This is a genomic window from Achromobacter sp. 2789STDY5608615 (genome assembly GCF_001298995.1).
GTDB lineage: Bacteria > Pseudomonadota > Gammaproteobacteria > Burkholderiales > Burkholderiaceae_B > Achromobacter > Achromobacter insuavis.
Window position 1 is genome coordinate 12,048 of sequence record NZ_CYTY01000015.1, and the last position, 57,671, is coordinate 69,718.

Annotated in this window: 47 protein-coding genes and 1 pseudogene (1 of these 48 only partly in view); 23 read left to right on the plus strand and 25 right to left on the minus strand. The window is 68.8% G+C overall.

The genetic code is table 11. From position 1 onward, the window contains the following. From AOZ49_RS14850 to AOZ49_RS14875, 6 genes are all read right to left on the minus strand, one after another. On the minus strand, positions 1–758 hold a 758-nt coding region (locus tag AOZ49_RS14850; RefSeq protein ID WP_054476155.1), incomplete at its 3' end, for an ABC transporter permease. A gap of 9 nt (positions 759–767) precedes the next feature. After that, positions 768–1,709 carry an ABC transporter permease gene (locus tag AOZ49_RS14855; RefSeq protein WP_006391414.1) on the minus strand — a complete coding sequence of 314 codons (942 nt, stop codon included), beginning with the start codon at positions 1,707–1,709 and terminating at the stop codon, positions 768–770. A gap of 26 nt (positions 1,710–1,735) precedes the next feature. After that, complete coding sequence (locus AOZ49_RS14860) at positions 1,736–3,301, minus strand: ABC transporter substrate-binding protein (RefSeq protein ID WP_054428992.1); 1,566 nt, start codon at positions 3,299–3,301, stop codon at positions 1,736–1,738. 83 nt (positions 3,302–3,384) lie between these two features. Then, a complete protein-coding gene (locus AOZ49_RS14865; RefSeq protein WP_054428991.1) occupies positions 3,385–4,890 on the minus strand; it encodes a M81 family metallopeptidase in 1,506 nt (501 codons plus the stop codon). A 78-nt stretch (positions 4,891–4,968) separates the two neighbouring features. Further along, positions 4,969–6,465, minus strand: a complete 1,497-nt coding sequence (locus tag AOZ49_RS14870) for a CoA-acylating methylmalonate-semialdehyde dehydrogenase (protein ID WP_054428990.1) — start codon at positions 6,463–6,465, stop codon at positions 4,969–4,971. 96 nt (positions 6,466–6,561) lie between these two features. Next, the gene (locus AOZ49_RS14875) at positions 6,562–7,887 is read right to left on the minus strand and encodes an omega-aminotransferase AptA (RefSeq protein ID WP_054428989.1); all 1,326 of its coding nucleotides are present in this window, start codon (positions 7,885–7,887) and stop codon (positions 6,562–6,564) included. 172 nt (positions 7,888–8,059) lie between these two features. Here AOZ49_RS14875 and AOZ49_RS14880 point away from each other — a divergent pair, with 172 nt between their 5' ends. Then, positions 8,060–9,478 carry an aminotransferase-like domain-containing protein gene (locus tag AOZ49_RS14880; RefSeq protein WP_054428988.1) on the plus strand — a complete coding sequence of 473 codons (1,419 nt, stop codon included), beginning with the start codon at positions 8,060–8,062 and terminating at the stop codon, positions 9,476–9,478. A gap of 72 nt (positions 9,479–9,550) precedes the next feature. On the opposite strand, the gene AOZ49_RS14885 is transcribed toward AOZ49_RS14880, so the two are convergent. From AOZ49_RS14885 to AOZ49_RS14900, 4 genes are all read right to left on the minus strand, one after another. Continuing rightward, positions 9,551–10,036, minus strand: coding sequence for a dihydrofolate reductase (locus AOZ49_RS14885; protein WP_054428987.1), 486 nt, complete (start codon positions 10,034–10,036; stop codon positions 9,551–9,553). Between the two features lie 81 nt (positions 10,037–10,117). Next, the gene (locus AOZ49_RS14890; protein ID WP_054476156.1) at positions 10,118–12,181 is read right to left on the minus strand and encodes a putative bifunctional diguanylate cyclase/phosphodiesterase; all 2,064 of its coding nucleotides are present in this window, start codon (positions 12,179–12,181) and stop codon (positions 10,118–10,120) included. Positions 12,182–12,579: 398 nt separating this feature from the next. Further along, a complete protein-coding gene (locus AOZ49_RS14895; RefSeq protein WP_054428985.1) occupies positions 12,580–13,551 on the minus strand; it encodes a thymidylate synthase in 972 nt (323 codons plus the stop codon). Between the two features lie 47 nt (positions 13,552–13,598). Further along, positions 13,599–14,042 (minus strand): OsmC family protein, encoded by a 444-nt coding sequence (locus AOZ49_RS14900; RefSeq protein WP_006391405.1) that lies wholly within the window; start codon positions 14,040–14,042, stop codon positions 13,599–13,601. A gap of 114 nt (positions 14,043–14,156) precedes the next feature. On the opposite strand from AOZ49_RS14900, the gene coq7 reads away from it, so the two are divergent. From coq7 to AOZ49_RS14950, 10 genes are all read left to right on the plus strand, one after another. After that, positions 14,157–14,834 carry a 2-polyprenyl-3-methyl-6-methoxy-1,4-benzoquinone monooxygenase gene (gene coq7, locus AOZ49_RS14905; protein WP_054428984.1) on the plus strand — a complete coding sequence of 226 codons (678 nt, stop codon included), beginning with the start codon at positions 14,157–14,159 and terminating at the stop codon, positions 14,832–14,834. Between the two features lie 847 nt (positions 14,835–15,681). Further along, on the plus strand, positions 15,682–16,785 hold the full coding sequence (locus tag AOZ49_RS14910; protein ID WP_006391403.1) for an MraY family glycosyltransferase: 1,104 nt from the start codon (positions 15,682–15,684) through the stop codon (positions 16,783–16,785). Between the two features lie 96 nt (positions 16,786–16,881). After that, entirely contained in the window at positions 16,882–18,159 is a 1,278-nt protein-coding gene (gene tviB / locus AOZ49_RS14915) for a Vi polysaccharide biosynthesis UDP-N-acetylglucosamine C-6 dehydrogenase TviB (protein ID WP_082380456.1), read from the plus strand. Positions 18,160–18,171: 12 nt separating this feature from the next. Then, entirely contained in the window at positions 18,172–19,197 is a 1,026-nt protein-coding gene (locus AOZ49_RS14920; protein ID WP_054428983.1) for an SDR family oxidoreductase, read from the plus strand. A gap of 1 nt (position 19,198) precedes the next feature. Next, positions 19,199–20,548 carry a murein biosynthesis integral membrane protein MurJ gene (gene murJ, locus AOZ49_RS14925; RefSeq protein ID WP_054428982.1) on the plus strand — a complete coding sequence of 450 codons (1,350 nt, stop codon included), beginning with the start codon at positions 19,199–19,201 and terminating at the stop codon, positions 20,546–20,548. Further along, positions 20,549–21,694, plus strand: a complete 1,146-nt coding sequence (locus AOZ49_RS14930) for a glycosyltransferase family 4 protein (RefSeq protein ID WP_054476158.1) — start codon at positions 20,549–20,551, stop codon at positions 21,692–21,694. A gap of 45 nt (positions 21,695–21,739) precedes the next feature. After that, entirely contained in the window at positions 21,740–23,671 is a 1,932-nt protein-coding gene (gene asnB, locus AOZ49_RS14935; RefSeq protein WP_054476159.1) for an asparagine synthase (glutamine-hydrolyzing), read from the plus strand. A 3-nt stretch (positions 23,672–23,674) separates the two neighbouring features. Then, on the plus strand, positions 23,675–24,790 hold the full coding sequence (locus tag AOZ49_RS14940; protein WP_054476161.1) for a glycosyltransferase family 4 protein: 1,116 nt from the start codon (positions 23,675–23,677) through the stop codon (positions 24,788–24,790). Next, a complete protein-coding gene (locus AOZ49_RS14945) occupies positions 24,787–25,944 on the plus strand; it encodes a glycosyltransferase family 4 protein (RefSeq protein ID WP_054476164.1) in 1,158 nt (385 codons plus the stop codon). Before AOZ49_RS14940 ends, AOZ49_RS14945 begins: the two co-directional genes overlap by 4 nt. After that, positions 25,941–27,074, plus strand: coding sequence for a glycosyltransferase family 4 protein (locus AOZ49_RS14950; RefSeq protein ID WP_054428977.1), 1,134 nt, complete (start codon positions 25,941–25,943; stop codon positions 27,072–27,074). Before AOZ49_RS14945 ends, AOZ49_RS14950 begins: the two co-directional genes overlap by 4 nt. A 7-nt stretch (positions 27,075–27,081) precedes the next feature. On the opposite strand, the gene AOZ49_RS33535 is transcribed toward AOZ49_RS14950, so the two are convergent. The 4 genes and pseudogenes from AOZ49_RS33535 to AOZ49_RS14965 all read right to left on the minus strand — a co-directional run bounded on the left by AOZ49_RS33535 (position 27,082) and on the right by AOZ49_RS14965 (position 31,836). Further along, positions 27,082–27,909, minus strand: coding sequence for a gamma-glutamyltransferase (locus AOZ49_RS33535; protein ID WP_231690346.1), 828 nt, complete (start codon positions 27,907–27,909; stop codon positions 27,082–27,084). Positions 27,910–27,988: 79 nt separating this feature from the next. Further along, positions 27,989–28,825 (minus strand): annotated as a pseudogene (locus tag AOZ49_RS33540) (gamma-glutamyltransferase); the annotation flags it as partial. A 41-nt stretch (positions 28,826–28,866) separates the two neighbouring features. Continuing rightward, a complete protein-coding gene (gene pgi, locus AOZ49_RS14960) occupies positions 28,867–30,432 on the minus strand; it encodes a glucose-6-phosphate isomerase (RefSeq protein WP_054476167.1) in 1,566 nt (521 codons plus the stop codon). A gap of 12 nt (positions 30,433–30,444) precedes the next feature. Next, positions 30,445–31,836 (minus strand): phosphomannomutase/phosphoglucomutase, encoded by a 1,392-nt coding sequence (locus tag AOZ49_RS14965; protein WP_006391388.1) that lies wholly within the window; start codon positions 31,834–31,836, stop codon positions 30,445–30,447. Between the two features lie 308 nt (positions 31,837–32,144). On the opposite strand from AOZ49_RS14965, the gene AOZ49_RS14970 reads away from it, so the two are divergent. From AOZ49_RS14970 to AOZ49_RS14990, 5 genes are all read left to right on the plus strand, one after another. Further along, the gene (locus AOZ49_RS14970; protein ID WP_054476169.1) at positions 32,145–32,774 is read left to right on the plus strand and encodes a BPTD_3102 family carboxylase-like protein; all 630 of its coding nucleotides are present in this window, start codon (positions 32,145–32,147) and stop codon (positions 32,772–32,774) included. Positions 32,775–32,858: 84 nt separating this feature from the next. Then, a complete protein-coding gene (locus AOZ49_RS14975) occupies positions 32,859–34,274 on the plus strand; it encodes an FAD-binding oxidoreductase (protein WP_054428973.1) in 1,416 nt (471 codons plus the stop codon). Between the two features lie 42 nt (positions 34,275–34,316). Next, a complete protein-coding gene (locus AOZ49_RS14980) occupies positions 34,317–35,030 on the plus strand; it encodes a response regulator transcription factor (protein WP_054476262.1) in 714 nt (237 codons plus the stop codon). Further along, entirely contained in the window at positions 35,027–36,355 is a 1,329-nt protein-coding gene (locus AOZ49_RS14985; protein WP_054476171.1) for a sensor histidine kinase, read from the plus strand. Before AOZ49_RS14980 ends, AOZ49_RS14985 begins: the two co-directional genes overlap by 4 nt. A gap of 118 nt (positions 36,356–36,473) precedes the next feature. Beyond that, entirely contained in the window at positions 36,474–37,265 is a 792-nt protein-coding gene (locus tag AOZ49_RS14990; RefSeq protein WP_054476173.1) for a phosphatase PAP2 family protein, read from the plus strand. Here the strand turns inward: AOZ49_RS14990 and AOZ49_RS14995 are convergent. The 5 genes from AOZ49_RS14995 to AOZ49_RS15015 all read right to left on the minus strand — a co-directional run bounded on the left by AOZ49_RS14995 (position 37,217) and on the right by AOZ49_RS15015 (position 41,900). Next, complete coding sequence (locus tag AOZ49_RS14995) at positions 37,217–38,500, minus strand: TRAP transporter large permease (protein WP_006391382.1); 1,284 nt, start codon at positions 38,498–38,500, stop codon at positions 37,217–37,219. The genes AOZ49_RS14990 and AOZ49_RS14995 overlap by 49 nt on opposite strands. Next, positions 38,491–39,054, minus strand: a complete 564-nt coding sequence (locus tag AOZ49_RS15000) for a TRAP transporter small permease (RefSeq protein ID WP_082380458.1) — start codon at positions 39,052–39,054, stop codon at positions 38,491–38,493. Before AOZ49_RS15000 ends, AOZ49_RS14995 begins: the two co-directional genes overlap by 10 nt. A gap of 9 nt (positions 39,055–39,063) precedes the next feature. Next, on the minus strand, positions 39,064–40,041 hold the full coding sequence (locus AOZ49_RS15005) for a TRAP transporter substrate-binding protein (protein WP_054476175.1): 978 nt from the start codon (positions 40,039–40,041) through the stop codon (positions 39,064–39,066). Positions 40,042–40,161: 120 nt separating this feature from the next. Beyond that, on the minus strand, positions 40,162–41,043 hold the full coding sequence (locus AOZ49_RS15010) for an SMP-30/gluconolactonase/LRE family protein (RefSeq protein WP_054428969.1): 882 nt from the start codon (positions 41,041–41,043) through the stop codon (positions 40,162–40,164). Positions 41,044–41,060: 17 nt separating this feature from the next. Next, entirely contained in the window at positions 41,061–41,900 is an 840-nt protein-coding gene (locus AOZ49_RS15015; protein WP_054476179.1) for an NAD-dependent epimerase/dehydratase family protein, read from the minus strand. A gap of 129 nt (positions 41,901–42,029) precedes the next feature. Between AOZ49_RS15015 and AOZ49_RS15020 the strand changes: the two genes are divergently transcribed. The 3 genes from AOZ49_RS15020 (at position 42,030) to AOZ49_RS15030 (ending at position 46,013) form a co-directional block, all read left to right on the plus strand. After that, positions 42,030–42,758, plus strand: coding sequence for a FadR/GntR family transcriptional regulator (locus tag AOZ49_RS15020; protein ID WP_054428967.1), 729 nt, complete (start codon positions 42,030–42,032; stop codon positions 42,756–42,758). Between the two features lie 265 nt (positions 42,759–43,023). Next, complete coding sequence (locus AOZ49_RS15025; RefSeq protein ID WP_054476180.1) at positions 43,024–44,919, plus strand: LTA synthase family protein; 1,896 nt, start codon at positions 43,024–43,026, stop codon at positions 44,917–44,919. A gap of 179 nt (positions 44,920–45,098) precedes the next feature. Further along, positions 45,099–46,013 carry an acyltransferase gene (locus tag AOZ49_RS15030; RefSeq protein WP_054429258.1) on the plus strand — a complete coding sequence of 305 codons (915 nt, stop codon included), beginning with the start codon at positions 45,099–45,101 and terminating at the stop codon, positions 46,011–46,013. 10 nt (positions 46,014–46,023) lie between these two features. Here AOZ49_RS15030 and fahA read toward each other — a convergent pair whose 3' ends face one another. Further along, positions 46,024–47,343 (minus strand): fumarylacetoacetase, encoded by a 1,320-nt coding sequence (gene fahA, locus AOZ49_RS15035; RefSeq protein ID WP_054476181.1) that lies wholly within the window; start codon positions 47,341–47,343, stop codon positions 46,024–46,026. A 118-nt stretch (positions 47,344–47,461) separates the two neighbouring features. Further along, positions 47,462–48,760, minus strand: coding sequence for a homogentisate 1,2-dioxygenase (gene hmgA, locus AOZ49_RS15040; protein ID WP_054428964.1), 1,299 nt, complete (start codon positions 48,758–48,760; stop codon positions 47,462–47,464). 165 nt (positions 48,761–48,925) lie between these two features. Here hmgA and AOZ49_RS15045 point away from each other — a divergent pair, with 165 nt between their 5' ends. After that, positions 48,926–49,843, plus strand: a complete 918-nt coding sequence (locus AOZ49_RS15045; protein WP_054476182.1) for a LysR family transcriptional regulator — start codon at positions 48,926–48,928, stop codon at positions 49,841–49,843. On the opposite strand, the gene AOZ49_RS15050 is transcribed toward AOZ49_RS15045, so the two are convergent. The 4 genes from AOZ49_RS15050 to mutM form a co-directional block, all read right to left on the minus strand. Beyond that, complete coding sequence (locus AOZ49_RS15050; RefSeq protein WP_054428962.1) at positions 49,809–50,027, minus strand: DUF2783 domain-containing protein; 219 nt, start codon at positions 50,025–50,027, stop codon at positions 49,809–49,811. The two genes, AOZ49_RS15045 and AOZ49_RS15050, sit on opposite strands and share 35 nt — an antisense overlap. Before the next feature lie 17 nt (positions 50,028–50,044). Continuing rightward, positions 50,045–51,724, minus strand: coding sequence for an FAD-dependent oxidoreductase (locus tag AOZ49_RS15055; protein WP_054476183.1), 1,680 nt, complete (start codon positions 51,722–51,724; stop codon positions 50,045–50,047). 129 nt (positions 51,725–51,853) lie between these two features. Next, a complete protein-coding gene (locus AOZ49_RS15060) occupies positions 51,854–52,807 on the minus strand; it encodes an MBL fold metallo-hydrolase (RefSeq protein WP_054428960.1) in 954 nt (317 codons plus the stop codon). A gap of 226 nt (positions 52,808–53,033) precedes the next feature. Then, the gene (mutM, locus tag AOZ49_RS15065) at positions 53,034–53,861 is read right to left on the minus strand and encodes a bifunctional DNA-formamidopyrimidine glycosylase/DNA-(apurinic or apyrimidinic site) lyase (RefSeq protein ID WP_054428959.1); all 828 of its coding nucleotides are present in this window, start codon (positions 53,859–53,861) and stop codon (positions 53,034–53,036) included. Here mutM and AOZ49_RS15070 point away from each other — a divergent pair. The 3 genes from AOZ49_RS15070 to AOZ49_RS15080 form a co-directional block, all read left to right on the plus strand. Next, the gene (locus AOZ49_RS15070; RefSeq protein WP_054476185.1) at positions 53,860–55,746 is read left to right on the plus strand and encodes a tetratricopeptide repeat protein; all 1,887 of its coding nucleotides are present in this window, start codon (positions 53,860–53,862) and stop codon (positions 55,744–55,746) included. The genes mutM and AOZ49_RS15070 overlap by 2 nt on opposite strands. A 41-nt stretch (positions 55,747–55,787) precedes the next feature. Beyond that, positions 55,788–56,357, plus strand: coding sequence for a lipoprotein insertase outer membrane protein LolB (gene lolB, locus AOZ49_RS15075; protein WP_054476264.1), 570 nt, complete (start codon positions 55,788–55,790; stop codon positions 56,355–56,357). 235 nt (positions 56,358–56,592) lie between these two features. Then, positions 56,593–57,671: the 5' portion of a methyl-accepting chemotaxis protein gene (locus AOZ49_RS15080; protein ID WP_054476187.1), read on the plus strand. Its footprint extends 520 nt past the window's final position; only the first 1,079 of its 1,599 coding nucleotides appear in the window; the start codon lies at positions 56,593–56,595; its stop codon lies off the right edge, out of view.

A 57,671-nucleotide genomic window follows, 5' to 3' on the forward strand; every position in this document is an offset into this window, starting at 1 on the left:
ATGTTGCCCCAGGAGGCGATCTCGGGCGGGATGCCCGCGCCCAGGAAGCTCAGGATGGCCTCGGTCAGCATGGCCGAGGCGAACACATAGGTGCCCTGCACCGTCAGCGGCGCGATCGTGCTGGGCACCATGTGGCGCCACAGCAGCAGCGGCAGCGGCGTGCCCAGCGCCAGCGCGGCCTCGACATAGGGCTCGCCGCGCACGGTCAGGATCTGGCCGCGCACCAGCCGCACCACCCGCGGGATCTCCGGAATGGTGATGGCCACCAGCACCGTGGTCAGGCTGGCGCCGGTCACCGACACCAGCGCGATCGCCAGCAGGATGCCGGGGATCGCCATGATGGCGTCCATGGTGCGCATGATGATGCCGTCGAGCGAGCGGAACCAGCCGGCGATGACGCCGACCACCAGTCCGATGGCGACGCTGACGACCGCGGCCCCCAGGCCCGCGATCAGCGAGACGCGCGCGCCATAGGCCACGCGCGACCAGACGTCGCGGCCGAAGGCGTCGGTGCCGAACAGGTAGTCGGTGAACGGCTGCTTCAGGCGCGCGCCGGGATTGATGAACGTCGGATCGACCGTGCCCAGCAGCGGCGCGAACAGGGCGATGGCGACGATGATGAGCAGCACCACCAGGGCCAGCATGACCGGCCAGCTCCTGAGGCCCTGGCGGATCTGGCGCCAGGCGGTGACGTGGGGCGTGCCGCCGCCGGGAAGATCGGCGGCCGCTTGCGCGGCGGCGTCGGTGGGCGTTTGCATGGCGTGGCCTCAGTATCGGATACGGGGGTCGAACACCGTGTAGGCGCAATCGACAACCAGATTGATGAACACGTAGACGAAGGCGAAGAACAACGTCAGGCCCTGGATCACGGGGTAGTCGCGCGCCAGCACGGCTTCGACCACCAGCCGGCCCAGGCCGGGGATGTTGAACACCGATTCGGTCACCACCACGCCGCTGATCAGCAGCGCGATGCCCAGGCCCACCACCGTGGCGATGGGCACGGCGGCATTGCGCAGCGCGTGGCCCAGCAGCACGCCGGTCTCGGTCAGGCCCTTGGAGCGCGCGGTGCGGATGAAGTCCTCGCCCATCACCTCGATGACGCTGGTGCGCGTGATGCGCGCGATCAGGGCGATGTACACCGTGGACAGCGCCAGCGACGGCAGGATCAGCCGGTGCAGGAACAGCCAGAAGCCATTGGCCAGCGGCGTGTAGCCCTGCACGTTGAACCAGCCCAGCTTGATGGCGAAGGCCCAGATCAGCAGGTAGCCGGTGACGAACACCGGCACCGAGAAGCCCAGCACCGAGAAGCCCATCACCGCCCGATCCAGCAGCCGGCCCTGGCGCCAGGCCGCCAGCACGCCCAGCGGAATCGCCACGATCAGCGTGAAGACCAGCGTCAGCACCGCCAGGCTGAGCGAAGGCTCGAGGCGCTGGCCGATGAGCTGGGTCACGGGCACGCCGGACATCAGCGAGGTGCCGAGGTCGCCCTGCAGCAGCTTGCCGCCCCAGATGACGAATTGTTTGACGACCGGTTTATCCAGGCCCATCGTCTGGCGTATCTGTTCGATACGCTCGGGCGTGGCGCCATCGCCCGCCATGATGATGGCCGGATCCCCCGGGCTCAGACGCAATATCGCGAAGACCACCACCGCGACCATCACCAGAACGGGGATGGTCGCGAGGAGCCGGCGTGAGACGAATGCCAGCATGTATTTCCCCCTGAACTACCTGCCCATCAAGGGGCTTTCTTGACGTTCCAGAACGCGAACACCGGCGCGTGCACCAGGCCCGAGAGCTTGGTCGTGTAGACGGTGGGCACGGACATCTGGCCCAGCGGCACGTACAGGCCTTCGTCGATGCCGATGCGCTGCAGCTCGTCGGCGATCTTCTTCTGCTCGGCCGGATCGGAGGTCAGCGCGAACTTGGTGCGCAGTTCCTCGACTTGCGGGAAGTCGGGCCAGCCGAACCAGGCGTTGTCGCCGTTGGCCGCGGCCGGGGCCGAGCGCACCGGGTCCATCACGTCGGTGGCGTACCAGTTGGTGTTGTGGATGTTCCAGCCGCCTTCGGCCGGCGCCGCCTTCGAGGCGCGGCGGGTGGCCACGCTCTGCCAGTCCATCGCCGCCAGGTTGACGTTGAAGCCGGCCTTGCGCAGGGCCTGGGCCATCACCACCGGCTGCGCCGACAGCGTGCCGACGTCGGTGGCGTGCATCACCAGGATCGGGGTGTTGTCATAGCCGGCTTCCTTCAGCAGGGCCTTGGCCTTCTCGATGTTCGAGGGCACCACCACGTCCTTGCCGATGTCCGATTCCAGCGGCGTGCCGCAGCCCCACAGCGAGGCGCAGGTCTTCCAGTACTTGGGATTGCCGACCAGCGCCTTCATCACGTCTTCCTGGCCGATGGCGTACATCGCGGCCTGGCGGATCTTCTTGTTGTTGAAGGGCGGGTACTTGAAGTTGAAGCGGTACATCGTGAAGTAGCCGACCGGGCTGAGCGACTCTTCCTTCAGGTCCTTGTTGCCCTCGACCATCGGCAGCAGGTCGTAGGGGAATTGCTCGACGAAGTCGATCTCGCCGCCCAGCAGCGCGTTGGCGGTGGTCAGGGCGTCGGGCATCACGTCCCATTCGACCTTGTCCACGTTCACCACCTTGCCGCCGGCCAGGCCGCTGGCGGGCTCTTTGCGCGGCACGTAGTCGGCGTTCTTGGCGTAGACGGTCTTCACGCCCGGCTTGAACTCGATGACCTTGAACGGACCCGAACCGGTCATGTCGGTGATCGGCTGGCCGATGGGCAGGTCGGCGATGCGCTTGGGCATCATGAACGGCGCGGTGCCGGTCGGCTTGGACAGGGCGCGCAGCGCCAGGTCCGTGGGTTCCTTCATGACGATGCGGAAGCTGTTGTCGTCGATGACCTCGATCTTGTCGGTGAATTTCAGCAGCGTGCGGCCCATGCCGTCGCCCGCGGCCCAGCGCTTGATCGACGCGACGCAGTCCTCGGCCGTGACGGGCTTGCCGTCATGCCATTTCTGGCCCGGGCGCAGCGTCATGGTGTAGGTCTTGCCGTCGGCCGAGACATCCCACTTGTCCAGCATCTGCGGCTGGATCTTGTTGTCGGCGTCGGTGGCCAGCAAGGTGTCGTAGATCATGTAGCCGTGCCACGTCGTGATGTACGCGGTGGTGGCGTGCGGATCGGTCAGGCGCAGCGGCGAGTGCATCACCGCCTTGATGACGGTGTCGGCGTAGGCGCCATGGGCCATCAGCAGGGTGGCGCCGGCGAACGCGGCCGCGCGGACGAACTTGAGCATGAAATTCCCCTTTTATGCGTAGTGAGCGGCGCGGATTGCCGCTACGTCGTTGACGCGCCGCGCCTTGGCGCGGCGTGCGAGGGTCAATCGGTTGCGGCGCCGGCAAAGACCGGGCCGCAAGGCGCCATTCTGATGCCCGGACGCAACCGTGTCCATGGTTGTTTTGCCGCATCCATCAGCATCGAGCCGGGCGCGGCGCAAACCAGGATCGTGTGCGCGATCGGCGTGAAATCCGCGCGGAAATGCGCCGAGCTTTTCACCGCCAGAATGGCCGCGCGGCGCGGCTCGACGCCGGCGAAGCGGAACATCTCCTGGTCGGCCATCTGCACCTTGTTGGACGCCACCACGATGCGCACGCCGCCGATGCGCAGACAGGCGCTGGGACCCAGGTCCATATGGAAGCCGCGGTAGAACGCGCCATGCGTATCGAAGCGCCCATCCGAAGTTTTCTCCACGATGAACTCCGCGTCCAGCGGTTCGTCGTCGGGAATACCCGAATGTCCACCTAGTGCAATGCGGACCGTTTTACCAACGCCTGCGCGATGTGCGGCCAGCGCCGCTTCCGGATCGACGATCAGTCCGATGGCGGCGTCGCGCACCTGGTGGCGGATCAAAGCCCGCAGCAGGCCGGTGGTGTCCGAACTGCCGCCCGCGCCGGGGTTGTCCTGCGCGTCGGCGATGACGACCGGGGCATTGGCCTCGCGCGCCAGGCGCAAGGCGGTGGTGACGGCGTCATCCGGTGTGTGGAGCGTGCCGCCGAAGTCGCGTTCGGCATCGAGCACCGCGCGCGCCAGCGTGTCGGCGGCCGCATCGGCCTCGGCCTGGGTGGCGCCATAGGCCCACACCGCTGGCAGGCAATCGGGGAAATCCGCCGCCGGAAAACCGGTGGCCAGCGACACGCTCTGGGCGCCGCGCGCCTCGATCTCGCCCACCATCCGGTACAGGCTGCGCGCCGGCTCGATGTCGGTCGATTGCCAGCACAGCGGAATCAGGTAGGGCAGTTGCCGCAGCGCCACGCAGGGCCGCGGCGCGCCGGCCAGGCGCCGCGCCAGCAGCGCGGCGGCGCGCTGGCCGGTCTCGGCCATGTCGATATGCGGATAGGTGCGATAGCAGACCAGCGCATCGGCGTAGCGCACCATCGCCGGTGTCATGTTGGCGTGCAGGTCGAGGCTGGCCACCACCGGCACGTCGGCGCCGACCAGCGCGCGCACGCGCTTGAGCAGTTCGCCCTCGCCGTCGTCCAGGTGCTCGGTGACCATGGCGCCGTGCAGATCGAGGTACACGCCGTCCAGCGGCATGGCCGCCTTCAGGCCCTGCAGGATCAGCGCGCTGATGCGTTCGAACGCATCCTCGGTGACCGGGCCGGACGGGCTGGCCGCGGCCCACGTGGCCGGCAGCAGCGTGTGCTGCCGCATGGCCTCGATAAAGCCGGCCACGGGAATGTTAGCCCCCGCCACGGCCTGGAACATCGCCGGGCCGCTGACCAGTCTTGGCCAGCCGCCGCCCTTGTCGGCGAAGTCTTCCCAGGCCGCGCGCGAAGGCGCGAAGGTATTGGTTTCATGCTGAAAGCCGCCGATCCCGATGCGCATCAGGATTCCCCTTGTTGTGTGTCTTTCGGCAAAACCCCGGCCGCTTTGCGGCTCGGGGCGGTGAGAGCGTCTACATGATTACTTGGCCACCGGCATGGTGAATTCCGCGCCCTTGGCGATGCTGTCCGGCCAGCGCTGCATCACGCTCTTGTAGCGCGAGTAGAAGCGGATGCCTTCCTCGCCGTAGGCGTGGTGATCGCCGAACAGCGAGCGCTTCCAGCCGCCGAACGAGTGCCAGGCCATCGGCACCGGAATCGGCACGTTGATGCCGACCATGCCCACCTTGATCTGGCGGGCGAAGGCGCGCGCCACGCCGCCGTCGGACGTGAAGCAGGCCACGCCGTTGCCGAATTCATGGGCGTTGATCAGTTCGACCGCGGCGGCGAAGTCGGGCACGCGCACCACGCACAGCACCGGTCCGAAGATCTCTTCGCGGTAGATGTTCATCGTGGGCTTGACCTTGTCGAACAGCGTGCCGCCCAGGAAGAAGCCCTTTTCCGCGCCCGGCACCTTCAGGCCGCGGCCGTCGACCACCATCTCGGCGCCGGCGGCGACGCCGTCCTCGATGTAGCCAATGACCTTGTTGCGGTGCTGCGCGGTGACCAGCGGGCCCATTTCGGCATCGCCCTGCATGCCGTCCTTGACCACCAGCGCCTTGACGCGCGGGACCAGGCGTTCGATCACCTTGTCGGCCACGTCGCCCACCGCCACGGCCACCGAGATCGCCATGCAGCGCTCGCCGGCCGAGCCGTAGGCCGCGCCCATCAGCGCGTCGGTGACCTGGTCGAGGTCGGCGTCGGGCATCACCACCAGGTGGTTCTTGGCGCCGCCCAGGGCCTGCACGCGCTTGCCGCGGCGCGTGCCTTCGGCGTAGATGTATTCGGCGATCGGGGTCGAGCCGACGAAGGACAGGGCCTCGACGTCGGGGTGCGCGATCAGCGCGTCCACGGCCTGCTTGTCGCCGTGCACCACGTTGAACACGCCCGGCGGCAGGCCGGCTTCGGTCAGCAGCTCGGCCAGGCGCAGCGAGGCCGAGGGATCGCGCTCGGACGGCTTGAGCACGAAGGTGTTGCCGCAGGCGATGGCCACCGGGAACATCCAGCACGGCACCATCATCGGGAAGTTGAACGGCGTGATGCCGGCCACCACGCCCAGGGCCTGGCGCATGCTCCAGTTGTCGATGCCGCCGCCGATCTGGTCGGAATACTGGCCCTTGAACAGATGCGGAATGCCGCAGGCGAATTCGACGATCTCGATGCCGCGCATCACTTCGCCCTTGGCGTCCGAGAACACCTTGCCGTGCTCGCGCGTGATCAGCTCGGCCAGTTCGTCCTGGTGCTTGTCCAGCAGCGCCTTGAAGTTGAACAGCACGCGGGCGCGCTTGAGCGCGGGCGTTTCGGACCAGGCCGGAAAGGCGGCCTTGGCCGAGGCCACGGCCAGCGCCACCTCATCGGTGGAGGCCAGCGGCACGGACGTGATGATCTCGCCCGTGGCCGGATTGAAACCGTCGGCGTAACGGTTGCTGCGGCCATCGTAGGGCTGGCCGTTGATGTAGTGGGAGAGGTTCTTCTTCATGGGAAAGCTCGGAGCGGGGTTCTTTGAAAATGCCGGAGGGCGGCCAGGGGCCGCCCGCCATTGCGTGCGATGCGCGGCGCCTGCGCCGCGCGGGAGTTACGCGACTTCCTTGAGCACCTTGCCGATCTGCTCGAAGATCTGGCCGATCTGGGCCTCGTCGATGATCAGCGGGGGCGAGACGGCGATGATGTCGCCGGTGTAGCGCACCATCAGGCCGCTGTCGAAGCACTTCTGGAACACTTCGGCGGCGCGCGCGCCCGGCGCGCCGGCGCGCGGCGCCAGCTCGACGCCGGCCACCAGGCCCAGGTTGCGCACGTCGATCACGTGCGGCGCGCCCTTCAGGCTGTGGGCCGCCTGCTCGAAGGCGCCGGACAGCTTGCGGGCGCGGCCGAACAGGTCTTCGCGGCGGTAGATGTCCAGCGTCGCCAGGATGGCGGCGGCCGCCAGCGGGTGGGCCGAATAGGTGTAGCCATGGAAGAATTCGATGCCGCCGGCCGGGCCGTTGACGATGGCGTCATGCACTTCGCGGCGCACCGCGACCGCGCCCGCGGGCACGGCGGCGTTGCTGACGCCCTTGGCCATCGCGATCAGGTCCGGCGTCACGCCGAAGAATTCCGACGCGGTGGCCGCGCCGAGGCGGCCGTAGGCGGTGATGACTTCGTCGAAGATCAGCAGGATGCCGTGCTTGGAGGTGATCTCGCGCAGCTTTTCCAGGTAGCCCTTGGGCGGGATCAGCACGCCGGTCGAGCCGGCCATCGGTTCGACGATCACCGCCGCAATGGTCGAGGCGTCGTGCAGCGCGACGATGCGTTCGAGTTCATCGGCCAGTTGCGCGCCCCAGGCCGGCTGGCCCTTGGAATAGGCGTTCTGCTCCAGGTTGTGGGTGTGGGGCAGGTGGTCGACGGCGGGCAGCAGCGCGCCGGAGAAGGTCTTGCGGTTGGTCGAGATGCCGCCGACCGAGATGCCGCCGAAGCCCACGCCGTGGTAGCCGCGCTCGCGGCCGATCAGGCGGGTGCGTTGGCCTTCGCCGCGGGCGCGGTGGTAGGCCAGGGCGATCTTCAGGGCGGTGTCGACCGACTCCGAACCCGAGTTGGTGAAGAACACGCGGTCCAGGCCCTGCGGCATGAAGCTGGCGACCGCGGTGGCGGCCTCGAAGGCCAGCGGATGGCCGAGCTGGAAGCCGGGGGCGTAGTCCATGATGCCGGCCTGGCGCGAGATCGCCTCGACGATCTCCTGGCGGCCGTGGCCGGCGTTCACGCACCACAGGCCGGCGGTGCCGTCCAGCACCTGGCGGCCGTCGGCCGAGGTGTAGTACATGCCCTTGGCCGACGCCAGCATGCGGGGATGCGCCTTGAACTGCTTGTTGGCGGTGAAGGGCATCCAGAGATGGGACAGGTCGGGCAACTCGGCGGGGGCGTTCATGGCGGCTCCAGGGGTAGGACAGACGCCGGAGCCCTGCGCGCGTGTCGGGCGGGCGGCCGGCGGGATGCGATTGATTCTGGTACGTCCGGCGAGGAATGAAAATATACAATCCGCGCAAACCGGGCTAACTGTATAGTTGCAAGCATGACAACTGTACAGTTAGCGTAGCGCCGTGATCGACTTCAAGCCCGTGCGTGCCCGCGGCCAGGCGCCGACCCTGGTGGACCAGGTGGTGGCGGCCGTGTTGCGCGCCATCGAGGCGCAGGAGCTGCGTCCGGGTATGTCCCTACCCTCGGTGCGCGACTTCGCGCGCCAGCACCAGGTCAGCACCTTTACCGTGGCCAGCGCCTACAGCCGCCTGGTTTCGCTGGGCTGGCTGGCCGCGCGCCCGGGCGCCGGCTACCGCGTGGCCTCGCCCGACGCGCCGCCGCGCCGGGGCGAGCCGCAGTCCTGGGAGCCGCCGCGGCTGAACGCCGCCTGGCTGCTGTCGGACATCTTCGCGGACCACTCCATCCCCATCAAGTCGGGCTGCGGCTGGCTGCCGGGCGAATGGCTCAATGAAGAAGGGCTGCACATGGCGCTGCGCCACATGGGCCGGGTGCCGGCCATGCGCATCGCCAACTACGGCCATCCCTATGGTTACGCGCCGCTGCGCGAGACCATCGCCGCCACGCTCAGCGCCCAGGGCATGGAAGTGGAGGTGTCGCAGGTGCTGCTGACCCAGGGCGTGACGCACGGGCTCGACATGGTGATCCGCACGCTGCTGCGTCCGGGCGATACCGTGCTGGTCGAGCAGCCGGCCTACGCCAACCTGCTGCAGATGCTGCGCCTGGCCGGGCTGCGGGTGGTGCCGGTGGCGCGCACGCTGGACGGGCTGGATTGCGAGGCGCTGGAGCAGGCCGCGTCGCAGCACCGGCCGCGCGCGCTGTTCGTCAACACCGCCCTGCAGAACCCGTCGGGCGCCAGCATCAGCATGGCCAACGCCTTCCGTATCCTGCAACTGGCCGAGCGCCACGGGCTGTGGGTGGTCGAAGACGACATCTCGCGCGAACTGGCGCCCGGCGTCACGCCCATGCTGGCGGCGCTCGATGGCGGCCGCCGGGTGGTCTACCTGGGCGGCTATTCCAAGGTCATCAGTCCCTCGGTGCGGGTGGGCTACGTGGTGGCGCACCGCGACCTGGCGCGCGACATCGCCCGCACCAAGATGGCGGTGGGCCTGACCTCGCCGGAGATCATGGAGCGCATCGTGCACCAGGTCATCCGCGAAGGCCGCTATCGGGCGCACATCGAACGCACCCGCGAACGGCTGGCCCAGGCCCACGCGACGGTGGCGGGGCTGATGGCGCAGCATGGGTTCGAGATCTATGCGCGGCCGCAGGCGGGCCTGTTCCTTTGGGCCAAGGTGGCCGGCCAGTGGCGCGCGCGCGGCGCCAACGGCCTGGCTGGGCTGGCGCTGAAGGATGGCATCTGGCTGGCGCCGGGGTCGTACTTCGAGGCCGACGAGGCCGATACGCCGTGGGTGCGTTTCAACGTGGCGTATTCGGAAGCCCCGGCGTTGTGGCGCTTCATGCGCAACGAGGGCGCGGCGTAGTCGTTCCGGCGGGACGTCCCGGCGCGGCCGGGAGCGGCGGCAACCCGGCCGCCGTCATCGCCAGGGTTGGGTTCAGGCGCGTTCGTACGTCACGAAGTCGTAGCGGTAGCCGTTTTCCTCGGGCTGCGCCTCGCGCGCGGTTTCGCGCCACTGGAAGCCGGGCAGCAGCGGGAAGAAGGCGTCGCCCTCGACTTCGGCATGGACTTCGGTGGCCAGGATGCGGCTGGCCAGCGCCAGGGCCTGCGTGTAGATCTGCGCGCCGCCGATGACGAAGGCTTCGGCGCTGTCGCCGCAGGCGGCGATGGCGGCCTCCAGCGTCGGCACCACGGTGGCGCCCGCGGCCTCGAAGGCGGGGTTGCGGCTGATGACGATATTGGCGCGGCCGGGCAGGGGGCGGCCCAGCGAGTCCCAGGTCTTGCGGCCCATGACGATGGGATGGCCCAGGGTGCTGCGCTTGAAGTGCGCCAGGTCGCCCGGCAGTTTCCAGGGCAGGGCGTTGTCGCGGCCGATGGCGCGGTTGGTGGAATAGGCGACGATCAGGGTCAGGCGGGCGGACATGCGGGCGGGGCGCTCAGGCAAGGGGGGGGCGGCATGGCCGGCGGAAAGACCCCAAGCGTAGCAAATCTGGCCGGCGCCGTTTCAGCTGGAGGCGTGTTCCAGGAATTCGTCGGCCGGCATCGGCTTGCCCAGCAGGAAGCCCTGCAGCGAATCGCAGCCCAGGCCGGTCAGGAATTTCTGCTGCGCGGTGGTTTCCACGCCCTCGGCCACGATGCGCAGGTTCAACTGCTGCGCCAGCGCGACGATCGCCGAGATGATGGCGGCGTCCTCGTTGTCGTTGTCCAGCTGGTTGACGAAGCCGCGGTCGATCTTCAGCTCGGTCGCGGGCAGGCGCTTCAGGTACAGCAGGCTGGAGTAGCCGGTGCCGAAATCGTCGATCGAGATGGTCACCCCCAGTCCCGACAGGCGCTTGAGCACCGTCAGGCTGGCCTCGGCGTCGCGCATCGCGGTCGATTCGGTCACTTCCAGCGTCAGGCAGGCGGGCGGCACGTCGTGGCGCGCCAGCGCGCTGCGCACGGTCTCGACCAGGCCGGAATGGGCGAACTGCAGCGCCGAGATGTTGACGGCGATGGTCCAGTGACCCTGTCCGGCGTTGATCCACTCGCGCATCTGGCGGCAGGCTTCGTTGATGACCCATTCGCCGATCGACAGGATCAGTCCGGTCTTTTCCGCCGTGGGAATGAACTGGTCGGGGCCTACCAGGCCGCGGGTCGGGTGGTTCCAGCGCAGCAGCGCCTCGGCGCCCATGATGGGGCCGGCGGGCGCTTCGTACTTGGGCTGGTAGTGCAGCACGAACTGGTCGCGCTCCTGCGCCAGGCGCAGGTCGTGCAGCAACTCGATCTGCTCGTGCGCGTCGGCGTTCATCGACGGCTCGAAGAAGCTGTAGCCGGTGCCGCCCAGGCGCTTGGCGTGGTACATCGCGGCGTCGGCGTTGGTCAGCAGGGCGTGGGTGTCCTCGCCGTCGTTGGGGTAGATGGCGATGCCGACGCTGGAGGTCACCAGCACTTCGTGGCCGTACACCATGACGGGGCGGGCGATCGCCTCGATCAGGCGGTCCGCCACGTTGGCGGCGTCGGTCGGTTCCACCACTTCGCTGAGCACGATGAATTCGTCGCCGCCGAGCCGCGCCACGGTGTCGTGGGTGCGCAGCGTCTGGCGGGTGCGCTGGGCCAGGTCGATCAGCAGGGCGTCGCCGGTATGGTGGCCGTAGGCGTCGTTGACCGCCTTGAAACCGTCCAGGTCGAAGAACAGCACCGCGAAATAGCCCTTGCGGCGGCTGGCGCTCTCGATCGCCTGCTCCAGCCGGTCTTCCAGCAGGATGCGGTTGGGCAGCTTGGTCAGGGTGTCATGCAGCGCCAGCTGCACCAGTTCCTCGTTGGCCTCGGCCAGCGACGAGGCCAACGCCGAGGTGCGGGCTTCCAGGCGGTTGTCCAGCACCGCCACCACCAACGCGATGGCCAGCACGCTCAGGGTCACGGCGGTGACGGCGATCGCCAGCCAGCCGGCCGAGATGCCGGTGTTCGCCGCCATGCAGATGCTGTCGGCGGGGAAGCCGGCGGCCTTCATGCCCGTGTAGTGCATGCCGACGATCGCCAGCCCCATCACCACGGCCGCCAGCGGCCGCGACAGCGCCACCCGCGGGCCGTCGTGGCGCAGGCGGTAGGTGATCCAGAGGGCGGCGCCCGAGGCCGCCACCGCGATGGCGATGGACAGCGTGAACCAGGTCGGGTCATAGATGATGCCCGGCATCATCCGCATGGCGGCCATGCCGATATAGTGCATGGCGGCGATGCCCGCGCCCATCAGCAGGGCGCCCACGATCAGCCGGCGCCAGGGTAGGTCGTCCTTGCAGACGATCCACAGCGCGAAGGCGGAGCAGCCGATGGCGATGGCCAGCGACAGCAGCGTCAGCGGCAGGTCGTAGCCCATCGGGATGGGCAGGTTGAACGCCAGCATGCCGACGAAGTGCATGGACCAGATGCCGATGCCCATGGCGAGCGCGCCGCCGGCCAGCCAGTAACGCGCCGCCGGCAGTCCGTTCGCCGCCCTGACGCGGTTGGCCATACCCAGCGCCGTGTATGACGCCAGGATGGCGACCCCTAGGGATACGAGGACGAGCGAAGGGTTATATGTTCCAACGAGCATTTTTGGGGTCCTGTCCTGAGCGCATACAGCCGCCGCGCCGGCCTCAATTCAAATCAATTAGTAGTCAACAGTTGCAAACGAGCCGCAAGAGGATCCTGCTGTCGACGCTGGCGATTTACGTACTCACTAGTCTGGATGGGGGGTGCGGCGCTGCACTGCAGGCGGTCGGCGAGGTCGGGCGGCTTGCCCGGCTACGCGGCGAGTGGCAGGCACGGCGCGACATGGGCCGTTCAGAAACCAAGGCGCGCAGGGCTTGATGGCCGCGCGTCCGAGGCTAAGGGATGGGTTATACCGAAAACGCGCCTCCAGAAGCTCACCAATCTTCACCTGCGCGAGAGGGGCGCTCCCGGCGCCTGGGCGGCCGGCCCGTGGCCGGTGTGCAATGCCGCTCGCCGGCCTCAGACCGCCATGGGCGCCGTCAGCGGGGCGTGGTGAGTGTAGCCCTCCAGCGAGAAATCGCCCGGCTCGACCTTTTCCAGCCATTCCGGCTCGTAGCGGCCGGTCTGGGCGAAATCGGGAATGCGGTCGGACAGCACCAGCCGCGGCGCTGCGTGCGGCGTGCGGGTCAGCTGCTCGCGCAGCATCGGCAGGTGATTCTCGTAGATATGCGCGTCGCCGATGAAGTAGGTGAACCAGCGCGGCGTGTAACCGGTCAGCCGGCCCACCAGGTGCAGCAGCGCCGCGCCCTCGGTCAGGTTGAACGGCGTGCCCAGCCCGACATCGTTGGACCGGATGTACAGGCACAGCGAGATCTCGCGGGTGGTCGCATTCGGCAGGAACTGATAGAGCAGGTGGCAGGGCGGCAGCGCCATTTCCTCGATCTGCGCCCAGTTCCAGCCGTGGAACAGGATGCGGCGGTCGCCCGGACGCTCGTGGATGGTATCCAGGCACTGGCGCAACTGGTCGACCGCTTTATAGAGCAGCACCTTGGACACGCCGCCGTCCTGCAGATCGGCCACCTTGGTGTAGCCGCGCGCCAGGGCGTCATCGACCTGGCCGGCGCGGTCGGCGTCCAGCACCTTGTACGCCGGCCACTGGCGCCACTGCACGCCGTAGACCGGGCCCAGGTCGTCCGGGCCCTCGCGGTAGGGGTTGGCCAGCCACTGGGCGTTCTCGTTGGCGTTCTGGTCCCAGACCTTGCAACCCAGTTCGCGGAATTGCGCCGCGCTGCGCACGCCGCGCAGGAAGCCGACCATCTCGCCGATGGCCGACTTGAAGGCCAGCTTCTTGGTGGTCACGGCCGGAAAGCCCTGCTGCAGGTCGAAGCGCAGCGAGGCGCCCGGCATGCTCAGCGTGCGTATTCCCGTCCGATTTTCCTGCCACGCGCCGGTGTCCAGGATGGATTGAACGAGGTCCAGGTATTGTTTCATGGGTACAGAATCTGAAAAGGCTGAGGTGGCGTGCGCGGCGGGCCGCGTCAGGCCGCCGCGGGGGCTTCCTGGGTGTCGACGATATCCACCGAGAAGGTCAGTTCGGCGGTCTTTTCGAGCATGGCGGACGCCGAGCAGTATTTCTCATGCGACAGCTGCACCGCGCGCTCGACCGCGGCGCGCGGCAGGTTGCGGCCGGTGACCGTGAAGGCGAAGTGGATACGCGTGAACACCTTGGGGTCGACATCGGCGCGGTCGGCCTGCAGCTTGACGCTGCAGCCGGTCACGGCGTGGCGGCCGCGCTTGAGGATCAGCACGACGTCATAGGCGGTGCAGCCGCCGGTGCCGGCCAGCAGCATTTCCATGGGGCGGGGCGCCAGGTTGTGGCCGCCGCCGTCCACCGCGCCGTCCATCACGGCCACGTGGCCGCTGCCGGTGCTGGCGGTGAAGAGCATGCCGTTGGGGCCGCCCCAGTCGATCGTGCATTCCATTTGTCAGGTCCTTGTGCTTGAGCGCAGTCAATGGCTGATGATACCCGTTGCGTACAATTCCGCTTGAGAGCCCCGCCCCGCATCAGGGGTGTGCGGCCAATCCAGGAGCCGTCCATGTCCCCCACCTTGTCCCAATCCGGTCCCGCCGCCTTCCTGCGCCGCTCGAATCCGCTGGATGCACTGTTGGCGGAAGCCGACCGCGCGCTGCGCGTGCTGTCCGGCAGCGCCAGCGCCGGCCGGCCCAATCCGGCCACGGCCGAAGAGGCGCCGGACACCTTGTCGGCGCAGGAAAAGCGCCACGCGGCCGGGCTGATGCGGGTCAACCACGTGGGCGAAGTCTGCGCCCAGGCGTTGTACCGCGGGCAGGCCGCGGTGTGCCGCGAACCCGGCCCGCGCGCCCTGTTGCTCGAGGCCGCCGGCGAGGAAGTCGACCACCTGGTGTGGTGCAACCAGCGCCTGACCGAGCTGGGCAGCCGCCCCAGCCTGCTCAATCCGGTCTGGTACGCGGGCTCGTTCGCGCTGGGCCTGCTGGCCGGTTATGCGGGCGCGCCGCGCAACCTGGGCTTCATGGCCGAAACCGAAAAACAGGTCGAGGCGCACCTGGAAGGGCATCTGCGCACCCTGCCCGAGCAGGATGCCCGCTCGCGCCAGATCGTGCAGAAGATGAAGGAAGACGAGGCCCAGCACCGCGCCAGCGCCGAAGCCGCGGGCGGCGTGCCGCTGCCCGGTCCGGTCAAGGCCGCCATGCGGGCGATGTCCAAGGTCATGACGACGACCGCCTACCGCATCTGAGGCGGCCGGCCTGCGGGCATGCCTGCCCGTGGGGCATGAAAATGTTGCAATGCGCAAAAATTGCAGCATATTGGTGCCGCATGCACCTTTCCGGTGCAAGGAATAGGGCGGGAATACCCGGAATCAGCTAGGGTAAGTCCGCAAGGGGTTTACCCCTTCGGCAATAACCCTCCGTTTTCGAAGGTCATTGCTGCATGCGGCTTTCCGGGCGACGGTCAGGCGAATTGCGGCAAAAATGCAACGCGGAATGGTGCGGTGCGTTGGGCTTAAAAAAAATCTTGCATCGCACAAAAAAACCCGATACTATGCATCTCATCGGATGTTGAAACGCAGTCGGCGCGGTTCAAAAGCAAAGTCCAAGCAGGACAAGCAACACAGAACCCCGACAGCGCAGTGAGCGAAAGCGGCTCCCAGCATGCCAAGGTTGTCTCCTCCACCCTCCTCCTTTGGTGGATTTAGCCCGAGATCTCACGATCTCGGGCTTTTTTTTAAGTCAAATCAATGCGTCCCTATTTATGCCGGATGTCCGGTCTTTCGCGCCGGGCGAGACAGGGGCGAAAGGGCCGTGGTCCTACCTTGGCGCGCTCCGCGTTTTCCCTTGGATATTTCGCATCGACAGAGGCGGAAAGCTCTACAATTAATGCATGAAATCCGCATTTCCGCGCGCCGTCGGCCGCGTTGCAGCATCTCCCGCCAAACGGGGGTCCCCGCACGTGTCCTGGCCGGGGTTGCGGACGTTACGTTCTGTCCCGGTGATTTGCACTTCCTTATCCCTCCCATATATGGGCGTTACACCTGCCGCCGATAATGGCCGGCCTGTCTCAATAGACCAACCAGAGGTGACCTTGTGACCTGGCTGTACATATGCGTGGTCGCGTTCATGGTGGGGGGACTCATCGTGGCGTCGGAGCGCTGGCATGGCGCCTTCACCGGCGACAGCGATCTCAACAAACCGCAAGCGAACCATTCGCGCGCCACGCCTCGCGTGGGCGGACTGGCCGTGCTGGCGGGCACGCTCATGGGCCTGCTGGTGCTCGGGCCCGAAAACATGACCCTGACCTGGCTGTGGCCCGCGCTGTTCGTGTCGGCGCTGCCCGTGTTCGTGGCCGGGTTGCTCGAAGACATCACCAAGGACATCGGCGCCAGCAAGCGCCTGCTGGCGGCGTTCGCGTCGGCCGCGATCGCCTGGTGGCTGCTGGGCGGCGTCAGCCGCGTCGGCATGGCCCCGGTGGATTATGTTCTGTCCTATTGGCCCGTTTCCCTGATTTTCACGATGTTCGCGGTGGGTGGCTGTACCCATGCCCTGAACATCGTCGACGGCATGAACGGCCTGGCCGGCATGGTCGCGACGCTGATGGCGGTGTCCATCAGCCTGGTCGCGCTGCAGGTCGGCGATGTGCCGATCTTCCTGGTGGCGGCGGCGCTGGCTTCGGCCACGCTCGGCTTCCTGGTCTGGAATTTCCCGTTCGGCCGCGTCTTCCTGGGCGATGGCGGCGCGTACTTCCTGGGTTTCATGCTGGCCGAGCTGGCCGTGCTGCTGGTGGTGCGCAACCCGTCGGTGTCGCCGTTCTACGCGCTGGCGGTGCTGTTCTACCCCGTATTCGAAACCGGCTTTTCCATCTGGCGCCGCCGCTTCAAGCGCGGCGTGCCGGTGGACCAGCCGGATGCCTTGCACCTGCATCAGCTGGTGTTCCGCCGCCTGGTGCGCGTGACCTTCAGCCGCGGCCGCCGCCATGCGGTGCCGGCGCTGTGCAATGCCCTGGCATCGCCCTACATGTGGGTGCTGGCCCTGATCGGCCTGGTGCCCGCCACCATCTGGTGGGACAACGCCTGGGCGCTCAGCGCCAGCCTGGTGGTGTTCGCCAGCGTCTATATCTGGCTGTATGCGCGACTGGTGTCGTGGCGCCGTCCGGGGTGGCTGCTGTTGCCCTCCGTCCTGCGAGCCGATTAAGTGTTGGGCGCCCCGGTGATTGCCGCCGGGGGCCCGGTTATCCATCACCCCGACCATATTTAAAATGCCGTAATCGTTTTACGGTGAGGGAGAGTTATGTTGCGTATTCAGGATGTGAAACTCGCGGTCGTCGGCCTGGGCTATGTCGGCCTGCCGCTGGCAGTGGAATTCGGCAAGAAGCGCTCGGTCATCGGCTTCGATATCAACACGCGCCGGATCGACGCCCTGAAGGCCGGTCACGACCACACGCTGGAAGTCAGCGACATCGAACTGGCTGAAGCCAAGCAACTGTCCTACACCGCCGACCGCGCCGAACTCGGCCAGGCCAATGTGTTCATCGTCACCGTGCCCACGCCGATCGACGAGTACAAGCAGCCCGACCTGACCCCGCTGGTCAAGGCCAGCGAGACCATCGGCTCGGTGCTCAAGCGCGGCGACATCGTCATCTACGAATCGACCGTCTATCCCGGCGCCACCGAGGAAGACTGCGTGCCGGTGCTGGAACGCGTGTCGGGCCTGAAGTTCAATGTCGACTTCTACGCCGGCTACAGCCCCGAGCGCATCAACCCGGGCGACAAGGAACACCGCGTCAGCACCATCAAGAAGGTCACCTCGGGCTCGACGCCCGAAGTGGCCGAGCTGGTGGACCAGCTGTACAAGCAGATCATCACCGCCGGCACCCACAAGGCTTCCAGCATCCGCGTGGCCGAGGCCGCCAAGGTGATCGAGAACACCCAGCGCGACGTCAACATCGCGCTGATCAACGAGCTGGCGCTGATCTTCAACAAGATGGGCATCGACACCGAAGCCGTGCTGCAGGCCGCCGGCACCAAGTGGAACTTCCTGCCGTTCCGTCCGGGCCTGGTGGGCGGCCACTGCATCGGCGTGGACCCGTACTACCTGACGCACAAGGCGCAGTCGATCGGCTACCACCCCGAGATCATCCTGGCGGGCCGCCGCCTGAACGATTCGATGGGCGGCTACGTGGTGTCGCAGTTGGTCAAGGCCATGACCAAGCGCCGCATCCACGTGCAGGGCGCGCGCGTGCTGGTGATGGGCCTGACCTTCAAGGAAAACTGCCCCGACCTGCGCAACACCCGCATCGTCGACATCGTCAAGGAACTGGGCGATTACAACGTCGACGTCGACGTGTACGACCCGTGGGTCGAGGCCGAGGAAGCCGTGCACGAATATGGCATCACGCCGGTCGCCAAGCCCGACGAGGGCAAGTACGACGCCGTGATCCTGGCGGTGGCGCACCACCAGTTCAAGGATCTGGGCGCCGAAGGCATCCGCAAGCTGGGCAAGCCGGAACACATTCTTTATGACCTGAAGTACGTGTTGTCGCCCGCCGAATCCGATCTGCGCCTGTAGGGAGGACGTCGCATGACCACACGCTTTGAATCCGTCACTCAGGAACTCGCCGCCACGCCGCGCAAGTGGCTGGTGACCGGCTGCGCCGGCTTCATCGGCTCCAATCTGCTGGAGACCCTGCTGAAGCTGAACCAGACCGTCACCGGCCTGGACAACTTCGCCACCGGCCACCAGCGTAACCTGGACGAGGTGCAGGCCTCCGTCACGCCCGAGCAATGGGCGCGGCTGACCTTCATCGAGGGTGATATCCGCGACCTCGAGGCTTGCCGCCGCGCGGTTCAGGGCGTGGACTTCGTGCTGCACCAGGCGGCGCTGGGTTCGGTGCCGCGTTCGCTGAAAGACCCGATCACCACCAACGAGGTGAACATCGGCGGTTTCCTGAACATGCTGGTGGCGGCGCGTGACGCCGGCGTGAAGTCGTTCGTGTACGCGGCCTCCAGCTCGACCTACGGCGACCATCCGGCCCTGCCCAAGGTCGAGGAAAACATCGGCAAGCCGCTGTCTCCCTACGCCGTCACCAAGTTCGTCAACGAGCTGTACGCCGACGTGTTCGCGCGTTCCTACGGCTTCGAGACCGTAGGCCTGCGTTACTTCAACGTGTTCGGCAAGCGTCAGGATCCCAACGGCGCCTACGCCGCGGTCATCCCCAAGTGGACCGCCGCGATGATCCAGGGCGAAGACGTCACCATCAACGGCGACGGCGAGACCAGCCGCGACTTCTGCTTCGTCGACAACGCGGTGCAGGCCAATATCCTGGCCGCGACGGCGCCGGCCGAAGGCCGCAACCAGGTCTACAACGTGGCCGTCAGCGGCCGCAGCACCTTGAACCAGCTGTTCGGTTTCCTGGTGCAGGCGCTGGGCAACCAGGGCGTGAAGTACGGCAAGCAGCCGGTCTACGCCGATTTCCGCGCGGGCGATGTGCGCCATTCGCAGGCGGACGTCAGCAAGGCCGGCCGCCTGCTGGGCTACCAGCCCACGCATACCGTGCTGCAGGGCCTGGAAGTGGCGATGCCCTGGTACACGCAATTCCTGCGTTGATTTGAAAGCACTCATCCGCAAACTCGGCAGCATCCACCCGGACCACCAACGCATTTTCAAAGGTGCGTTCCGGGTGGCGGTGTTTCTGCTGCTGGGCAAGGCCGCCGGCGCCATCAAGGAGATGGCGGTGGCGTACCGCTACGGCGTCAGCGACGCCGTCGACGCCTACCAGTTCACGATGACCATGGCCACCTGGCTGCCGGTCACGATCGTGGGCGTGCTGTCGGTGGTGCTGATTCCGGTGCTGGTGCGGCTGCGCCGCGCCGAGGACGCCGAACGCGAACAATTCATCCGTGAACTGCAGGGCTGGGTGGCGGCCGCGGGCATCGCGCTGGCCGCGCTGACCTGGTTCGCCTGGCCCAAGGTGCTGGGCGCATTGGGTCAGGGGCTGTCCGCCCGGGTCGGCGAGATGACGGGCGAACTGCTGCTGGCCTTCGCGCCGGTCGCGGCCCTGTTGCTGGTTGCCGGCATCAGCGCCGCGCGGCTGCGCTCGCACGAGCGCCACGTCAATACGCTGCTGGACAGCGTGCCGGCGGTGGCGACGCTGGCGTGGGTCATGCTGGCGGCCAGCGCCGAGAGCGTCGGTCCGCTGCTGTGGGGCACGCTGGTGGGCTACGCGATCCAGACCGTGTGGCTGGCCTGGCTGGCCGCGCGCGCCGATGGCGGTTTCTGGGGCGCGCCAAAACTGACCCTGCGATCGCCGCACTGGCCCGAGCTGATGAGCGCCGCGGGCGTGATGCTGATCGGCCAGGTGGCCATGAGCTTCGTCGGCCCGCTGGACCAATACGCCGCCGCCAACCTGGGCGCCAATGCCAATGCCACGCTGGGCTACGCCAGCCGGCTGCTGTCGCTGCTGCTGGGCATCGGCGCGGTGTCGGTCGGCCGCGCGGCGCTGCCGGTGCTGGCCGATGTGCAGGCGCGCGGCGACAGCGCGCGCGCGCGCGGCATGGCGTTGAAATGGTCGGTGCTGATGGTGGCGGCCGGCGCCGTCGCCGTGGCGCTGGGCTGGGTGCTGGCGCCGTGGGGCGTGTCGGTGCTGTTCCAGCGCGGCGCCTTCACCGCCGAGAATACCGAGGCCGTGGCGCATGTGCTGCGCTGGGGCCTGTTGCAGCTGCCGTTCTATTTCGGCGTGCTGATCCTGGTGCAGTTGCTGGCCAGCCAGAACCGCTACCGCATCATGGCCGCCATCGCGGTCGGCAATTTCGCGTTGAAAGCCGCGCTCAACACGGTGCTGGCGCCGAAGATGGGGGCGGCCGGCATCATGCTGGCCACCAGCCTGATGTACGTGCTGTCCTATGTCTGCTACCTGGTGGTGGCCCTGCGCCGCGCCGAACCCAAAGAGGCCGCCTGAATGCCCGCCGTTCCCGAGTCCGGCCGCCCGTTGCGCGTGCTGCTGTTCATCCATTCGCTGCACGGCGGCGGCGCCGAGCGGGTCGCCGCCGACCTGAGCGCGCATTGGGCCGGCATGGGCCGCGAGGTCATGGTGGTGACGCAGGCGAGCGCCGACGGCGACGTCTACACCCTGCATCCGCGGGTGCGGCGCGAGGTGCTGCACACGGCGGGCGAGGGCGGCGGTCTGCGTGGCATCTGGAGCAATGTGCAGCGCGTGTGCGCGCTGCGGCGCGTGATCAAGGCCTTCCGCCCCGATATCGTGCTGGGCATGATGACCACCGCGTCGGTCCTGTCGGTGCTGGCGTCCACCGGGCTGCCGTGCCGCGTCATTGCCACCGAACACACCCATCCTCCATCGCAGACCCTGTCGGGTCTCTGGCAGCGCCTGCGCCGTCTGACCTATCCGCGCGCCGCGCGCGTGGTGGCCCTGACCCGCGGCACCGCGCAATGGATCGAGCAGCATGTGCCGGGTTCGCGCCTGGCGGTGATCCCCAATCCGGCGCATTGGCCGCTGCCCAAGGGCGAGCCGGTGCTGGCGCCGCCCGCGGGCAACGGCCGCAAGCGCCTGCTGGCGGTGGGACGGCTGCATGGGGACAAGGGTTTCGACCTGCTGTTGCAGGCCTACGCGCGGCTGGCGCCGTCGCATCCGGACTGGGATCTGGTTATCCTGGGCGAGGGCGATGAGCGCCGCGCGCTGGAAGCGCAGGTGCGCGAGGCCGGCCTGCGGGGTCGCGTCAGCCTGCCGGGACGGGCGGGCAACGTGGGCGACTGGTATCAGAGCGCCGACCTGTATGTGCTGACGTCGCGCTTCGAGGGGCTGTCCAACACCCTGCTGGAATCGATGGCCAGCGGCCTGGCCGCGGTCGCGTTCGATTGCGATACCGGGCCGCGCGAGATCGTGCGCGAAGGGATCGACGGCGTGCTGGTGCGGCCCAACGGCGATGTCGACGCGTTGTGCCGCGAACTGGCCGCGGTGATGGGCGACGAGGCCCTTCGCCGCCGCATGGCCGACGCGGCCACGGCGGTGCGCGAGCGTTTCTCCGCCGAGCGGGTGCTGGGCCAATGGGAAGAACTTTTTGACGGTGTGCGCGCGTCAGGCCGCTAGGCCGCGCCACACCGTTGCTGCGGTGACCACGAGAACCTGAAAATCATGTGTGGAATTGTCGGAATTTGGGGCCCCCTGGGTGACAAGGCGCAAGTGCTGGCGGAAAGCTGCCGGCGCATCCGCCACCGCGGGCCGGACAGCAACGGCTTCTGGGAAGACACCGGCGCCGAGCTGGCGCTGGCGCACGTGCGCCTGGCGATCCAGGACCTGACCGAAGCCGGGCATCAGCCGATGGTGTCCGCCTGCGGCCGCTACGTGATGGTGTTCAACGGCGAGATCTACAACCACATGGACATGCGCCAGCAGCTCGAGGCATCGGGCCTGGCGCCGTCCTGGCGCGGCCATTCCGATACCGAGACGCTGCTGGCGGGCTTCACCGCGCTGGGCATCGAGGCGACGCTGCAGGCCTCGGTCGGCATGTTCGCCATCGCGCTGTGGGACCGCGCCTCGCGCAAGCTGGTGCTGGCGCGCGACCGCATGGGCGAAAAGCCGCTGTACTACGGTTACTCGGGCGCAGAGCTGGTGTTCGCCTCGGAACTCAAGGGCCTGATGCCGATCCCCGGGTTCGGCCGCAACCTGAACCGCAATGCGTTGGCGTCGTTCATGCGGCACAACTACATTCCGGCGCCGCAATCCATCTACGAAGGCATCGCCAAGCTGCCCCCGGGCACCTGGATCGAATTCACCGCCGACGACACCCGCAGCCGCCGCATGCCCGAACCGCGCGTGTACTGGTCGGCGCGCGACGCCGCGGATACCGCGGCGCAATCGCTGCTGTCGTTCGATTCCGACGCGCAGGCCACCGACGCGCTCGAAGGCGTGCTGTCCAAGGCCGTGGGCGGCCAGATGCTGTCCGATGTCAGCCTGGGCGCGTTCCTGTCGGGCGGCATCGACTCGTCGACCATCGTTTCGCTGATGCAGGCGCAGAGCTCGCAGCCGGTGCGCACCTTCGCCATCGGCTTCCATGAAAAGGGCTACGACGAGGCGCAGCACGCCAAGGCGGTGGCCATGCACCTGGGCACCGACCATACCGAGCTGTACGTGACCGCCGACGACGCGCTGGCGGTGGTGCCGGGGCTGGCCGACATGTACGACGAACCATTCGCCGATTCGTCGCAGATCCCGACCTCGCTGGTGACGCGCATGGCGCGCCAGCACGTCACCGTGGCCCTGTCCGGCGACGGCGGCGACGAACTGTTCGGCGGTTACTCGCGCTATTTCCGCGTCAACAACTGGTGGCAGAAGTGCGAGCGCATTCCGTCGCTGCTGCGCACGCCGGCCGGCGCGCTGCTCAGCGCCTCGACCCAACTGCCGGGGCGCGGCGCCTGGCGCGGCAAGGTCGGCAAGCTGGGCGAATTGCTGCGCGCCGACTCGCGCGGCGATTTCTACCGCCTGTTCGTGTCGTACTGGTCGGACCCGGCGCGCGTGGTCAAGGGCGGCGTGGAGCCGGTGTCCGAGTTCGCGCGGGCGATGCGCGGCTCGACCTTCGAGTCCATGATGAAGCTCGACACGGTGACCTACCTGCCGGACGACATTCTGGTGAAGGTGGACCGCGCCGCCATGGCGGTGAGCCTGGAGACCCGGGTGCCGCTGATCGACCATCGCGTCTACGAATTCGCCTGGAGCCTGCCGCACCAGTACAAGGTGCGCGGCGCCATCGGCAAATGGCTGTTGCGCCAGGTGCTGTACCGCCACGTGCCGCAGGCGCTGGTCGACCGGCCCAAGCGCGGCTTTGCCGTGCCGCTGGCGGCCTGGCTGCGCGGACCGCTGCGCGACTGGGCCGAGGCGCTGCTGGATCCGGCGCGCCTGCGCCAGGAAGGCTGGTTCGAGCCCGAACCCATCCTGCGCAAGTGGCGCGAGCATGTGTCCGGGCATCGCAATTGGGATAGCCATCTGTGGGGCGTGCTGATGATGCAGGCCTGGCTGGACCGCTACCGCGCCGGTGGCGAACAGGGAGGATCGGTTGGGAGTCGCTGACGAATGAAAATACTGATGCTGGTCAGTTCCATGCACGCCGGCGGCGCCGAGCGCGTGGCCGCCACGCTGGTCAACGCGTGGGCTGAACGCGGTGACGACGTCACCCTGACGCCGACCTATTCGTCCAAGGGCACCTGCTTCTACCCGCTGTCGGACAAGGTCAAGCTGGACTGGCTGGCGGACCTGGCGGGCACCCGCGTGTCGGGGCCGATGGCCGCGTTCAAGCGCCTGCTGACGCTGCGCCGCCACATCCGCGACACGGCGCCGGACGTGGTGGTGTCGTTCCTGACCAACGTCAACGTGGCCGCCATCCTGGCCACCCGCGGCCTGCGCGTGCCGCTGATCGTCTGCGAGCGCACCAACCCGGTCGCCGAGACCACCACCGGCACGGTCTGGCGCCGGCTGCGCCGCCTGCTGTATCCGCGCGCCGACATGGTGACGGTGCAGGCGGCCGACACGGCCGGCCCGTTCTCGCGCCAGGTGCCGGGCATCAAGCGCCTGGCCGTGATTCCCAATCCCCTGCCGGCGCCGCTGCTGGACGCGCCGCTGGTGCCGCAGCATGACGACGGCGCGCCGCGCACGCTGCTGGCGATGGGGCGCCTGGTGACCGACAAGCAATTCGATCTGCTGATCGACGTCTTCGCGCAGCTGGCGCCGGACTTTCCCGACTGGAACCTGCGCATCTGGGGCGAAGGCCCCGAACGTGGCGCGCTGGAGGAACAGGTCGCGCGCCTGGGCCTGCAGGCGCGCATCAGCCTGCCGGGCCGCACCGAAGCGCCGTGGGATGAATTGGCGCAAGGCCAGGCCTTCGTGCTCAGTTCGCTGGTCGAGGGCTTTCCCAACGTGCTGCTGGAAGCGATGGCGCTGGGCCTGCCCTGCGCCGCGTTCGATTGCCCCAGCGGGCCGCGTGAAATGACGCGCGACGGCCAGGACGCGCTGCTGGCGCCCGCGGGCGATCGCGATGCGCTGCGCGAGTCGCTGCGCCGCTTGCTCGGCGATGTGGCGTTGCGTCGGCAACTCGGCCAACGCGGCGCCGCGGCGGTGCGCCAGCGCTATGCCCTGGCCAGCGTGCTGATGGAATGGGACGAATTGTTCGAAGCCGTGAGGGAAGGCCGATGAGCGCGGCGACCTTGCGCGTGGTGCATGTGATCGCCGGCCTGGGGCAGGGCGGCGCGGAATCCGTGCTGTGGCGCCTGTCCACCTATCCGGGGCAGGCCGTCGAGCATATTGTCGTATCGCTGACCGACGAAGGCGTCTACGGCGAGCGGCTGCGCGCCGCCGGCGTGACGGTGCATACGCTGGACATGCCGCGCGGCCGCATCACGCTGGGCGGCTTCATGGCCCTGCGCCGCCTGATCGCCGCGGCGCGGCCCGACGCCGTGCAGACCTGGATGTATCACGCCGATCTGATCGGCGGCCTGGCGGCGCGCCTGGCCGGTGTGCGCGCCATCGCCTGGGGCATCCGCAATTCCGGTGCGCACCTTGAGCGCAGCAGCCGGTCGGCCCGCATGGTGCTGCGCGCCTGCGCGCTGCTGTCGGGCGTGCTGCCCGGCGCCATCGTCTGCGCCGCGCAGGACGCGGCCGAACGGCATGCCGCCAAGGGCTACCGCCGCGATCGCATGGTGGTGATCGCCAACGGCTACGACCTGTCGCGCTATGCGCCCGACACGGCCGCGCGGGAACGGGTGCGTGGCCAATGGGGCCTGGCCGGCGACGTGCCGGTGATCGGCTGCGTGGCGCGCTGGGATCCGTTGAAGGATCATGCCAACCTGTTGCGCGCGGTGGCGGCGCTGGTGCGCGACGGCCGCGACGGCGGCCTGCGCTGCGTGCTGGTGGGACGCGGCATGACCGCGGACAGCCCTGAATTGATGGCGCTGGTCGACAAGCTCGACCTGCGCGAACGGCTGGTGCTGGCCGGCCCCAGCGACGACGTGCCCGCGGTGATGAACGGGCTGGACCTGCACGTGCTGTCCAGTTGCGCCGAAGGCTTCCCCAACGTGGTGGCCGAGGCCATGGCCTGCGGCGCCTATTGCGTGGCGACGGACGTGGGCGATGCCGCCTACATCATCGGCGACACCGGCGTGGTGGTGCCGCCCGAGCAGCCCGAGGCGCTGGCGCGCGGCATCGAGAGCGCGCTGCGCGAGGTGGCATTGCGCGGCCGAAGTCGCGCCGGCGAGGCCGGACGGGCGCGGGTGCTGGAGAATTTCGACCTGGCGCGCATGGTGCAGAGCTACGCCGCGGTGTGGCGCCGTCTGTCCGGAGCATCGGCATGAGCGCCGCCCGTCGTCTGCTGTTCGTGGTCAACAACCCGGCCTTCTTCATGTCGCACCGGCTGCCGGTGGCGCAGGCCGCGCAGCGCGCCGGCTACGACGTGCACGTGGCCACGATGGACGGCCCCGCCGTCGCCGACATCGTCGCGCTGGGCATGACCCATCACGTCATTCCGATGACGCGCAGCGGCAAGCATCCGCTGCAGGAACTGGGCACGCTGCTGGCGCTGCTGCGCCTGTTCCGGCGGCTGCGGCCGCGGGTGGTGCACCTGGTGACCATCAAGCCCGTGCTGTACGGCGGCATCGCCGCGCGCCTGGCGCGCGTGCCGGGCATGGTGGCGGCGATTTCCGGGCTGGGCTTCGTGTTCCTGTCCAATTCCCTGAAGATGCGCCTGGTGCGCTCGGTGGTGGCGCGCCTGTATCGCCTGGCGCTGGGTCATCCCAACAGCCGGGTGATCTTCCAGAACGCCAGCGATCGCGATCTGCTCAAATCGCTGGGCGCCGTGCGTGATGAGCAGGTGGTGCTGATCCGCGGCGCCGGCGTCGATCTGGACCTGTGCCAGGCGTTGCCCGAGCCGGCCGCGCCGCCGGTGGTGGCCACCATGGTGGCGCGCCTGCTGCGCGACAAGGGCGTGTGGGAATTCGTCGAGGCGGCGCGCCTGCTGCGCGCGCGCGGCGTGCCCGTGACGATGCGGCTGGTGGGCGGCGTGGATGCCGGCAATCCGACGTCGGCCACGCCGGCCGAGGTCGAGGCCTGGCAACGCGAAGGCTGCGTGGAGGCGCTGGGCGAGCGCTCGGACGTGCCGCAACTGTACGCGGCCTCGCACATCGCCGTGCTGCCGTCCTATCGAGAGGGCCTGCCCAAGTCGCTGATCGAGGCCGCCGCCTGCGGCCGCGCGGTGGTGACGACCGATGTGCCGGGCTGCCGCGATGCCATCGATCCGGACAAGACCGGCCTGCTGGTGCCGGTGCGCGACCCGCAGGCCCTGGCCGACGCCATCGCCCGGCTGGCGGGCGACGCGACGCTGCGCCAGGCGATGGGAACGGCCGGCCGCGCTTTGGCCGAGCGCGAATTCAACATCGAGCGGGTGGCCCGCATCCACGTCGAGCTGTACGACACGCTGAGCGCCTGAGTCGGCCTCAGTGGCCCAGCGCGGCGCCGTCGCGGCGGGGATCGGCGGCGCCATCCAGCCCTTGCGGCGTCACGCGGATCGCGGCGGCGCCGCTTTTCATTTCCACCTGTTCGATCTTGTGGCCCCGCGCGGCCAGCGACGCGCTGGCGTCCGCCGGGACGCGGCCCTTCTCGACCTGGCTGCGGCCGGTGTTGCCCGCCACGTGCGGCAGCGCCAGCGCATCGGCCGGGCGCAGGCCCCATGCCAGCGTGCCGACCACGGCCTGGGCGATGTAGTCGACGATGTAGCCGCCGCCCGCCGAGCCGGTGACCAGCGCCAGCTTGCCGTCGCGGTCGAACACCATGGTGGGCGCCATCGAGGTGACCGGCCGCTTGTTGGGCGCCATGGCATTGGGCGCGCCCTTGCCATGCGCCGACGAGAAATTGGTCAGCGCGTTGTTCAGGAAGAAGCCGTGCGGCATCAGCCACGAGCCGAAGTTCAGGTTGATGGTGGTGGTCATCGACAGGGCGTTGCCCTGCGCGTCGACGATGGCGACCTGGCTGGTCTCGGTGGTGCCGGGCGCCTCGGCGCCGGCCGGCGCCGGCACGCCCGCGAACACGCCGGGACGCGGATGCGTCACGGCCCTGGCGGACAGCAGCGCGGCGCGTTCGCGCGTGTAGTCGGGCGCGATCAACTGGCGCACCGGCGCCTTGACCTGGTCCGGATCGCCGATATAGGCCAGCCGGTCGGCGCGGGCGATGCGGGTGGTGTCGATCAGCAGGTGGTCGGCCGCGGCCGAGCCGGGCGCCAGCGTATCGATGCGGCGCGCGGCCAGCATGCCCAGCTGCTGCAGCACGGACACGCCGCCGAAGCTGGGGGGGCGGGAAGGTGCAGACCTTCCACGACAGGAAGGGGCCGCAGATCGGCGTGCGTTCGGCCGGGCGATAGGCGGCCAGGTCCTGCGCCTGGATCAGGCTGGGGTACTTGCCCGCGCCCACCGCGGCGAGGACGTCGGCGGTCAGCGCGCCGTGGTTGATGGCGTCGGGATCGGCCGCGACCTTGCGCAGGGCGTCGGCCAGCAGCGGATTGCGGACGGTGGCGCCGACCGGCAGCACCTGGCCCTGCGTGTCGTAGAAGACCTTGCGGATCGCCGGATTCTCGGCCAGCTGCGGCAGCCGCTGCAGGCTGTCCTGCAGATAGGGCGACATCGGGAAGCCGTCTTCGGCGCTGCGGATGCCGGCCTGGAACAGGCTGGCCCATGGCAGCTTGCCGTAGCGCTGGTGCGCCAGCGCCATGACGCGCACGGTGCCGGGCACGCCGACCGGACGGCCGTAGCGCGCCACATCCTTGAGCGGCAGGGTGTCGCCGTTGACGTCGGTGCGCAGGCTGGCGGTGGTGCGCGCCGGCGCCGCGGCCAGGCCGTCCAGGGCCGACAGCGTGGCGCTGCCCTGGTCCCACACCAGCATCAACGAGCCGCCGCCCAGGCCGGACGATTGCGGTTCCACCACGGTCAGCACCATCTGCACGGCGATGGCGGCGTCGACCACGCTGCCGCCGCGCTTGAGGGCATCGAGTCCGGCCGCCGCGGCCAGCGGATTGGCGGCGGCGACCATGCCGGCCGGGGCCTGGGGCTGTGTCTGGGCCTGGGCGGAGGCGGCCGCGCACAAGGCGAGGGCGGCCAGGAACCGTGCGGGGCTGCGGGCTAGCGTAGGCATGGGGCGCTCCGGGAAGGACGACGGGCCATTATTCGCCCGCCATGGCGTCCTGTCCATAGCGGCCCCGGGGCGGGCCGGCCGGCCGCTTTGGCCGGGGCCTAGTCCTGGTGGCGTCGCGCGATGGCGTCGATCCAGAAGCGGGTCGAAGGGTCCTGCGGCGCGACCTGCTGAGATGGCGCATCCAGTTCGCGGATGATGTTCTTGGCCAGCGCCTTGCCGAATTCCACGCCCCACTGGTCGAACGGGTTGATGCCCCAGATCACGCCCTGTGCGAACACCTTGTGCTCGTACAGCGCCAGCAACGCGCCCAGGGTGTAGGCCTCCAGGTGCGGCAGCACGATCAGCGAGGACGGCCGGCCGCCCGGATGCACCTTGTGCTGGGCCAGCAGGCGCGCGCGCGCCGGATCGGCCTCGACCTGCGAGGTCTCGGCCAGCGCTTCCTCGAACGATTTGCCGCGCAGCAGGGCGGCGCGCTGGGCCAGGCAATTGGCGATCAGCAGCTCATGGTGGCGCGCATAGGCGTGGTCGGGCTGCTCGCACAGGATGAAGTCGACGGGCGCGCCCGCGGCATCCTGGTGCAGCCACTGGAAGAAGGTGTGCTGGCAGTCGGTGCCCGGCATGCCCCAGACGGCCGGGCCGGTCGGCACGCCGGTCGGGCTGCCGTCCGCCGTGGCCACCTTGCCCAGCGATTCCATTTCGAGCTGCTGCGCCCAGGGCGCCACGTGGAAGAGGCGCGAATCGTACGGCGTGATGACCAGCGAGTCGAACCCCAGCACGCTACGGTTGACGACGCCGGCCAGGGCCAGTTGCAGCGGCGCGTTCTCGGCCAGCGGCGCATGGTGGAAGTGCTCGTCCATGGCGGCGGCGCCGGCCAGCAGCTGGTCGAAGGTGTCGTTGCCCAGCGCCAGCGCGACCGGCAGGCCGATGGCCGACCAGAGCGAATACCGGCCGCCGACCCAGTCCCAGATCTGGAAGATGTGGTCCGGCGAGATGCCCAGGTTGAGCGCGGCCTCGACGTTGGCGGTGACCGCCACCACCTGCTTGATCGGGTCCGCCACGCCGGCATCGCGCAGCCAGTTCATAGCGACCTCGGCATTGGCCAGCGGTTCGGTGGTGGTGAACGATTTGGACGCCACGATCACCAGCGTCTCGTGCGGATCGAGGCGCACCATGGCATCGGCCACCGAGTGCGAATCGACGTTCGAGGCGAAGTGGACTTCGCGATGGATGCCGCCGTAGCGCAGCGCCCGGTTGACCAGGCGCGGCCCCCAGTCGCTGCCGCCGATGCCCAGGTGCAGCACGCAGCGGTAGCGCTTGGCGGCATCGGCCTCGCGCACGAACTGGCGCACGCGTTCGCGCTCGGCCAGCACGGCCGCGGCCACCTGGGCCGGGGGCTGGGGCGCGCGCAGCGCGGTATGCCAGGCCGGGCGCTGTTCCGTCCAGTTGGCGTTGCCGCCGTCGAACAGTTGCGCGCGGGCGGCCTCGAAGCCTTGCTGCTCCAGCAGCGCGGCGGCGGCTTCCTGCAATGCCGGCGAATGCGCCTGCGCGGTCAGGTCCAGGCGCAGCCCGGGGGCATTGATCAGCCGCAGTTGCTCGCCGCGCCGGTCGGCGTTGCGTGCGGCGGTGGCGAAGCGGTTCCAGGCTGGGCTGTTAAGCAGGGACATATCTTTTTGTTTTTAGAAGGGCAGGGAGGCGTCGGGCGCCAGTTTAGCCAGTTCGCGCCGGAAGTCACCCTGGATGCGGGCCAGCGCCTCGGCGGTCTGCGCCTCGAAGCGCAGCACCACGACCGGCGTGGTGTTGGACGGACGCGCCAGGCCGAAGCCGTCGGGATACTCGGCGCGCACGCCGTCGATGGTGACCACGCGCACCGCGCCGGGGAACTGGCCCTGTTCCTGCAGCGCCTGCACCAGCGTGAAAGGCTGGCCTTCTTCCATTTCCAGTTTCAGTTCCGGGGTCGATACGTCCTGCGGCAAGGCCTCCAGCGGCGCGCCGGCGTCGGCGTGGCGCGAGACGATTTCCAGCAGGCGGGCGCCGGTGTAGAGCCCGTCGTCGAAACCATACCAGCGTTCCTTGAAGAAAATATGGCCGCTCATCTCGCCGGCCAGCGGCGCGCCGGTTTCGGCCAGCTTGGCCTTGACCAGCGAGTGGCCGGTTTTCCACATCAAGGGTTCGCCGCCCGCGGCCTGCACCGACAGCCCGACATGGCGGCTGCACTTGACGTCGTAGATGATGGTGGCGCCGGGATTGCGTTCCAGCACGTCGCGCGCGAACAGCACCAGCTGGCGGTCCGGCCAGATGATCTGGCCGGACTTGGTCACCACGCCGAGGCGGTCGCCGTCGCCGTCGAAGGCCAGGCCGAGTTCGCAGTCGGTGGTGGCCAGGCAATGGATCAGGTCCTGCAGGTTCTTCGGCTCGGCCGGGTCCGGGTGGTGGTTGGGAAAGGTGCCGTCCACCTCGCAGAACAGTTCGGTGACCTCGCAGCCCAGGGCGCGGAACAGCTTGGGGGCGATGGCGCCGGCGACGCCGTTGCCGCAGTCGATCGCGATCTTCATGGGGCGGGCGAGCTTCACGCCCGAGGCGACCCGCGCGATGTACGCGGCCACCAGGTCCAGCTCGCGGCGCACGCCGGTGCGGGCGGCGGGCGCGTCCGGGGCGCCGTTCATGCGGCGCGCCAGGGCCTGCACGTCCTCGCCATACAGGGCGCGGCCGCCCATCATCATCTTGAAGCCGTTGTACTTGGGCGGGTTGTGGCTGCCGGTGATGGCCACGCCGGAGCCGGTTTGCATGATGTGGGTGGCGAAATACACCAGCGGCGTGGGAACCTGTCCGATATCCAGGGTATCGACGCCGCCTTCCAGCATGCCTTCCTGCAGCGCCTGCGACAGCATCTCGCTGCTCAGGCGGCCGTCGCGGCCCACCACCAGCGTCTGCACGCCCTGGTCACGCGCGACCGCGGCCAGCGCCGCGCCCAGCGAGCGGGCGAAGCGCGCGTCGATCAGATCCGGGACGGTGCCGCGGATGTCATACGCCTTGAAGACGGAAGAGGGGAATTGCGCGTTGTCGGCCACATCGGATCCTTATTGTTTGCTACGGCTTGCCGTGGCAGGACCGCCCGGGATGCCGGCAGCCTGCTGGTAAACCCGGATGCCGGCGCATGCCGGCCAGGGGGGGCGGAGTTGAATTATCCTCCATCGGGCGGCCGTGTGCCGCCCTGATCTGGTGCGCAAAGGAATCCCTTTTCGCCTTGTTCCGGTGCGTCGGCGCAACGGAAGCGGACCCTTCCTGTCTTGGCGGGCGGTGGCATGGAACTTGCTGGTCATCCGAAGGTGATACGCTTGTCATGCAAGTGGAAAGACCAGAAAGACCGGAGGGGGCCATGGGAGCCAAAGTATCCACAGTCACGTCATCAGGCGGCGCCAGGCGCAGGCGCGGGCCGCCCACGGACTTCGCCGGGTCGTCGGCCGGGCGGGAACGCCGGCTCGACATTCATGTATTCGTATCGCCCGAGGGCGAGCTGGCGACGGGGCGCGCCTGGGAGCGCTGCGTCTGGCGCGACGCCCGCGTGCTGATCGCCGAATGCCCGGCGCCGCATCTGCCGGCCTCGGTCGAAAGCGCCTTGCGCGGGGTCGCCGCCAGCGTGGCGCGGGATCGCGCCTGGCAGGGCATGGGCACGGTGGCCTTTTCGCTGGATGACCGCAGCGGCGTGTTCCGCGTGATCCGCGCCGAGGCGCAGCCGCGTTCGGGCGCCGCCGTGGCCGATTTCGAGCCGGTTGCAGCCCATGCGCTGGAAGTGCGCATCGACGGTTGCGCCGATCGCCACATGCCGTGCACCCACCTGCTGGTGTGCGGCGCCACCCGCGGCGAAGCGCTGCGGCGCGCCTATCGCGCCCTGTCCGAACTGCCCGGCCCCGCCGGCGTGGACCGGGCCTTCCTGCTGAACCGCATCGCCTCGCGCGCCTATTGCACGGGCCTGACGGGCACGCGCCTGGACCAGGCGGTCGGCTAGGGCCGGTTCAGCCTCTACAATAGTCCGCACTACCCTTGAACAGCGCCCGGGCGCGGCCCGGCGCGATCTTTCCGTGCGGCGCCTATGACCTTGCTGAGCGAATTGCAGTCCCTCCTGGGCGAGTCCCATGTGCTGACCGGCGCCGATGCCGAACCTTTCGCGCTGGACTGGCGCCGTCGCTATCGCGGCGAGGCGCTGGCGGTGGTCCGCCCCGGGTCCACGCAGCAAGTGGCCGACGCCATCAAGCTGTGCGCGCGCCATGGCGTTCCGGTGGTGCCGCAAGGCGGCAATACCGGCCTGTGCGGCGGCGCCACGCCCGACGGCTCGGGCAGCGCCGTGGTGCTGTCGACCGCGCGCCTGAACCGGGTGCGCGCGCTCGATACCGACAACGACACCATCACCGTGGAAGCCGGCTGCATCCTGCAGGCCGTGCAGCAGGCCGCCGCCGACGCCGGCCGGCTGTTTCCGCTGAGCCTGGCGGCCGAGGGCAGCTGCACCATCGGCGGCAATCTCGCCACCAACGCCGGCGGCACCCAGGTGCTGCGCTACGGCAACACGCGCGACCTGGCCCTGGGCCTGGAAGTGGTCACCGCCGAGGGCGAGATCTGGAACGGCCTGCGCGGCCTGCGCAAGGACAACACCGGCTACGACCTGCGCGATCTCTACATCGGCAGCGAAGGCACGCTGGGCATCATCACCGCGGCCACGCTTAAGCTGTTCCCGCGGCCGGTCGCTTCCTGCACCGCGCTGTTGACGCTGGACAGCATCGACAACGCGGTCGAGCTGCTGTCGCGGGCCCGCGCCGGCTTCGGCGCCGCGCTGACCGGCTTCGAGCTGATGAGCGGCGACTGCCTGCAGGCGGTGGTGCGCCTGTTCCCGCAGCAGCGCCTGCCGTTCGAGGGCGCGTCCGCCGCCTCGCCGTGGTTCGCGCTGCTGGAGCTGTCCGACAGCGAAAGCGAGGCGCATGCGCGCGAGCGCTTCGAGACGGTGCTGGGCGAGGCCATCGAGGCCGGCCTGGTGAACGACGCCGCCATCGCCGCCAACGTGGCGCAGAGCAAGGCGTTGTGGCACCTGCGCGAGAGCATTCCGCTGGCCGAGGCCGAGCTGGGCAAGTCGGTCAAGCACGACGTCTCGATCCCGATCTCGGCCATCGCCGGCTTCGTGCACCAGACCAATGGCCTGCTGCAGGCGCGCTTTCCCGGCGTGCGCCACGTGATCTTCGGCCACCTGGGCGATGGCAACCTGCACTACAACGTCGCCAACGCGCCGGGCCAGACCGAGGCCGAGCTGCTGGCGCTGCAAAGCGACATCTACGGCGTGGTGCATGACAGCGTGCATGCGCATGCCGGCTCCATCAGCGCGGAACACGGCGTCGGCCAGCTCAAGCGCGACGAGCTGCCGCGCTACAAGAGTCCGGTCGAGCTGGCCCTGATGCGCCGCATCAAGCGCGCGCTGGACCCGCAAGGCCTGATGAATCCCGGCAAGGTGCTGCAAGCCTGAGCGGGGGGCGTACACAACCTTCTTTCCATGGGGAACGAGAACATGGCGGCCAGTCCCGCAGCGGGTGCGAATCACCGGATCCTGATCGTCGAGGACGATCACACCATCGCCGGCAATCTGTACACCTTCCTGGAAGCGCGCGGTTTCCTGCCGGACGTGGCCTACAGCGGCCCCGCCGCGCTCAAGCGCCTGGAAGAGCAGCGGTTCGACGCGATGATCCTGGACATCGGCCTGCCCGGCATGGACGGCCACGCGGTCCTGCACACCGTGCGCGCGGACCGGCGCCTGCCGCTGCCGGTGCTGGTGCTGACGGCGCGCGACAGCCTGGACGACAAGCTGGCCGGTTTCTCCCATGGCGCCGACGACTACCTGACCAAGCCCTTCGCGCTGCTCGAGGTCGAGGCGCGCCTGCTGGCGCTGATCCAGCGCGCCAAGGGCTCGACCGTGGACACGGTGCGGGTGTTCGGCGACCTGTCCTATGACACCCGCAGCCGCGTGGTGTCGATCGGCGGCAAGCCGGTGCACTTGACGCGCAAGGCCATCATCATCCTGGAAGCGCTGCTGCGCGATCCGGGCCGGGTGGTGTCGCGCGAGGAACTGGAATCGCAATTGTGGGGCAGCGAGCCGCCGTCGTCCGACGCCCTGCGCAGCCAGGTCCACCTGCTGCGCCGCGCCCTGGCCGACGCCGGCTTCGACGGCATCGAGACCATGCACGGCACCGGCTGGCGCCTGGTGACGGGGGAGCGCAGCGCATGAGCCGGATCGCGGGCGGCGGGACCCTGACGCAACGGGTGGTGTGGGCGCTGACCGGCACCGTGGCGCTGTTCGTGACGGCGCTGGCCCTGCTCGCCTACCTGACGTTCGACCAGATGGAAGACGATCTGGTCAACGACATCCTCAATACCGAAATGGACCGCCTGGTGCAGCACGCCCGCACCAGCGACCAGTTCCTGCCGCGCCGTGGCGCCCGCGAACTGGGCGGCTCCATGCGCGCCTGGCTCAGTGTCGACGGCCAGGCCCCGGTCGGCATGCCGGAGGAAATCCGCGGGCTCGACAACGGCCTGCACCTGATCGAGCCCGGCGCCTACACCTGGCACGTGATGGTGGCCGACACCGGCACGGGCAAGGTCTACCTGCTTTACGACGCCACCGACAACGAAGAGCGGGTGCACGATTTCGGCCCGATCGTGCTGGGGGTCGGCGCGATCTGCGTGGTCGGGGCCTACGCCCTGTCGCGACGGGTGGCGGCAGTGGCCGTGGGGCCGCTGTTGGAGTTGACCGACCGCCTGTCCACCTGGGCCCCCGGCGCGCCGGACCTGGCCGTGACCCGCGACGACGAGGCGGGCCGGCTGATCGAAGCCTTCAACCGGGTGCAGAACCAGGTCGACCGCTCGATCGCGCGCGAACGCGAGTTCGCCGGCAACCTCAGCCACGAGGTGCGCACGCCCCTGGCCGCGATCCGATCCGACAGCGAGCTGATGCTGCTGACCCAGGAACTGACGCCCGACCAGCGCCAGCGGCTGACGCGGGTGATCGACAACGTCGACGACGTCATCGTCTGCCTGGAAAGCGCCCGCGCCATGGCCCGCGACCAGATGCGTCCGCCCGAGCCGGTCGACCTGTCCGAATGCATGCTGGACGCCTGGCGCGGTTACGAAACCCAGGCCGGCATGGCCGAACTGCGTTTCGACAATGTCATCCCGGCGGACCACATCCGCATCCTCGACCGCTATGCCTTGCTGACCGTCCTGCGCAACCTGGTGCGCAACGCCGTCGAGCACGCGGCGCCAGCCACGCTCACGGCCAGCCTGGGCGCCGACGGCGCGCTGCAGCTGAGCGACGACGGCAAGGGCATCGCGGCGGACGACCTGCCGTTCCTGTTCCGCCGTTACTACAGCGGCCGGTTGCGGGATTCGGGGATGGCCGGACGCGATGAAACCGCGCGCGGCCTGGGCCTGGCCATCGCCAAGCGGGTCTGCGACATGCAGGGCTGGACGCTGACGGTGGATTCGTCGCGCGAGGGGCCGCAGCGCGGCACCCGTTTCACCTTGCGCCTGGACGCGGCGGGGGGCGCGGCGTAGGGCGACCGCAAGGGGGGGTGAGCCGCCCCTTTCCCGGCCAGGCCGAATTTGACGAATTTTCGACTGTCGGCCGCCTAAGCTGTTTGCTCCGGCCGATCGCCATCGCCCCTCGCGCTACATGTCACCCTTTTCTCCGCCAGCGGCCGTGCGGCCGACGCCCGCTTTCTACTTTTCCACGCATGTCCTCGGGGTGACGCTGATGCTGGCGTGCCTGGCGTGGTGGGTCAACGCCTCCGGCCTGGACCTGGCCATCGCCCGCGGCCTGTTCAGCGTGCCGCTGGATGACTTCCCCCTGCACACCAACCGCTGGCTCGAACTGGTCGGCCATCGCATGGTGCTGGCCCTGCCCATCGGCATGGCGCTGGGCGCGATCGCCGTCGTCGCGGCCAGCTACCGCATTCCCGCCTGGCGCCACCTGCGCGGCGCGGCGCTGGCGGTGGCGGTGACCTGCATCGTGGGGCAACTGGCCGTCACGCAGCTCAAGCACCACACCACCTTGCCGCGTCCCTATGACCTGGAGACGCTGGGCGGGTACACCCCGTATCCGCTGTCGTGGTGGACCTGGGATCGCGCCAAGGCGGGCGGCGCGCTGCCGAGCGGTCACGCCGGCGCCGGTTACTCGATGTTGACCCTGTATTTCGCCGGCTGGGCCGCGCAGCGGCCCGGATGGCGCTGGTGGGGCCTGGCCGTGGGCATCGCCGCGGGCGTCGGGTTCTCGATCGTGCGCGTGCTGCAGGGCGCGCATTTCCTGAGCCAGACGCTGTGGTCGGCGGCCCTGATGTGGCTGCTGGCCGCGCTGTTCTTCTGGCCGGTGCTGCGGGGCCCGGCCGCGTCGCGTGGTCCGGCCCGCATGCCCGGCGTTCAATTCAGCAGCACGCCCGGCAGCCACAGCGAGAACGCCGGCACGTAGGTGACCAGCGCCAGCGCCGCCAGCAAGGCGCCGTAGAACGGCCAGATGGTCCGCATCACCGTGCCGACCGAGACCCCGCCGATGGCGCACCCCACGAACTGCGTGGTGCCCACCGGCGGCGTGTTCAGCCCCAGCGCGCAGTTCAGCAGCATCACCATGCCGAATTGCACCGGCCCCATGCCGTACTGCATGCAGATCGGCAGGAAGATCGGGGTGCAGATCAGGATGGTCGCGGCCATGTCCAGGAACGTGCCCAGCACGAACAGGATCACGTTGACCATCAGGAAGATCGCCCACGGGCTGGTGGACACCGATGCCATCAGCTCGCCGGTCTTTTCCGCCACGCCGTAGAAGCTGATCAGGTAGCCGAAGGTGGCCGAGATGCCGATCAGCAGCAGCACCACGCCGGTCGTCTTGACCGCCTTGCTGGCGGCGCGCACGAACTGGTCCCAGGTCAGCGAGCGATACACGAAGACCGTCAGCGCCAGCGCGTACAGCACGGCCACCGCGGCCGATTCCGTGGCGGTGAAGACCCCGCTCAGGATGCCCACGATGATCAGCACCACCACGAACAGCCCGGGCGTCGCGGCCACCAGCGAGCGCGCCACGATGTGCCAGCCGGGAAACGTGCCCGCCGGATAGCCGCGGCTGCGCGCCACGAAATACGCCGCCGCCAGGTTGCACAGCGTCAGGATCAGCGCCGGCACCACGCCGGCCGCGATCAGCGCCGCGATCGACACCTTGCCGCCCGCCGCCAGCGTGTAGATGATGATGTTGTGGCTGGTCGGCATCAGCGCGCCCACCAGCGCCGCGTGGGTGGTGACGTTGACCGCGTAGTCGGCGTGATAGCCCTCGCGCTTCATCATCGGGATCATCACCGAGCCCATCGCCGACACATCCGCCACCGGCGAACCCGACACGCCGCCGAACAGCGTGCAGGCCACCACGTTGGACATGCCCAGGCCGCCGCGCACGTGGCCCACCAGCGACTTGGCGAAGGCGACGATGCGGTCGGCGATGCCGCCGTACAGCATCAACTCGCCGGTGAAGATGAAGAACGGGATGGCCAGGAACGAAAACGCATTCATGCCCGAGGTCATCTGCTGGAAGGCCACCGCCAGCGGCAGGTCCTCGTACATGATCGCGGTGATGGACGACAGCCCGATGGCGAACGCCACCGGCACGCCGATCACCAGGAAGCCCATGAAGGTGAAGGAGAGTAGGGTCAGCGCCATGCCGGTACCACCTTTTGGTTGCGCAACAGGGCGATGATGTGCTCGATCGAGAACAGCGCGATCAGGACGCCGGAGAGGGCCGCGGGCACGTACTTCCAGCCGTTGGAGATGCCCAGGTTGGGGATCTTGTAGGCCCACACGGATTCGGCCAGCAGGGCGCAGTTCCACGCCATCAGCGCGCCGAACAGCAGCACCAGCAGGTGGATGAAGATCTTCAGGCGCCGCTGGCCGGCCGCCGGCAATGCGTCGACCAGCGACTCGAAGCCGATGTGGCCGGCGTCGCGCACGCCGACGGCGGCGCCCAGCATGGTGACGTACAGCACCAGCAACAGCGCCAGGCTTTCGGCCCAGGTGGGGGTGCTGTTCAGCACGTGGCGGCCGAAGATCTGCAGGGTGACCGCGACGATCAGGCAGACCAGCCCGAACACGCTGGTCCACATGCACAGGCGCGCCAGCCGGGCGCAGCCGCGGGAATAGGCGTCCAGCGGGGCAGCCGGGGCATGCGCCCGGCCCCCCGCCGCGACATCCGGGTCATGGGTGGAGGTAGCCAACATGCGGATTCCTTATTGGACGGCCTGGATCTTGGCGACCAGGTCTTTCATGTCGGGCGTGGTGACGAAGCGGTCGTACACCGGTTTCATCGCCGACTGGAACGAGGCCTTGTCGACCTCGACGATCTGCGAGCCGGCCTTCTCGACCACCGCGCGCGACTTCTGCTCGCGCTCGTCCCACAGCTTGCGCATGTAGGGCACCGACTCGCGCGCGGCTTCGCGCAGGATCTTCTGGTCCTCGGCCGACAGCTTGTCCCATTGGCGCTTCGAGAAGATCAGCATCTCGGGCGTCATGGTGTGGTCGGTCAGCGCGTAGTACTTGGCGACCTCGTAGTGGTGCGCGCTCTCGTAGCTCGGATAGTTGTTCTCGGCGGCGTCGACCAGGCCGGTCTTGAGCGAGGTGTAGACCTCACCCATCGGCATCGGCGTGGCGTTGCCGCCCATGGCTTCCACCATCGCCACCGACAGATCCGACTGCTGCACGCGGATCTTCAGGCCCTTGGCGTCGGCCAGCGTCTTGATCGGCTTGTTGCGCGTGTACATCGAGCGCGAGCCGCTGTCATACCAGGCCAGGCCGACGAAGCCGGCCGACTCGCAGGACTTCAGGATCTGTTCGCCGAGTTCGCTGTCGAGCACCTTGTGCAGATGATCCTTGGAGCGGAACAGGAATGGCAGCGACGGCACGCGGGTGGTCTGGCAGATGTTGTGCATGGCCGCGCTGGACACGCGCGCCATGGCCAGCGCGCCCATCTTCACCTGCTCGATCGAGTCGTCTTCATTGCCGAGCGCGCCGCCGGCGTACACCTTGACGGTGATGCGGCCGTTGGTGCGCTGCTTGACCAGTTCGCCGAACTGGCGCACGGCTTGCGCGGTGGGGTAATCGTCGGGATGGATGTCCGCGGAGCGCAGCTCGGCGGCATGGGTGGCGGGAATCAGCGTCAGCAAAGCGGCCGCGGCCAGGATGGCGCGGGTCAGGGTCGGGCGCAACATGTCTACCTCCGGTTGGGAGTACGGCGTTTCGTTGAGGGCCATTGCGGCCCCGAAGCTCTTCGATGTGTACGGACCTGCTCACTACTCGTGCTTGGGCGCCTGGGGCGCCGCGGTCGGGTGCTAACCGGCGCTTGCGGTTTCCTCCAGGCCCCGCGCGCCGGGGCGCAGGGCAAAGACGGCGCCGGCGGCGGAATCGGGGGCGGCGTCCGCGGGGCGGATGGACGTGACCAGCAGCAGGTCCAGGTCCGGCCCGCCGAAGGCGCACATGGCGACGCGGGCGGCCGGCACGTCCAGGCTGCGGTCGAGGCGGCCGTCCGGCGTATAGCGGTAGATGCGGCCGGCCTCGTTGCCGCAGATCCAGTAGCCGCCGTCGGCGTCGACGGCGGCGCCGTCGGGCCGGCCGGCCGGCAGTTTCGGGATGAAGACGCGGCGGTTGCGCGGCAGGCCGCTGTCGATGTCGTAGTCGAAGGCCCAGACCACCTGCCGCGACGGGTGCGAGTCGGACAGGTACATGGTCCTGCCGTCGGGGCTGAAGGCCAGGCCGTTGGGCACGATCAGGTCGTCGACGATCGCTTCCAGCGGCTGGCCGGGCGCATGGCGATACAGTTTGCCGGCGTTGCGGGCCAGGCCCATGTCCATGACCATGGTGCCGGCCAGGAAGCGGCCCTGGCGGTCGCAGCGGCCGTCATTGAAGCGCATGCCGGGCGCGCCATGGCGCACCGGCGCCAGCGGCCGCGGCTGGCAGGGTTGGCCGGCCACGAGCGGCCCGCAGGCGTACAGGCCGTCCTCCATCGCCAGCAGCCAGCCGTCGCCGCGCGGGGCGAGGCAGCCGGCCATCTGCGGCAGCGTCCAGTGATCGAGCCGGTCGCTGGCGGGCGTCCAGCGCCACAGCGCGCGGCCGGGGATGTCGGTCCAGTGGAAGGCCTGGTCGGCGGCGCGCCACACGGGGCTTTCGCCCACGCCGCAGAGCAGGGTTCCGATGCGTTCGGCAGAGGTCGCCATGGCGGGGAAGGGGCGTATCAGCGCGGAGGAAAGGGGAACGGGCCGGCCTTGACGAACGCGCCGCCCTGGTAGCGCGCGGCGGGGTCGTCGGCCGCCAGCGGCGGCTGCGCCTCGACCTGCGCGCGGAATACCTCGGAGGAATCCCTGGGGGCGAAGCCGAGCGCGGCGGCGCCGTGGTTGTCCCACCAGCTGTCGCGGTTGGCCGAGGCGCCATAGGCGATCAGGTGGCCGACGTTGGGCGTGAACAGCGAGCGGACCACCAGGTCGGTCAGATCGTCGTAGCTGAGCCAGGTCACCATCATGCGGCGGTCCCTGGGCTCGGGAAACGACGAGCCGATGCGCAGGCAGACCGTCTCGATGCCGTAGCGGTCGTAGTAAAAACGCGACAGGTTTTCGCCGTAGGCCTTGCTCAGGCCGTAGTAGCCGTCGGGCCGCAACGGCACGTCGGCATCGAGTTGCGCGCCCTGCTCGTAGAAGCCGATGACGTGGTTGGAGCTGGCGAACACCACGCGCCGCACGCCATGGAGGCGGGCCGCTTCGTAGACGTGATAGACGCCCTGGATGTTGGCCGGCAGGATTTCTTCGAAAGAACGTTCCACGGAAACGCCGCCCAGGTGCACAATGGCGTCGGCGCCGCGCACCAGCTCGGAGACGGCGGCGGGATCGGCCAGGTTGCACGGCACGACTTCCTCGCCGGCCGCGGCGGGCGCCATGGCCGCGACGTCGGAGACCCGCAACACGTCGGCATGGACTTTCAGCCGCGGGCGCAGGACCCGGCCCAGGTTGCCGGCCGCGCCGGTCAATAACAGGCGATGACAGCGGGGGGAGGCAGGCATGCGGTCGACGGTTAGGCTCATGGCGCAACGCTCGGTGGATGGCGCGGTGGAGTGGACTTACCTGGTACGTTATCGTACAACCTGTCCAAAGTATAATAAGCCCGAAATTTTGCAGTCAAGCGCCACGCAACCGCTCTCGGATAATCCCTGATGAACGCTCCTGTCGATACCCCCGTCTTGCCGCAGCGTCGTCCTCGGAACCTGGCCCAGGGCCTGGTCGAGAGCATCTCCGAACGCATCCGCGGCGGCGACATCCGCCCCGGCGACAAGCTGCCCACCGAATCCGAGATCATGCGGCAGTTCGGCGTCAGCCGCACCGTGGTGCGCGAAGCCCTGTCGCGGCTGCAGGCCTCGGGCCTGGTCGAAACCCACCACGGCGTCGGCACCTACGCGCTCGAGCCCAGCGGCGGCGGCGATTTCCGCGTCGATCCGGCCGATATCGCCACGGTGCGCGACGTGCTGGTGCTGCTGGAACTGCGCATCTGCCTGGAAAGCGAGGCCGCCGGCCTGGCCGCGGTGCGCCGCAGCGAGACCCAATTGGCCGAGATGCGCCGGGCGCTGGATGCCTTCAAGAGCGCGCTGGACAGCGGCGGCGACACCATCACGCCCGATTTCCAGTTTCACCTGCTGGTGTCGCAGTCCACCGACAACCGGTATTTCGCCGACCTGATGTCGCACCTGGGCTCGGCCATCATTCCCCGCACCCGCATCAATTCCGCCAAGTTCGCCCACGAAGACCGCGCCGCCTACCTGGCCCGCGTCAACCTGGAGCACGAGGACATCTACAGCGCGATCCTGCGCCAGGATGCCGAAGGCGCGCGCGCCGCGATGCGCACCCACCTGAGCAACAGCCGCGAACGCCTGCGCCGCGCGCAATGACGCCGATCCGCGAGCGCGCGCGGCGGTAGCCGGGCGCCTCGCGTTGCGCTTTGGCGTCGAAATCGGATGTCGTACAACATGACAGGGGTGTCATTCGTCTGATAGGGGCCTCGCGCCGCGCCGCCGCCGGCGCTGCGGCGCGTCAATCCGCGTTAACCTTGGCCGTTTTCAATCACCGGACGGCAGGCATGGTTTGGCTGGGTAATCGCGGGCAAGGTAAGCGCGGCGCATCAACGGATTTCATTCGTCCGGGGAGGGCCGCCGCATGCGCCGCCTGACGCTCCGTTTCATCGTGTCCGTGCTGGTTCTGCTGACGCTGAGCCGGCTGGGCCTGTCGTTGTGGATGTGGGACCGGGTCGAGGCGGCCGGCGGGCTGTGGCCGGTGCTGTTCGGCGGCCTGCGCATCGACGTCTGCCTGCTGTCCATGGTGATCGCGCTGCCGGCGGTGTTCTCGCCGTGGCTGGGGCATCGGCCGTGGGCCGCGCGCGTCACCGCCTGGTGGTTCCGCGTCTGGTGGATGCTGTACGTGCTGCTGGAAGTCTCCACGCCGCAGTTCATCGCGGAATACGACACGCGCCCGAACCGCCTGTATTTCATCTACCTGCTCAACCCGAAGGAAGTCGGCTCGATGTTGTGGCAGGGCTACAAGGGCGTGCTGCTGGCCGCCCTGGTGGTGTTGCTGGTGGCCGCGTGGCTGGCGGTCAAGCTGTTCCCGGTGCGGGTGCGCGATCCGTTCCTGGCGTGGTGGAAGCGGCCGCTGGCGTCGCTGGCGATCCTGGCGCTGGTGGTGCTGGGCGCGCGCGGCACGCTGGAGCATCGCCCCATCAACCCGGCCAAGGTCGCGTTCAGCTCGGACGCCATGGTCAATTCGCTGGCGCTCAATTCGCTCTACAGCGTGTTCGACGCCGCCTACCGCATGCGCGATGAGCGCTCGTCGGCCGCGATGTATCCGAAGATGCCGGTCGATGAGATGAACGCCATCGTGCGCGACAAGGCGGGCCTGACAGGCGCGCCGCTGGATGCGCGCTACCCCAGCCTGCACGAGCAGCAGGCCACGGTGCGGCGCGACAAGCCGCTCAACCTGGTGATCATCCTGCAGGAAAGCCTGGGCGCGCAGTATGTCGGCAGCCTGGGCGGCAAGGACCTCACGCCCAATATCGACCGCCTCGGCAAGGAGGGCTGGATGTTCCACCGCGCCTACGCCACCGGCACGCGCTCGGTGCGCGGCATCGAGGCGGTGACGGCGGGCTTCCTGCCCAGCGTGGCCGACGCGGTGGTGAAGCTGCCACGCTCGCAGACCGGGTTCTTCACGCTGGCGCAGGTGCTGGGCAAGCATGGCTACCACTCGCGCTTCGTGTATGGCGGCGAGTCGCACTTCGACAACATGCGCGCCTTCTTCCTGGGCAACGGTTTCAACGAGGTGGTGGATCGTCCGAAGTTCGAGAACCCGGTGTTCGAAGGCTCGTGGGGCGCGTCCGACGAAGACATGTTCACCCAGGTCGACCGCCTGCTGCGCGCCGACGGCGACAAGCCGGTGTTCACGCTGGCGTTCTCGGTCAGCAACCATTCGCCGTGGGAGTATCCGGCGGGCCGCATCCAGCCGGTGGGCGATCCGGCCAGCGTCGACAACACGGTGCGCTATGCCGACTGGGCGCTGGGCCAGTTCTTCGACAAGGCGCGCAAGGCGCCGTACTGGGACAACACGGTTTTCCTGGTGATCGCCGATCACGATTCCCGCGTGTACGGCTCGATTCCGGTGCCGGTGCGGCACTTCCAGATCCCGGCCCTGATCCTGGGCGCGGGCATCGCGCCGCGCCAGGATGAACGCATCGTGAGCCAGATCGACATGGCGCCCACGCTGCTGTCGCTGATCGGGCTGGACAATGTCAACCCGATGCTGGGCGCGGACCTGACGCAACGCGATCCCAACCGCGCGCTGATGCAGTACGCCGACAATTTCGGCTACCTGCAAGGCGACAAGCTGCTGGTGCTGGAGCCGTCCAAGGCGCCGCGCGAATTCCGCTACCGCGCCGCGCCGGTCGGGCAGGACGAGACCTACGAGCCGGTCGAACCGGTGGACGAAGCCTTGAGCAAGGAGGCGCTGGCGCACGCGCTGTGGGCCAGCTGGGTCTACCGCGAAGAAAAATACCGCCTGCCTTGACTTCACCCCGTCCGGGGCTGGGGCTGGTTTGATCCCGCTCAAACCGGCCCGAAGCCAGCCCTCGCACACTCGCGCTCATGACTTTTCCCGATCCGCTCGCCGGCACGGTCCGGCCTCCCGCCCCTGATGCAACCGACGCGCCCGCGTCCGTCCCGGCCGCGCGCTGGCGCGGCTGGCCGGTGCCGCGCGGCCGCCTGGCCTGGCTGACCGGCGTGTTCAGCACGCTCATGATCGGCGTCAGCACGCTGTTCTGGTGCCTGCTGCTGTTCCCCATGGCGCTGCTGAAGCTGGCGTTGCCCTTCGCCGCCGCCCGGCGCCGCATCGATCCGATCCTCAATGGCATCGCCACGGCCTGGATCAGCGTCAATACCGCCTGGTTCACGCGCATCCAGCGCGCGCCCTGGGACGTGCGCGGCAATACCGGCTTGCGCTACGCCGACTGGTACCTGGTCAACTGCAACCACCAGTCCTGGGTCGATATCTTCGTGCTGCAAGGCTCGCTGAACCGCCGCATCCCGCTGTTGAAGTTCTTCCTCAAGCAGCAGCTGATCTACGTGCCGGTGATCGGGCTGGCGTGGTGGGCGCTGGATTTCCCGTTCATGAAACGCCATGGCAAGGCCGCGCTGCGCCGCAATCCGGCCCTGGGACGCGAGGACCAGGAAACCGCGCGCCGCGCCTGCCAGAAGTTCTCATTGGTGCCGACCAGTGTGATGGTGTTTGCCGAGGGCACGCGCTTCACCCCGGCCAAGCGTGACGCGCAGGGTTCGCCGTACCGCCACCTGCTCAAGCCCAAGGCGGGCGGGCTGGCGGTGTCGCTGAACGCGATGGGCACGCGCTTTCGTTCGATGATCGATGTCACCATCGCCTATCCGGCGGGCGTGCCCAGCTTCTGGGACATGGCCTGCGGCCGCATGGGCGAGGTGCGGGTGCGCATGCATCACGTGCCGGTGCCGCCGGCTTTCTGCGAAGGTGACTACAGCCGCGACAAGGCCTTCCGCACCGAATTCCACCACTGGCTGGGCCAGCAGTGGCAGGCCAAGGACGACGAGATCGAGGCGTTGACGGCCGATGCGGCCGCCAAGCCCCGATCGTGATGGGCGGCGTTTACAGCCGCGCCGGCAGCACCGTGCCCGAGCATTCGCCGAAGCCGATGCGCGGGTAGCCGGCCTTGACGCACTCGGCGCGCATGATGACCTGGTCGCCATCCTGCAGGAAGGTGCGCTTCTCGCCCCAGGGCAGCTCGATCGGGTTCTTGCCGCCGTGGTTCAGTTCCAGCAGCGAGCCGGCTTCCGACGGCTGCGGGCCCGACAGCGTGCCGGTGCCGAGCATGTCGCCCGGCTGCAGGTTGCAGCCGTTCACCGTGTGGTGCGTGATCAGCTGCGCCACGTTCCAGTACGCATCGCGGAAGTTGCTGCCCGACAGGCGGGCCGGCGCCTGCTTGCCGGCGCGCGACTGTTCGGTCGTCAGCAGCACTTCCATCCGCACGTCGTAGGCGCCCTTGGCGCGGTTGGCGTCGGAGGCCAGATACGGCAGCGGCTGCGGCTCGGACGGGCCGCGGTTCCATTGCGTGCGGAACGGCTCCAGCGCTTCCAGCGTGACGATCCACGGCGAAATGGTCGAGGCGAAGTTCTTCGCCAGGAACGGGCCCAGCGGCTGGTATTCCCAGGCCTGGATGTCGCGCGCCGACCAGTCGTTCAGGATGCACAGGCCGAACACGTGGGCGTCGGCGTCCGCCAGCGCGATGCGGTCGCCCTGCGCGTTGCCGGTGCCGACGAAAATGCCCAGTTCCAGTTCGTAGTCCAGCCGTACGCACGGGCCGAATTGCGGCGCCTCGCCCTCATTGGCGGGACGCGTCTGGCCGACCGGGCGGGCGAACTTCTGGTCCACGCCGATGCTGGAGGCGCGGCCGTGGTAGCCGATCGGCACCCACTTGTAGTTCGGCAGCAGGGGATTGTCGGGGCGGAACTGCTTGCCCACGGCGGTGGCGTGCTGCACCGAGATGTAGAAGTCGGTGTAGTCGCCGATGCGGGCGGGCGTGGTGTATTCGGCGTCGGCCTGGGCCACCAGCAGCGGCTCGACCGTGGCGCGCAGCGCGGCGCCTTCGCGCAGCGCGCGCGACAGCGCCAGGCGCAGCGCGCTCCAGTGGGCCTGGCCCAGGGCCATCAGCGCGTTCAGGCTGTCGCCCTGGCAGGCGGCCAGCGCCTCGGCGGCGGCGCCCTCGAACGGCTTGGCCGCGGCCAGCGCGGCCAGGTCGACGATCTGGTCGCCGATGGCCACGCCGGGCCGGAACGATTCCTGCGAGCCCTTGCGGCGGAACGCGGCGTAGGGCAGGTTCTGCACCGGGAAGTCCGACGCGCCGGTGTTGGCGCTGGCGACCCAGCTCTTCAGGGACGGGTCGTGGGTTTCGTTGATGGGAGTGGTCATGGCGGGAATGTCTCGTTCAGTGTTTGTAAGGGGCCGGCGGGCGCCGGGAAAATCCAAAGCCAAACGGCGATGCGCTTGCGCGCATCGCCGTGGGCGGGCGTGACGGCGGAAACGCCGGTCACGCCTTGCGGGGATCGAAGTGCTTCTTCAGGCCCTGCCAGCACCGGTAATAGTCGCCCTGCAATTCTACCGAGGCCAGCGCCTGCGCCGTCGGGCGGATCACGCGCCGCGTCTCGAACATGAAGGCCATGGTCTCGCGGATGTAGTGCGCGTGGCTGGTGTCGGCGTGCGAGGCCTTCTCGAAGGTCTCGGCGTCGGGGCCGTGGCCGCTCATGCAGTTGTGCAGGCTGGCGCCGCCGGGGGCGAAGCCGTCGGCCTTGGCGTCGTACACGCCCTGGATCAGGCCCATGAATTCGCTGGCGACGTTGCGGTGGAACCAGGGCGGACGGAAGGTGTTTTCCATCGCCAGGATGCGCGGCGGGAAGATGGCGAAGTCCATGTTGGCCGTGCCCGGGGTGTCGGACGGCGCGGTCAGCACCGTGAAGATCGACGGGTCCGGATGGTCGTAGCTGATCGAGCCGATGGTGTTGAAGTGGCGCAGGTCGTACTTGTACGGCGCGTGCGTGCCGTGCCAGGCCACCACGTCCAGCGGCGAGTGGCCGATCGCGGCGCGCCAGAAGCCGCCGGTGAACTTGGCGATCAGTTCGAAATCGCCTTCCACGTCTTCGTACCAGGCCACCGGCGTCTTGAAGTCGCGGGCGTTGGCCAGGCAGTTCGAGCCGATCGGGCCCAGTTCGGGCAGGCGCAGCGCGGCGCCGAAGTTCTCCAGCATATAGCCGCGGGCGGTGCCGTCCAGCAGTTGCACGCTGAAGCGCACGCCGCGCGGGATCACGGCGATCTCCAGCGGCTCCAGGTCGATCAGGCCCAGTTCGGTGGCCAGGCGCAGGCGGCCCTGCTGCGGCACAAGCAGCAGCTCGCCGTCGGCGTTGTAGAAATAGCGGCCCTGCATCGAGCGGTTGGCGGCATACAGGTGGATGCCGACGCCGCCCTGTTCATCGGGGCCGCCGTTGCCGCCCCAGGTCTTCACGCCCTCGACGAAGTCGGTGGGCGTGGCGGGGATGGGCAGGGGGCTCCAGCGCAGCTGGTTGGGCGTGACCGGGCCATGGCCGAACGCGCTTTCCCAGCCGGCGGCGCCGCCGAACGGCTCGAACGGCAGGTGCTGGGCGCCCGGGCGGATCCGATACAGCCACGAACGGCGGTTCTCGCTGCGCGGCGCGGTGAAGGCGGTGCCGGACAGCTGTTCGGCGTACAGGCCGTAGGGGCATTGCTGCGGCGAATTGCGGCCCAGCGGCAGCGCGCCGGGCAGGGCTTCGGTGGCACAGTCGTTGCCGAAGCCGGTCTGGTATTGCAGTTCCATGGAATCCTCCTGGGTGGCGCGCGATGCGTGGCCGCGCGGTCTTGGTCGTGGCGCGCCGGATGGGGCCGTCCGGCGTCGATACGTCATTGTCGGAAAAATCCCCCGCTACGGCTACGGGAATGCAAAAATAGCAACTATAAATTTTGTGAATAGTAGGGGTGCCTGATGGCGGACTTGCGCGACGTCGACCTGAACCTGCCGATCCTGTTCCAGCACCTGCTGGAGGACCGCAACCTGTCCGCCGTGGCGCGGCGGCTGGACCTGTCGCAGCCGGCGGTCAGCAATGCCCTGCGCCGGCTGCGGCTGGCCTTCGGCGACGAGCTGTTCGTGCGCACCGCGCAGGGCATGCTGCCGACGCCGCGCGCGCAGCGCCTGGCCGGCCCGGTGAGCGAGGCGCTGGCGATGCTGTCGCAGGCCCTGCAGGACCAGGACGCGTTCGACGCCACCGCCAGCACGCGGCGTTTCCGCGTGGCGATGACCGACGTCGGCGAGATCCATTTCATGCCGCGGCTGATGGAGGTCTGCGTGCAGGTGGCGCCGCAGGTGCGCATCGATTCGGTGCGGGTACAGGGGCCAGACCTGTCGCGCGAGATGGAGGCGGGCCGGATCGACCTGGCCATCGGCGCGTTCGACGAGATGGGGGCGGGGACCTTGCAGCGCATGCTGTTCCGGCAGGGCTACGCCACTCTGTTCCGCCAGGCGCATCCCACCGCCCATGCCGGCATGGGGCTGAAGGCATTCCGCGCCGAGCGCCACCTGATCGTGTCGCGCGCCGCGCCCTACGGCCAGGTGGTCCAGTCGATGGAGCGGGCCGGGGTGATGCTGGCCGAGCATTTCAGCGTGCCGCATTTCTCGGCCGTGCCGTACATCGTCAGCGCCACCGACCTGTTGGCCACGGTGCCCGAGAAACTGGCGGCCAGCGCCGCGCCGCCCTTCGGCCTGCGCTACATGACGCCGCCGGTGAAGGTGCCGGCGCTGCAGACCAATATGTACTGGCAGCGCCGCTACGACCGCGATGGCGGCAACCAGTGGCTGCGCGCCCTGATCGTCAATGCGTTTGCGGTGGGTTCGCCGCCGGCGTGACCGACGCGCGGGCCTGCGCCAGCGCTTCGCGCAGCACCGCCATGTCGCCCAGGTGATTGGCCAGCAGCAGGATCAGCGCCGCGTTCATTTCCTGGCTCTGCTCGTTGCTCAGGTCGCGATGGGCGTCGATCAGCGCTTCGTAGAAGTCGTCCGGCGCGGCCAGGTTGGTTTCGGTGTTCAGCATGGATAGGGCCTCCGGGTTCAGGCGCGGCCAATCGCGCGGTTGACGGCCGACGTCACCGCGTCGGGCTGGAAGGCGCGCCAGCGCGCGGCGATGTGCTGGTCGGGGCGGATCAGATAGGCGGTGCCGGATAACGCGTCGTAGCGCTGGGCCAGCAGGCCCTCGCTGTCGACGACGCGCGCCATGTCTTCCGGCCAGCCGGCGCTATCGCAGCCGGGGCCGGCCACCAGCACGGCTTTCACCGGCACGGCGGCCAGGCGCAGCGCGCGCAGGGCCTGCAAGGTGTCGATCGCGGGCGGCTGGTCGCCGCAGAACAGGGCCAGCGTGAAACCCGCGTCCAGTTGCGACAGCCACCACGGCGAATCGCCGGGTCCGCGCACCGGCGCGTCCAGCGCCACCGCGCCGGGCCGCATGCGGCCGGCGAACGTGTCGCGGTCGGGGCTGTTCAGCGGCGAATCGGCGTAGGTGGCGGGCAGCGACAGGCGGCCGCTGTTGACCAGCGTGCGCGCGAACGCATGGGTGCGGGCCAGGTTCAGCACCGCGTTGCGGAAGCTGCGGCTGATGTCGCTCTTGGGCGTGATGAAGTCGGTGGCGCGCGACGAATTCAGGATGTTTTCGTCGGCGGCGTGCTCGCGCTCGGCGGCGTAGCTGTCGATCAGCGCTTCGGGCGCCTGGCCGGCCAGCACCAGGCGCAGTTTCCAGGCCAGGTTCTCGGCGTCCTGCACGCCGCTGTTGGCGCCGCGCGCGCCGAACGGCGAGACGCGGTGCGCCGAGTCGCCGGCGAACACCACACGGCCGTGGCGGAACTTGTCCATGCGCTCGCAGGCGAAGGTGTAGACGCTGACCCATTCCAGGTCGAATTGCGCGTCCGGGCCGAGCAGGGCGCGGATGCGCGGCAGCACGTTCTCGGGCTTGACGGCCTCGACCGGGTCGGCGTTCCAGCCCAGCTGGAAGTCGATGCGCCAGACGTTGTCGGGCTGCATGTGCAGCAGCACCGATTGATTGGGATGGAAGGGCGGGTCGAACCAGAACCAGCGCTCGGCCGGGAAGTCGGCCTTCATCTTGACGTCGGCGATGAGGAAGCGGTCGCGGAAGATGCGGCCATGGCTTTCCTGGCCGATCAGCTTGCGCACCGGCGAACGGGCGCCATCACAGGCCACCAGCCAGTCGGCGTGCAACGTGTAGCCGCCTTCGGGCGTGTCGATCGACAGCACCACGCCGTCGCCGGCCTGTTCCAGGCCCACCACCTTGTTCTTCCAGCGCAGGTCGATGTTCGGTTCCTGGCGCGCCTGTTCGTACAGATAGCCTTCGGCGTAGTACTGCTGCAGGTTGATGAAGGCGGGGCGACGATGGCCGGGTTCCGGCAGCAGGTCGAAGCGCCAGACCTCCTGGTCGCGGAAGAACACCTTGCCCACGTTCCACGACACGCCCTTGTCGACCATGCGCTGGCCGACGCCGAGGCGGTCCCAGATTTCGAGGGTGCGCTTGGAAAAGCAGATGGCGCGCGAGCCGGTGGACAGGCGGTAGTCGTCGTCCAGCACCACCACCCGCACGCCCTGGCGCGCGAGATCCAGCGCTGTGGTCAGGCCGACCGGGCCGGCGCCCACCACCACCACCGGGTGGCGCGCCTGCGTCGCGGCGGCCTGGTCGGCGTGCTTCTCATAGGCGAATTCCATCGCCTGAAAGTCGATGTCTCCCACGGTTGTCTCCTGTGTGGGTCATTTTGTTTTTATGCGCGGCGCCGCGCGTCGCCCGCGGCGCATGGCCGGCGGGTCGTGCGGCGCCGTTTCAATCGGTGGAACCGCGGCCGGCGGACCGGCCGGGCGGGATCAGCCCTCCAGCTGGGCCCACATTTCCAGGTCGCGCTTGTCGGTCCAGATGCGCGGGTGGACGTGGCCGCTGGCCTCGTCGTAAGCGCGCGACACGTCGAACGGCATGCAGTGGTCGAAGATGACCCAGTCGCTGTAGCGCGGCTTCATGAAGTCGTAGACCTCGCGGTAGATCGTCTTCAGGTCCTTGCCCTCGGCCACGCCGCGGTTGACCGCGCCGTACAGGTCGGTCAGGAAGGCGCGCGTGCCGGCCAGGCCCTGGCGCACTTCGGTGGCGTTCTTCAGCGCGGGGCCGCGGCCGGGCACCATCTTTTCGGCCTCGAAGCCCGACAGCGCGTCCAGCGTGCTGGGCCAGTCGCGGAAGTAGGCGTCGCCGCAGTAGGGGGTGGACTGGTATTCGACCAGGTCGCCGGCGAACAGGATCTTCTGCTCGGGCAGCCAGGCGATGGTGTCGCCCTTGGTGTGGCCGCGGCCGACCTGCAGCAGCTTGACTTCCAGGTTGCCCAGGTTGACGGTCATCTCGCCCTTGAACGTCATGGTGGGCCAGACCAGGCCGGGGGGGATCGATTCGGCGTTGCGGAACAGGCGCGGGAAGCGGCCGATCTCGCTGGCCTTGTCCTGCTCGCCGCGCTCGGCGATCAGGTCGTAGGTGTCGCGGCTGGCCAGGATCTCCTGGGCGTTGTAGGCCGAGGCGCCGAACACGCGCACCGCGTGGTAGTGCGACAGCAGGATGTACTTGATCGGCTTGTCGGTGACTTCGCGGATGCGGCGGATGACGTCCTGCGCCATCACCGGCGTGGCCTGGGTGTCGACCACCATGACGGCCTCGTCGCCGATGATCACGCCCGTGTTGGGGTCGCCTTCGGCGGTGTAGGCATAGGCGTTGTCGGACAGCTTTTCGAACGACACGACCTTGTCGGTCAGGTCGGCGTGCGAGGCGAATTGCTTGCTCATGGAGGCTCCTTCCACTTTTATAGGAATAGGGTGTGTGGAAGGACTATAGCTTGGCGTTAGTGGTTGTGCAATACGTTTGCTATAAACGAATAGGGCCTTTTTGGCAGGGATTTCCCTTGGATTTCCAGGGCTTGCCCAAATGCGTCCGGGCCGCGCAGGGCGGCCCGGACGGGAACCTTTCGGGCCGCGGGCGGCCCCAGGGGTCTGGATGTTTCAAGCGGCGCGCTCAGGTCTTCTGGCACTTCGGGCAGTAATAGGTGGCCCGCTGGCCCTGGACGATGCGCTTGATCGGCGTGCCGCAGACCCGGCAGGGCTGGCCGGCGCGCTCGTAGACCGCCGCGTGGATCTCGAAATACGCGCCCGGTTCGCCGGTGGCGCCGACGTAGTCGCGCAGGGTGCTGCCGCCGGAGGTCAGGGCGTCGGCCAGGGTGGCGCGCACCATGTCCGCCAGGCGGTCGCAGCGGGCGCGCGACAGTTTGTTGGCCGGGGTCTTGGGGTTGATGCGGGCGCGGAACAGGCTTTCGGAGGCGTAGATATTGCCCACGCCGACCACCGCCATGCCGGCCAGCAGCACCTGCTTGATCGCGGCGCCGTGGTTCTTGAAGTGGTGGTGCAGCCAGGCGCCGTCGAAGCGCGGATCGAACGGCTCGATGCCGAGCTTGGCCAGCAGGGGGTGGTTTTCGACCGGTCCGTCCGCATCGGGGTGCCACAGCACGGCGCCGAAGCGGCGCGGGTCGTGCAGCCGCAGCACGGCCTGGTCGAAGATCCATTCGACGTGGTCGTGCTTGCGCAGGAATTCGCCCGGGGCCACGCTGCGCAGCGACCCGGACATGCCGAGATGCACGATCTGGGTGCCGTGGTCGAAGCGCAGCAGCAGGTATTTGCCGCGGCGGCCGCATTCCAGCACGGTGCGGCCGCCCACCAGGGCGGGCAGGTCGGCCGGGATGGGCCAGCGCATCCGGGATTCGTGGACGACCAGCCGCGTGAGGGGGCGGCCGGTGATGACGGCGTCGATTCCGCGACGCGTGGTTTCAACTTCAGGCAGTTCCGGCATGAGCCAGTGTAAGATCATCAATTGCGTGTACGAAGATTGTGCCACCAACCGGACGGGCCGCGTGAAGTCGTCTTTCAAACAAATGAATATCGGGATTGCCGCGCTGGCGCTTGCGTTGGCCTCCGCCCTGGCCCCTCAGGCCCAGGCCGCCGACAGCCGGACGCGGGATGCGACCGGCCCCCGCATGGCGCCCCAGAACCGCCAGCCAGAAACCGAGGTGATCCGCCTGCGTCCGGGCCAGCTGCCCTACGTGTCGCTGACCGCCGACATCTTCTACCGTGTCCTGGCGTCGGAAATCGCCGCCCAGCGCGGCATGTACGGCACCGCCGCCAACACCATGGTCGGCCTGGCGCGCGACACCGGCGATCCCCGCCTGGCGCGCCGCGGCCTGGAATTCCAGCTGGCCGGCGGCAACCTGCCGGGCGCCCTGGACGCCGCCCGCGTCTGGGCCCGCCTGTCGCCCAACGATCTCGAGGCCAGCTCCACCGAATTGGCGCTGGCCGCCGCCAACGGCCAGACCAAGGGGCTGTCGCAGGCCCTGCGCAACCGCATCGAGGCCTCGCGCGACAAGCCGGCCGCCATCGGCCAGGCCCTGGCCGTGCTGAGCCGCCTGAACGACCGCCGCCTGGCGCTGCGCATCCTTGACGAAGCGCTGAGCGACAGCGTGCGCAAGCTGCCCGCCGCCCACCTGGCGCTGGCCGACGTGGCCTCCGCCGCCGGCGACTACCCGCGCGCCTCCCAGGAGGCCCATGCCGCCCTGGCCGCCGACCCCAAGTCCGAACCGGCCGCCCAGCGCGTCCTCGAGTACGGCGCCAAGGTCGACCCGCAGCGCGCGCAGGCCGATGCCCGCGCCTACATCAACCGCAATCCCAACGCCCGCAAGGTCCGGCTGATGCTGGCCGGCCAGATGGCCGACGCCGGCGACTACAACGGCGCCCTGGCTGAATTGCAGGCCATGTCGCGCCGCTCGCCGGAAGACTTCGACCTGCTCTTCATGCAGGCCCAGCTGGCCTACAAGGCTGGCCAGCTGCCGCAGGCCAAGACCTTGCTGCAGCAGTACCTGGACGTCCAGAACCAGCGCCAGCGCGCCATCGTGCCGGGCGCCACCGACGCCGGCGCCGCCGCGGCCGATGCCCACGTGCTGCTGTCGCGCATCGCCGAAGACCAGGGCCAGTACGACGAAGCCATCGCCGAACTGGGCCGCATCGACGATCCGTCGCTGCGTTTCTCGGCGCGCATGCGCCAGGCCGCCCTGCGCGCCAAGTCCGGCCGGGTCGACGACGCCATCAAGATGGTCGACGCCGCCGCGCCCCAGGACGAGGAAGAGCGCACCCTGGGCGTGCTGACCAAGGCCCAGATCCTGCGCGATGCCGACCGCATCGGCCAGGCCGTGTCGGTGCTGGAAGCGGCCGACCAGGCGCTGCCCGGCACCGTCGAGATCAAGTACGAGCTGGCCATGCTGTACGAGCGCCAGGACCGCCTGGCCGACCTCGAACGCATGCTGCGCCAGGTCATCGCCCTCGATCCCGAGCACGCCCACGCCTACAACGCGCTGGGCTACACGCTGGCCGACCACAACCAGCGCCTGCCCGAAGCGCTGGACCTGATCACCCAGGCGCTGGAACTGTCGCCCAACGACCCGTTCATCCTGGACAGCATGGGCTGGGTCAAATTCCGCATGGGCGACCAGGTCGCCGCCGCCGACTACCTGCGCCGCGCCTACAGCGTGCGTCCGGAAGCCGACATCGCCGCCCACCTGGCCGAAGTGCTGTGGACCCAGGGCAAGCGCGACCAGGCGGTCGAACTGCTGCGCGCCGCCTTGGCCAAGGATCCCAAGAACAAGACCGTGCTCGAGGTCGTCAAGCGCCTCGGAGTCAGCCTGTGACGGCAGCGGTCGCGACGACGCCTCGCGGGTTGGCCGGCGGCATGGTCTGGATGCGCTGGGCCCTGCTGGCCCTGCTGGCCTTCGCGCTGGCGGCCTGCACCACCACGCCCAAGCCCATCGAGGGCGTCTCGGCCGACGCCTTCTCGCGCATCGGCCGTTTCGCCATCACCGTCAACGAGGAAAGCGGCAAGCAGAATGCCGTGCAGGGCGGCTTCTCCTGGTCGGACGACGGCCGCCGCTATGTGCTGGACCTGACCAACCCGCTCGGCTCGACCGAGGCGCGCGTCGAGGGCCAGCCCGGCGCGGCCAGCCTGACCAAGGCCGACGGCACCCGCCTGGTGGCCGACAACCCCGACGCCCTGGCCGAAGACGCCCTGGGCAGCAGCATGCCGGTGTCCGGCCTGCGCGACTGGCTGCGCGGCAGGCTGCCGGGCCAGCCCGAGGCCACCGACGTCTCCAACGACGAGCTGGGCCGCCCCGTGGCGTTCGAGCAGGGCGGCTGGCGCGCGCGGTTGTCGCGCTATGACACGCTCGGTCCGCAGATGCTGGTGCTCGAGCGCCAGGAGCCCGGCCGCCGCATCATGGTGCGGTTGGTCGTCAACAAGCCCTGATTGCTTCCGGTCTGTGACGTTCGCGACGGCCCTTCGGGGCCGTTGTGTCGTCTGCCGGTAGCACGTCCGTTTCGCCTCAATCGGCAAATAAGCGTTGCAAAAGCGACTCTGTTACTGATTGATAGATTCTGTTTAACCTGAATAATTCTTCCACACCCGCGCGCGCGACCCCTGCGCGCGGCATGCAAGGCCGGTGGTCGCGGATCGCACCGCCGCTTTTTTACGGAGAATGCCAATGTTCAGGAATACGCGGATCGCGACGATGCTCTTGGGGATCATCGCGGTGTTTTTCACTTTCCAGCTGCTGGTGGGCGGCATGGGTTTCGTCGCGCTGCGGCAGACCAATCAGGACGTCGGCCAGCTCTATCGCCTTTCTTCGCAACAGGTCAACGCCGTGAACACGGCCGCGCTGTCGCTGGTGGCGGCGCGCACCGACCTGAGCCGCTACGCCACGCGCGTGGCGCAGGGCAATGCCAGCGACACCACCGCGCTGCGCCTGGCGCGCCAGCGCATCGCCGCGGGCGACCGCGCCTTCCAGACCTTTGCCGGCGGCCTGTCGGCCGACGAGAAGGTCGTCTCCAAGGACCTGATCGAGGCCTACACCAACCTCAGCAACAACCTGCAGAGCGTCGGCAAGGTGCTCGAGGCCGGCGACATGGACGCCTATTTCAAGCAGGGCACGCAGCAGGTGCAGGAGCTGCTGGTGTCCGAGCGTGACGCCTTCATGAAGCGCGCCGAGACCACCGGCCAGGAGGTGATGGACGAGATCTCGCTGTTCCACATGATCTTCTCGTATCTGCTGGCCGGCATCCTGGTGCTGGGCCTGCTGATGGCGGTGGGCGCGCACGTGCTGATCCGCCGCATGATCGTGCGTCCGCTGCTGGAGGCCGGCGAGATCTTCCGCCGCATCGCCGAAGGCGACCTGACGCGCCGCGTGGCCGATCGCGGCCGCAACGAGATCGGCGCGCTGCTGAGCGCGCTGCGCGCGATGCAGGACAGCCTGGTGCGCACGGTGTCCACGGTGCGCCGTGGCGTCGATGAGATTAACGTCGGCGCGCGCGAAATCTCGTCCGGCAACGCCGACCTGTCCAGCCGCACCGAAGAGCGGGCCGCCTCGCTCGAGGAAACCGCGGCCAGCATGGAAGAGCTGGCCACCACGGTGAAGCAGAACGCCGACACCGCGCGCGAAGCCAACCGCATGGTCGCCGCCTCGGCCGCCGTGGCGCAACGCGGCGGCGAGGCCGTCTCCAGCGTGGTCGAGACCATGCGCGCCATCTCGGGCAGCTCGTCGCGCATTTCCGACATCGTCGGCGT

Excerpts from the sequence above, each read along its gene's own strand:
- AOZ49_RS14940 (WP_054476161.1), top strand. The coding sequence starts at position 23,675 with ATGAAAATACTGATGCTGGTCAGTTCCATGCACGCCGGCGGCGCCGAG.
- AOZ49_RS14920 (WP_054428983.1), top strand. The coding sequence starts at position 18,172 with ATGACCACACGCTTTGAATCCGTCACTCAGGAACTCGCCGCCACGCCG.
- AOZ49_RS14990 (WP_054476173.1), top strand. The coding sequence starts at position 36,474 with ATGTCACCCTTTTCTCCGCCAGCGGCCGTGCGGCCGACGCCCGCTTTC.
- AOZ49_RS14985 (WP_054476171.1), top strand. The coding sequence starts at position 35,027 with ATGAGCCGGATCGCGGGCGGCGGGACCCTGACGCAACGGGTGGTGTGG.
- AOZ49_RS14870 (WP_054428990.1), bottom strand. The coding sequence starts at position 6,465 with ATGAAGAAGAACCTCTCCCACTACATCAACGGCCAGCCCTACGATGGC.
- AOZ49_RS14970 (WP_054476169.1), top strand. The coding sequence starts at position 32,145 with ATGGGAGCCAAAGTATCCACAGTCACGTCATCAGGCGGCGCCAGGCGC.
- AOZ49_RS15015 (WP_054476179.1), bottom strand. The coding sequence starts at position 41,900 with ATGAGCCTAACCGTCGACCGCATGCCTGCCTCCCCCCGCTGTCATCGC.
- AOZ49_RS15000 (WP_082380458.1), bottom strand. The coding sequence starts at position 39,054 with ATGTTGGCTACCTCCACCCATGACCCGGATGTCGCGGCGGGGGGCCGG.
- AOZ49_RS15045 (WP_054476182.1), top strand. The coding sequence starts at position 48,926 with ATGGCGGACTTGCGCGACGTCGACCTGAACCTGCCGATCCTGTTCCAG.
- AOZ49_RS14890 (WP_054476156.1), bottom strand. The coding sequence starts at position 12,181 with ATGCTCGTTGGAACATATAACCCTTCGCTCGTCCTCGTATCCCTAGGG.
- AOZ49_RS14975 (WP_054428973.1), top strand. The coding sequence starts at position 32,859 with ATGACCTTGCTGAGCGAATTGCAGTCCCTCCTGGGCGAGTCCCATGTG.
- AOZ49_RS15060 (WP_054428960.1), bottom strand. The coding sequence starts at position 52,807 with ATGAGCAAGCAATTCGCCTCGCACGCCGACCTGACCGACAAGGTCGTG.
- AOZ49_RS14895 (WP_054428985.1), bottom strand. The coding sequence starts at position 13,551 with ATGAAACAATACCTGGACCTCGTTCAATCCATCCTGGACACCGGCGCG.
- AOZ49_RS15020 (WP_054428967.1), top strand. The coding sequence starts at position 42,030 with ATGAACGCTCCTGTCGATACCCCCGTCTTGCCGCAGCGTCGTCCTCGG.
- asnB (WP_054476159.1), top strand. The coding sequence starts at position 21,740 with ATGTGTGGAATTGTCGGAATTTGGGGCCCCCTGGGTGACAAGGCGCAA.
- AOZ49_RS14885 (WP_054428987.1), bottom strand. The coding sequence starts at position 10,036 with ATGTCCGCCCGCCTGACCCTGATCGTCGCCTATTCCACCAACCGCGCC.
- AOZ49_RS15010 (WP_054428969.1), bottom strand. The coding sequence starts at position 41,043 with ATGGCGACCTCTGCCGAACGCATCGGAACCCTGCTCTGCGGCGTGGGC.
- AOZ49_RS14930 (WP_054476158.1), top strand. The coding sequence starts at position 20,549 with ATGCCCGCCGTTCCCGAGTCCGGCCGCCCGTTGCGCGTGCTGCTGTTC.
- mutM (WP_054428959.1), bottom strand. The coding sequence starts at position 53,861 with ATGCCGGAACTGCCTGAAGTTGAAACCACGCGTCGCGGAATCGACGCC.
- AOZ49_RS15025 (WP_054476180.1), top strand. The coding sequence starts at position 43,024 with ATGCGCCGCCTGACGCTCCGTTTCATCGTGTCCGTGCTGGTTCTGCTG.
- AOZ49_RS14875 (WP_054428989.1), bottom strand. The coding sequence starts at position 7,887 with ATGAACGCCCCCGCCGAGTTGCCCGACCTGTCCCATCTCTGGATGCCC.
- AOZ49_RS14980 (WP_054476262.1), top strand. The coding sequence starts at position 34,317 with ATGGCGGCCAGTCCCGCAGCGGGTGCGAATCACCGGATCCTGATCGTC.
- hmgA (WP_054428964.1), bottom strand. The coding sequence starts at position 48,760 with ATGGAACTGCAATACCAGACCGGCTTCGGCAACGACTGTGCCACCGAA.
- AOZ49_RS14995 (WP_006391382.1), bottom strand. The coding sequence starts at position 38,500 with ATGGCGCTGACCCTACTCTCCTTCACCTTCATGGGCTTCCTGGTGATC.
- AOZ49_RS15005 (WP_054476175.1), bottom strand. The coding sequence starts at position 40,041 with ATGTTGCGCCCGACCCTGACCCGCGCCATCCTGGCCGCGGCCGCTTTG.
- AOZ49_RS14855 (WP_006391414.1), bottom strand. The coding sequence starts at position 1,709 with ATGCTGGCATTCGTCTCACGCCGGCTCCTCGCGACCATCCCCGTTCTG.
- AOZ49_RS14865 (WP_054428991.1), bottom strand. The coding sequence starts at position 4,890 with ATGCGCATCGGGATCGGCGGCTTTCAGCATGAAACCAATACCTTCGCG.
- AOZ49_RS14900 (WP_006391405.1), bottom strand. The coding sequence starts at position 14,042 with ATGGAATGCACGATCGACTGGGGCGGCCCCAACGGCATGCTCTTCACC.
- AOZ49_RS15050 (WP_054428962.1), bottom strand. The coding sequence starts at position 50,027 with ATGCTGAACACCGAAACCAACCTGGCCGCGCCGGACGACTTCTACGAA.
- fahA (WP_054476181.1), bottom strand. The coding sequence starts at position 47,343 with ATGACCACTCCCATCAACGAAACCCACGACCCGTCCCTGAAGAGCTGG.
- AOZ49_RS15070 (WP_054476185.1), top strand. The coding sequence starts at position 53,860 with ATGAGCCAGTGTAAGATCATCAATTGCGTGTACGAAGATTGTGCCACC.
- AOZ49_RS14945 (WP_054476164.1), top strand. The coding sequence starts at position 24,787 with ATGAGCGCGGCGACCTTGCGCGTGGTGCATGTGATCGCCGGCCTGGGG.
- pgi (WP_054476167.1), bottom strand. The coding sequence starts at position 30,432 with ATGTCCCTGCTTAACAGCCCAGCCTGGAACCGCTTCGCCACCGCCGCA.
- tviB (WP_082380456.1), top strand. The coding sequence starts at position 16,882 with ATGTTGCGTATTCAGGATGTGAAACTCGCGGTCGTCGGCCTGGGCTAT.
- lolB (WP_054476264.1), top strand. The coding sequence starts at position 55,788 with ATGGTCTGGATGCGCTGGGCCCTGCTGGCCCTGCTGGCCTTCGCGCTG.
- coq7 (WP_054428984.1), top strand. The coding sequence starts at position 14,157 with ATGTCCCCCACCTTGTCCCAATCCGGTCCCGCCGCCTTCCTGCGCCGC.
- AOZ49_RS14860 (WP_054428992.1), bottom strand. The coding sequence starts at position 3,301 with ATGCTCAAGTTCGTCCGCGCGGCCGCGTTCGCCGGCGCCACCCTGCTG.
- AOZ49_RS14950 (WP_054428977.1), top strand. The coding sequence starts at position 25,941 with ATGAGCGCCGCCCGTCGTCTGCTGTTCGTGGTCAACAACCCGGCCTTC.